Source organism: Psychrobacillus insolitus (assembly GCF_003254155.1).
Taxonomy (GTDB): Bacteria; Bacillota; Bacilli; order Bacillales_A; family Planococcaceae; genus Psychrobacillus; species Psychrobacillus insolitus.
The window spans coordinates 1-57,393 of record NZ_QKZI01000003.1 but is presented as its reverse complement, the minus strand read 5'-3'; the positions used below and the strand labels follow the sequence as shown (position 1 = coordinate 57,393).

At 35.9% G+C, this 57,393-nt stretch carries 64 protein-coding genes, 1 rRNA gene and 1 riboswitch (1 of these 66 only partly in view); of the genes, 43 read left to right on the top strand and 22 right to left on the bottom strand.

Translation table 11 applies throughout. The features are described from left to right. Positions 1-904: the 5' portion of an NAD(P)/FAD-dependent oxidoreductase gene (locus tag C7437_RS09605; protein ID WP_111439476.1), read on the bottom strand. The gene continues 311 nt to the left of window position 1, outside the view; the window shows 904 of its 1,215 coding nt (coding positions 1-904); its start codon is at positions 902-904; the stop codon falls past the left edge of the window. A 112-nt stretch (positions 905-1,016) separates the two neighbouring features. Here C7437_RS09605 and C7437_RS09600 point away from each other — a divergent pair, with 112 nt between their 5' ends. Further along, positions 1,017-1,892, top strand: coding sequence for a 5'-3' exonuclease (locus tag C7437_RS09600; protein WP_111439475.1), 876 nt, complete (start codon positions 1,017-1,019; stop codon positions 1,890-1,892). On the opposite strand, the gene C7437_RS09595 is transcribed toward C7437_RS09600, so the two are convergent. Together C7437_RS09595 and C7437_RS09590 are read right to left on the bottom strand one after the other, a co-directional pair. Further along, complete coding sequence (locus C7437_RS09595; RefSeq protein WP_111439474.1) at positions 1,889-2,407, bottom strand: C39 family peptidase; 519 nt, start codon at positions 2,405-2,407, stop codon at positions 1,889-1,891. The two genes, C7437_RS09600 and C7437_RS09595, sit on opposite strands and share 4 nt — an antisense overlap. A gap of 125 nt (positions 2,408-2,532) precedes the next feature. Then, on the bottom strand, positions 2,533-2,850 hold the full coding sequence (locus tag C7437_RS09590; RefSeq protein ID WP_111439473.1) for a thioredoxin family protein: 318 nt from the start codon (positions 2,848-2,850) through the stop codon (positions 2,533-2,535). Between the two features lie 187 nt (positions 2,851-3,037). On the opposite strand from C7437_RS09590, the gene C7437_RS09585 reads away from it, so the two are divergent. The 16 genes from C7437_RS09585 (at position 3,038) to sufB (ending at position 18,853) form a co-directional block, all read left to right on the top strand. Next, positions 3,038-5,458 (top strand): 3-hydroxyacyl-CoA dehydrogenase/enoyl-CoA hydratase family protein, encoded by a 2,421-nt coding sequence (locus tag C7437_RS09585; RefSeq protein WP_211309998.1) that lies wholly within the window; start codon positions 3,038-3,040, stop codon positions 5,456-5,458. Between the two features lie 30 nt (positions 5,459-5,488). Further along, the gene (locus tag C7437_RS09580; RefSeq protein WP_111439471.1) at positions 5,489-6,664 is read left to right on the top strand and encodes an acetyl-CoA C-acetyltransferase; all 1,176 of its coding nucleotides are present in this window, start codon (positions 5,489-5,491) and stop codon (positions 6,662-6,664) included. 55 nt (positions 6,665-6,719) lie between these two features. Next, entirely contained in the window at positions 6,720-8,501 is a 1,782-nt protein-coding gene (locus tag C7437_RS09575; protein ID WP_111439470.1) for an acyl-CoA dehydrogenase family protein, read from the top strand. Positions 8,502-8,580: 79 nt separating this feature from the next. After that, entirely contained in the window at positions 8,581-8,943 is a 363-nt protein-coding gene (locus tag C7437_RS09570; protein WP_111439469.1) for an arsenate reductase family protein, read from the top strand. 74 nt (positions 8,944-9,017) lie between these two features. Continuing rightward, positions 9,018-9,398, top strand: a complete 381-nt coding sequence (gene gcvH / locus C7437_RS09565; protein ID WP_111439468.1) for a glycine cleavage system protein GcvH — start codon at positions 9,018-9,020, stop codon at positions 9,396-9,398. Between the two features lie 82 nt (positions 9,399-9,480). Beyond that, a complete protein-coding gene (locus tag C7437_RS09560) occupies positions 9,481-9,822 on the top strand; it encodes a toprim domain-containing protein (RefSeq protein ID WP_111439633.1) in 342 nt (113 codons plus the stop codon). Positions 9,823-9,836: 14 nt separating this feature from the next. Beyond that, positions 9,837-10,157 carry a thioredoxin family protein gene (locus C7437_RS09555; protein WP_111439467.1) on the top strand — a complete coding sequence of 107 codons (321 nt, stop codon included), beginning with the start codon at positions 9,837-9,839 and terminating at the stop codon, positions 10,155-10,157. A 40-nt stretch (positions 10,158-10,197) separates the two neighbouring features. Further along, positions 10,198-10,309, top strand: a riboswitch (SAM riboswitch). A gap of 82 nt (positions 10,310-10,391) precedes the next feature. Next, on the top strand, positions 10,392-11,417 hold the full coding sequence (locus C7437_RS09550; protein ID WP_111439466.1) for a methionine ABC transporter ATP-binding protein: 1,026 nt from the start codon (positions 10,392-10,394) through the stop codon (positions 11,415-11,417). Beyond that, positions 11,410-12,078 carry a methionine ABC transporter permease gene (locus C7437_RS09545; protein ID WP_111439465.1) on the top strand — a complete coding sequence of 223 codons (669 nt, stop codon included), beginning with the start codon at positions 11,410-11,412 and terminating at the stop codon, positions 12,076-12,078. The genes C7437_RS09550 and C7437_RS09545 overlap by 8 nt, the downstream gene beginning before the upstream one ends. A 64-nt stretch (positions 12,079-12,142) precedes the next feature. Next, positions 12,143-12,991, top strand: coding sequence for a MetQ/NlpA family ABC transporter substrate-binding protein (locus tag C7437_RS09540; RefSeq protein WP_111439464.1), 849 nt, complete (start codon positions 12,143-12,145; stop codon positions 12,989-12,991). Between the two features lie 177 nt (positions 12,992-13,168). Then, a complete protein-coding gene (locus C7437_RS17505) occupies positions 13,169-13,324 on the top strand; it encodes a YuzK family famiily protein (protein ID WP_484278709.1) in 156 nt (51 codons plus the stop codon). A gap of 295 nt (positions 13,325-13,619) precedes the next feature. Beyond that, on the top strand, positions 13,620-14,399 hold the full coding sequence (sufC, locus tag C7437_RS09535) for a Fe-S cluster assembly ATPase SufC (protein ID WP_111439463.1): 780 nt from the start codon (positions 13,620-13,622) through the stop codon (positions 14,397-14,399). 18 nt (positions 14,400-14,417) lie between these two features. Further along, positions 14,418-15,725, top strand: coding sequence for a Fe-S cluster assembly protein SufD (sufD, locus tag C7437_RS09530; RefSeq protein WP_111439462.1), 1,308 nt, complete (start codon positions 14,418-14,420; stop codon positions 15,723-15,725). Next, entirely contained in the window at positions 15,725-16,954 is a 1,230-nt protein-coding gene (locus tag C7437_RS09525; RefSeq protein ID WP_111439461.1) for a cysteine desulfurase, read from the top strand. Before sufD ends, C7437_RS09525 begins: the two co-directional genes overlap by 1 nt. Further along, a complete protein-coding gene (gene sufU, locus C7437_RS09520) occupies positions 16,944-17,375 on the top strand; it encodes a Fe-S cluster assembly sulfur transfer protein SufU (protein ID WP_111439460.1) in 432 nt (143 codons plus the stop codon). The genes C7437_RS09525 and sufU overlap by 11 nt, the downstream gene beginning before the upstream one ends. Before the next feature lie 80 nt (positions 17,376-17,455). After that, entirely contained in the window at positions 17,456-18,853 is a 1,398-nt protein-coding gene (gene sufB / locus C7437_RS09515; RefSeq protein ID WP_111439459.1) for a Fe-S cluster assembly protein SufB, read from the top strand. A 154-nt stretch (positions 18,854-19,007) separates the two neighbouring features. Here the strand turns inward: sufB and C7437_RS09510 are convergent, their stop codons facing one another. Continuing rightward, positions 19,008-19,364 (bottom strand): hypothetical protein, encoded by a 357-nt coding sequence (locus C7437_RS09510; protein ID WP_111439458.1) that lies wholly within the window; start codon positions 19,362-19,364, stop codon positions 19,008-19,010. A 141-nt stretch (positions 19,365-19,505) separates the two neighbouring features. On the opposite strand from C7437_RS09510, the gene C7437_RS09505 reads away from it, so the two are divergent. The 5 genes from C7437_RS09505 (at position 19,506) to C7437_RS09485 (ending at position 24,064) form a co-directional block, all read left to right on the top strand. Beyond that, complete coding sequence (locus C7437_RS09505) at positions 19,506-20,357, top strand: DUF72 domain-containing protein (protein WP_111439457.1); 852 nt, start codon at positions 19,506-19,508, stop codon at positions 20,355-20,357. Positions 20,358-20,421: 64 nt separating this feature from the next. After that, on the top strand, positions 20,422-21,792 hold the full coding sequence (locus C7437_RS09500; protein ID WP_111439456.1) for a bifunctional metallophosphatase/5'-nucleotidase: 1,371 nt from the start codon (positions 20,422-20,424) through the stop codon (positions 21,790-21,792). 44 nt (positions 21,793-21,836) lie between these two features. Beyond that, positions 21,837-22,610, top strand: a complete 774-nt coding sequence (gene yunB / locus C7437_RS09495; protein WP_111439455.1) for a sporulation protein YunB — start codon at positions 21,837-21,839, stop codon at positions 22,608-22,610. 162 nt (positions 22,611-22,772) lie between these two features. Further along, a complete protein-coding gene (lipA, locus tag C7437_RS09490; protein ID WP_111439454.1) occupies positions 22,773-23,708 on the top strand; it encodes a lipoyl synthase in 936 nt (311 codons plus the stop codon). A gap of 14 nt (positions 23,709-23,722) precedes the next feature. Beyond that, complete coding sequence (locus C7437_RS09485; RefSeq protein WP_111439632.1) at positions 23,723-24,064, top strand: YutD family protein; 342 nt, start codon at positions 23,723-23,725, stop codon at positions 24,062-24,064. 467 nt (positions 24,065-24,531) lie between these two features. Here the strand turns inward: C7437_RS09485 and C7437_RS09480 are convergent, their stop codons facing one another. After that, entirely contained in the window at positions 24,532-24,798 is a 267-nt protein-coding gene (locus C7437_RS09480; protein ID WP_111439453.1) for a DUF3055 domain-containing protein, read from the bottom strand. 85 nt (positions 24,799-24,883) lie between these two features. Here C7437_RS09480 and C7437_RS09475 point away from each other — a divergent pair, with 85 nt between their 5' ends. Beyond that, positions 24,884-25,345, top strand: coding sequence for a DUF86 domain-containing protein (locus C7437_RS09475; RefSeq protein WP_111439452.1), 462 nt, complete (start codon positions 24,884-24,886; stop codon positions 25,343-25,345). Next, on the top strand, positions 25,332-26,096 hold the full coding sequence (locus C7437_RS09470) for a TIGR01457 family HAD-type hydrolase (protein WP_111439451.1): 765 nt from the start codon (positions 25,332-25,334) through the stop codon (positions 26,094-26,096). Before C7437_RS09475 ends, C7437_RS09470 begins: the two co-directional genes overlap by 14 nt. A 24-nt stretch (positions 26,097-26,120) precedes the next feature. Here C7437_RS09470 and C7437_RS09465 read toward each other — a convergent pair whose 3' ends face one another. Then, the gene (locus C7437_RS09465) at positions 26,121-26,357 is read right to left on the bottom strand and encodes a YuzB family protein (RefSeq protein WP_111439450.1); all 237 of its coding nucleotides are present in this window, start codon (positions 26,355-26,357) and stop codon (positions 26,121-26,123) included. A 127-nt stretch (positions 26,358-26,484) separates the two neighbouring features. Between C7437_RS09465 and C7437_RS09460 the strand changes: the two genes are divergently transcribed. Beyond that, a complete protein-coding gene (locus tag C7437_RS09460; protein WP_111439449.1) occupies positions 26,485-27,552 on the top strand; it encodes an NAD(P)/FAD-dependent oxidoreductase in 1,068 nt (355 codons plus the stop codon). Between the two features lie 52 nt (positions 27,553-27,604). On the opposite strand, the gene C7437_RS09455 is transcribed toward C7437_RS09460, so the two are convergent. Continuing rightward, the gene (locus C7437_RS09455; protein WP_111439448.1) at positions 27,605-27,934 is read right to left on the bottom strand and encodes a YuzD family protein; all 330 of its coding nucleotides are present in this window, start codon (positions 27,932-27,934) and stop codon (positions 27,605-27,607) included. A gap of 82 nt (positions 27,935-28,016) precedes the next feature. On the opposite strand from C7437_RS09455, the gene C7437_RS09450 reads away from it, so the two are divergent. After that, the gene (locus C7437_RS09450) at positions 28,017-28,250 is read left to right on the top strand and encodes a NifU family protein (protein WP_111439447.1); all 234 of its coding nucleotides are present in this window, start codon (positions 28,017-28,019) and stop codon (positions 28,248-28,250) included. A 257-nt stretch (positions 28,251-28,507) separates the two neighbouring features. Here the strand turns inward: C7437_RS09450 and C7437_RS09445 are convergent, their stop codons facing one another. Then, positions 28,508-29,203, bottom strand: a complete 696-nt coding sequence (locus C7437_RS09445; protein WP_111439446.1) for a DUF2225 domain-containing protein — start codon at positions 29,201-29,203, stop codon at positions 28,508-28,510. A gap of 145 nt (positions 29,204-29,348) precedes the next feature. Between C7437_RS09445 and C7437_RS09440 the strand changes: the two genes are divergently transcribed. The 5 genes from C7437_RS09440 to C7437_RS09425 all read left to right on the top strand — a co-directional run bounded on the left by C7437_RS09440 (position 29,349) and on the right by C7437_RS09425 (position 32,551). Next, a complete protein-coding gene (locus C7437_RS09440; RefSeq protein ID WP_111439445.1) occupies positions 29,349-29,711 on the top strand; it encodes a HesB/IscA family protein in 363 nt (120 codons plus the stop codon). A 319-nt stretch (positions 29,712-30,030) separates the two neighbouring features. Further along, positions 30,031-31,242 carry an NAD(P)/FAD-dependent oxidoreductase gene (locus C7437_RS09435; protein ID WP_111439444.1) on the top strand — a complete coding sequence of 404 codons (1,212 nt, stop codon included), beginning with the start codon at positions 30,031-30,033 and terminating at the stop codon, positions 31,240-31,242. Between the two features lie 155 nt (positions 31,243-31,397). Continuing rightward, positions 31,398-31,901 (top strand): NUDIX domain-containing protein, encoded by a 504-nt coding sequence (locus C7437_RS09430; protein WP_111439443.1) that lies wholly within the window; start codon positions 31,398-31,400, stop codon positions 31,899-31,901. 105 nt (positions 31,902-32,006) lie between these two features. After that, positions 32,007-32,135, top strand: coding sequence for a YuiA family protein (locus C7437_RS16960; protein ID WP_170122353.1), 129 nt, complete (start codon positions 32,007-32,009; stop codon positions 32,133-32,135). Between the two features lie 92 nt (positions 32,136-32,227). Then, positions 32,228-32,551, top strand: coding sequence for a YuiB family protein (locus tag C7437_RS09425; RefSeq protein WP_111439442.1), 324 nt, complete (start codon positions 32,228-32,230; stop codon positions 32,549-32,551). 644 nt (positions 32,552-33,195) lie between these two features. Here the strand turns inward: C7437_RS09425 and C7437_RS09420 are convergent. After that, the gene (locus C7437_RS09420; RefSeq protein ID WP_111439631.1) at positions 33,196-33,669 is read right to left on the bottom strand and encodes a divergent PAP2 family protein; all 474 of its coding nucleotides are present in this window, start codon (positions 33,667-33,669) and stop codon (positions 33,196-33,198) included. Positions 33,670-33,819: 150 nt separating this feature from the next. Between C7437_RS09420 and C7437_RS09415 the strand changes: the two genes are divergently transcribed. Both C7437_RS09415 and C7437_RS09410 read left to right on the top strand, forming a co-directional pair. Further along, the gene (locus tag C7437_RS09415) at positions 33,820-35,322 is read left to right on the top strand and encodes a leucyl aminopeptidase (RefSeq protein ID WP_111439441.1); all 1,503 of its coding nucleotides are present in this window, start codon (positions 33,820-33,822) and stop codon (positions 35,320-35,322) included. A 59-nt stretch (positions 35,323-35,381) separates the two neighbouring features. Further along, positions 35,382-35,618, top strand: a complete 237-nt coding sequence (locus tag C7437_RS09410; protein ID WP_111439440.1) for a hypothetical protein — start codon at positions 35,382-35,384, stop codon at positions 35,616-35,618. Between the two features lie 51 nt (positions 35,619-35,669). Here C7437_RS09410 and mnhG read toward each other — a convergent pair whose 3' ends face one another. From mnhG to C7437_RS09375, 7 genes are read right to left on the bottom strand one after another with little or no spacing between them, the layout of a single operon-like run. Next, positions 35,670-36,032 carry a monovalent cation/H(+) antiporter subunit G gene (gene mnhG, locus C7437_RS09405; protein WP_111439439.1) on the bottom strand — a complete coding sequence of 121 codons (363 nt, stop codon included), beginning with the start codon at positions 36,030-36,032 and terminating at the stop codon, positions 35,670-35,672. Further along, positions 36,016-36,297, bottom strand: a complete 282-nt coding sequence (locus C7437_RS09400; RefSeq protein ID WP_111439438.1) for a Na(+)/H(+) antiporter subunit F1 — start codon at positions 36,295-36,297, stop codon at positions 36,016-36,018. The genes mnhG and C7437_RS09400 overlap by 17 nt, the downstream gene beginning before the upstream one ends. Continuing rightward, positions 36,294-36,773, bottom strand: coding sequence for a Na+/H+ antiporter subunit E (locus C7437_RS09395; protein ID WP_111439437.1), 480 nt, complete (start codon positions 36,771-36,773; stop codon positions 36,294-36,296). The genes C7437_RS09400 and C7437_RS09395 overlap by 4 nt, the downstream gene beginning before the upstream one ends. Continuing rightward, the gene (locus C7437_RS09390; RefSeq protein ID WP_425450564.1) at positions 36,773-38,203 is read right to left on the bottom strand and encodes a Na+/H+ antiporter subunit D; all 1,431 of its coding nucleotides are present in this window, start codon (positions 38,201-38,203) and stop codon (positions 36,773-36,775) included. Before C7437_RS09390 ends, C7437_RS09395 begins: the two co-directional genes overlap by 1 nt. Positions 38,204-38,252: 49 nt before the next feature. Continuing rightward, a complete protein-coding gene (locus tag C7437_RS09385) occupies positions 38,253-38,594 on the bottom strand; it encodes a Na(+)/H(+) antiporter subunit C (RefSeq protein WP_111439435.1) in 342 nt (113 codons plus the stop codon). Next, complete coding sequence (locus tag C7437_RS09380) at positions 38,594-39,016, bottom strand: Na(+)/H(+) antiporter subunit B (RefSeq protein ID WP_111439434.1); 423 nt, start codon at positions 39,014-39,016, stop codon at positions 38,594-38,596. Before C7437_RS09380 ends, C7437_RS09385 begins: the two co-directional genes overlap by 1 nt. After that, the gene (locus C7437_RS09375) at positions 39,003-41,435 is read right to left on the bottom strand and encodes a Na+/H+ antiporter subunit A (RefSeq protein WP_111439433.1); all 2,433 of its coding nucleotides are present in this window, start codon (positions 41,433-41,435) and stop codon (positions 39,003-39,005) included. The genes C7437_RS09380 and C7437_RS09375 overlap by 14 nt, the downstream gene beginning before the upstream one ends. A 204-nt stretch (positions 41,436-41,639) precedes the next feature. Between C7437_RS09375 and C7437_RS17060 the strand changes: the two genes are divergently transcribed. Further along, positions 41,640-41,855 (top strand): DUF5366 family protein, encoded by a 216-nt coding sequence (locus tag C7437_RS17060; RefSeq protein ID WP_146249627.1) that lies wholly within the window; start codon positions 41,640-41,642, stop codon positions 41,853-41,855. Positions 41,856-41,978: 123 nt separating this feature from the next. Here the strand turns inward: C7437_RS17060 and C7437_RS09365 are convergent, their stop codons facing one another. After that, complete coding sequence (locus tag C7437_RS09365; RefSeq protein ID WP_111439431.1) at positions 41,979-43,217, bottom strand: MFS transporter; 1,239 nt, start codon at positions 43,215-43,217, stop codon at positions 41,979-41,981. A 235-nt stretch (positions 43,218-43,452) separates the two neighbouring features. Between C7437_RS09365 and C7437_RS09360 the strand changes: the two genes are divergently transcribed. Then, a complete protein-coding gene (locus tag C7437_RS09360) occupies positions 43,453-44,040 on the top strand; it encodes a peptidylprolyl isomerase (protein WP_111439430.1) in 588 nt (195 codons plus the stop codon). Positions 44,041-44,056: 16 nt separating this feature from the next. Further along, the gene (locus tag C7437_RS09355) at positions 44,057-44,278 is read left to right on the top strand and encodes a hypothetical protein (RefSeq protein WP_111439429.1); all 222 of its coding nucleotides are present in this window, start codon (positions 44,057-44,059) and stop codon (positions 44,276-44,278) included. A gap of 1,307 nt (positions 44,279-45,585) precedes the next feature. Here the strand turns inward: C7437_RS09355 and C7437_RS09350 are convergent. Continuing rightward, complete coding sequence (locus tag C7437_RS09350; RefSeq protein ID WP_111439428.1) at positions 45,586-46,752, bottom strand: MalY/PatB family protein; 1,167 nt, start codon at positions 46,750-46,752, stop codon at positions 45,586-45,588. A 76-nt stretch (positions 46,753-46,828) separates the two neighbouring features. On the opposite strand from C7437_RS09350, the gene C7437_RS09345 reads away from it, so the two are divergent. Next, complete coding sequence (locus tag C7437_RS09345) at positions 46,829-47,089, top strand: DUF1871 family protein (RefSeq protein WP_111439427.1); 261 nt, start codon at positions 46,829-46,831, stop codon at positions 47,087-47,089. 52 nt (positions 47,090-47,141) lie between these two features. On the opposite strand, the gene C7437_RS09340 is transcribed toward C7437_RS09345, so the two are convergent. Together C7437_RS09340 and C7437_RS09335 are read right to left on the bottom strand one after the other, a co-directional pair. Continuing rightward, positions 47,142-47,357, bottom strand: coding sequence for a helix-turn-helix domain-containing protein (locus C7437_RS09340; protein WP_425450563.1), 216 nt, complete (start codon positions 47,355-47,357; stop codon positions 47,142-47,144). Between the two features lie 98 nt (positions 47,358-47,455). After that, on the bottom strand, positions 47,456-48,793 hold the full coding sequence (locus tag C7437_RS09335) for a sodium-dependent transporter (RefSeq protein ID WP_111439426.1): 1,338 nt from the start codon (positions 48,791-48,793) through the stop codon (positions 47,456-47,458). Between the two features lie 332 nt (positions 48,794-49,125). Here C7437_RS09335 and yugI point away from each other — a divergent pair, with 332 nt between their 5' ends. From yugI to C7437_RS09310, 5 genes are all read left to right on the top strand, one after another. After that, positions 49,126-49,500 (top strand): S1 domain-containing post-transcriptional regulator GSP13, encoded by a 375-nt coding sequence (gene yugI / locus C7437_RS09330; protein WP_111439425.1) that lies wholly within the window; start codon positions 49,126-49,128, stop codon positions 49,498-49,500. 179 nt (positions 49,501-49,679) lie between these two features. Further along, positions 49,680-51,224, top strand: a complete 1,545-nt coding sequence (gene pruA / locus C7437_RS09325) for an L-glutamate gamma-semialdehyde dehydrogenase (RefSeq protein ID WP_111439424.1) — start codon at positions 49,680-49,682, stop codon at positions 51,222-51,224. A gap of 28 nt (positions 51,225-51,252) precedes the next feature. Continuing rightward, entirely contained in the window at positions 51,253-52,446 is a 1,194-nt protein-coding gene (locus C7437_RS09320) for an ornithine--oxo-acid transaminase (protein WP_111439423.1), read from the top strand. Between the two features lie 80 nt (positions 52,447-52,526). Next, complete coding sequence (locus C7437_RS09315) at positions 52,527-53,771, top strand: Glu/Leu/Phe/Val family dehydrogenase (RefSeq protein ID WP_111439422.1); 1,245 nt, start codon at positions 52,527-52,529, stop codon at positions 53,769-53,771. A gap of 73 nt (positions 53,772-53,844) precedes the next feature. Continuing rightward, a complete protein-coding gene (locus C7437_RS09310) occupies positions 53,845-55,008 on the top strand; it encodes an iron-containing alcohol dehydrogenase (RefSeq protein WP_111439421.1) in 1,164 nt (387 codons plus the stop codon). Between the two features lie 24 nt (positions 55,009-55,032). Here the strand turns inward: C7437_RS09310 and C7437_RS09305 are convergent, their stop codons facing one another. Together C7437_RS09305 and C7437_RS09300 are read right to left on the bottom strand one after the other, a co-directional pair. Next, positions 55,033-56,022 carry a cation diffusion facilitator family transporter gene (locus C7437_RS09305; protein ID WP_111439420.1) on the bottom strand — a complete coding sequence of 330 codons (990 nt, stop codon included), beginning with the start codon at positions 56,020-56,022 and terminating at the stop codon, positions 55,033-55,035. A 15-nt stretch (positions 56,023-56,037) separates the two neighbouring features. Continuing rightward, positions 56,038-56,760, bottom strand: a complete 723-nt coding sequence (locus C7437_RS09300; RefSeq protein ID WP_111439419.1) for an MgtC/SapB family protein — start codon at positions 56,758-56,760, stop codon at positions 56,038-56,040. Between the two features lie 542 nt (positions 56,761-57,302). On the opposite strand from C7437_RS09300, the gene C7437_RS09295 reads away from it, so the two are divergent. Next, positions 57,303-57,393, top strand: a 16S ribosomal RNA gene (locus tag C7437_RS09295); the annotation flags it as partial.

Below are 57,393 nucleotides of genomic sequence, written 5' to 3'. Positions count from 1 at the left end.
CTGGTTTGTCTTCATCTAGACCACCAACGATTAGTCTTCCTTCGACAGTAGTACGAACATATAAATAAGGTCTTTTAGTTTCCCAAATCAATGCTTGTTTATACCAATCTTTAAAATGTTGAATCGGATTACTAACAAATACATAAGAGCGATTAATGTCTGCTCCAACTCTATTTCCGACGGGAACAGTTTCATAACCAGTCGTATAAATAATGTTTTTTGTATAAAACGATTGGTCTGAAGTGCGGATCTCGAACAGGTTGTTTTCTTCAAATACATCTGTTACTTCTATATAATGATATAAATGTGCTCCCAGGGATTCAACTTTTTGAAGGACCCCTTGGACAAATTTTAATGGATTTAATTCTGCATCGTCAAAAGTTACTAATGCTCCACTTTTCGAGAAGGGTAAGTTTTGTGACATCTCATTTGGTCCAAAGTAATCGCAAGGGAAGCCATACTTTTTCAGAGTAGAATATTCCATTTTAATTTTCTCAATATCTTTTTCATCGCTTGCATAACAAATACTAGGTCTACGCATGAAATCTGATTCATTGGATAAACTATTCGCTACTTTTTCTAAATCTTCTATTGCATCATAGCAAAGTTGATAGAAACGAACAGCATCTTTTTCCCCAATTTGCTCTATTAACTCATATAACATAATGTCATTTGAATATTGTAATAATCCCGCATTAGCACTTGTGCTTCCAGTTCCCATATCCCGCTTATCCAAAACTGCCACGGACAAACCTGCTTCTGTTAATGCTAGAGCAGTCAAAGATCCGGACATTCCAGCTCCTACAATTATCACATCATAGCTTTCTAGTGTTTCTTCTACTTTTTTTGGTACGAACGGAGTAGTAGTTGTAGGCCAATAAAGTGAACCATTGTGTATTTTCATGATATAAAGCCCCCAATTTATTTGCTTTACAAGTTGTATACCCGCATTCCTTTCGAATCAAGCTACAAATGTTATACTAAATAGGAATCTATCTAAAAAAAGGATGTTTGAAATGACTCAAGAGAAACCACATGTATTAGTAATAGATGGAATGGCTTTATTGTTCCGATCATTTTTTGCGACAGCGATGTCTGGAAATTACTTCAAAAATGACAAAGGAATCCCGACGAATGCAGTACAAGGGTTTGCGAGACATGTATTAGCAGCACAAAATTTAATAGAGCCTACACATATGGCTATTTGCTGGGATAAAGGGATGAAAACTTTTCGCAATGAACTATACGATGGATATAAAGCAAATCGTCCAAAACCAGCCGAAGAATTAGTACCCCAATTTGATATGGCACAAGATTTATCGGAGCATTTAGGATGGCAGAACTTTGGGATCATTGGTATGGAAGCAGATGATACAATTGCTTCCATTACACATAAATGGCAGGATGATGCGAAGTTTACAATTGTGAGTGGTGATAAAGACTTGCTGCAACTGCTACATCCTTCCACGGATATTGCATTTACGAAAAAAGGTTTTACAATTTATGATGTATATAACGAAGCGCGTTTTTTAGAGGAATATGGGATTTCACCGCTATTGTTTCCGGATGTAAAAGCTTTCATGGGGGATTCTAGTGATGGATATGCCGGAGTAAAAGGGATTGGGCCGAAAACTGCATTACAACTAGTCCAAACTTATGGAACAGTTGAACAAGTTATTGAGGCTCTTCCTTTATTGAAAGCTGGGCAACGAGCAAAAATTGAAGCGGATATGGACATGCTGAAATTATCAAAAGAATTAGCTACTATTAGAAGAGATGTCCCAATCGAAGCAGAGTTAAATCATTTAATCGTACAAGACATCCCATCTACAAAGTTTGACTATTTATATGAACATGGATATACCATTTTAGCGAGACAACTGCAGCGTTAAAGGTGCGATTTTGGTGCAACTTGAACAAATGTTAGGATTGCTGAATTCTCAGCATAGGAAATTTTTCGTATTTTACTTGCTCGGTTGCGCCAACCATTGTCATGGATGATCAGGAATAATTCACCATTCTCTAATTCATAGCCAATCAATGGAACCCAGTGATAAGAAAAGGTAAATTTTTTGTTCCACTGGAAAGAGAAATATTTATCAAACTTAAGTGCGACAGGGCGCCCATTTTGTAGCTCACTTAAAGCAGTGTGTTGTGTACATTTTTCCACTTTCCAGTTAGGGCCTAGTATCTTACGCATATTACGTAAGAAGCGGTAAGTAAATAATCCAATGCGAGTTGTCCCAAGAGTTTTATAGAGATCGTTTGGTTTGTATGGACATGCGTTTGGCAATAGATAATTCAATACAACATATGCAGTGACAGGTCCACATGCTGATGCTTGGTAGTTTACATTGACAGTATGATCATATTGAGAAAAACCAGTAACAGGTAGTTGAATTTTCATGTTTCTTCCTCCCAAGTAAAAAAGAGTTTTCCTTTTTCTTCCGTACTAATTTGTACAGTATAACGAATAGGATATGAAGAAACAAAGAAAAAAAGGTTGCTCATAATAGAGCAACCAAATCAAAATTAGTTCTGAGCATCAAGAAAATCTGTAACTTGTTCTGGAGATTTTGCATTAGCACTGTGTAAATGTGCTTTTTTCTCACCATTTTGATAAATTAGAAGACTTGGAATTCCCATTACTTCGTATTTTTCTGCTATTTCAGGTAGTTCATCACGGTTTACTTCGTACCATGTGTATTGATTGTATTGTTCGACGATTGGATCAATAAACATTTCCATACGACGGCAGTCAGGGCACCAGCCGGCTTCGAATTTCACAAGAACTTCTTTGTCCCCAGCAATAATTTCGTTAAATTGTTCTGCAGTTGTAATTTTGTTCATAATATATACCTCCAGTAGTTTTTCATATTTAGAATCAGTACTTCCGATTTTCTATAGTTTACACTGTTTTAAAAACACTAGAAAGAAATATGTCTTAATAATTTCAACTTATTATTGCGAAAATTCAAAAAATGTTTTAAACTAAGAGTCATAGAGATAACTTCTATTTTTTTTAGTCATAAAATGAATGAGTGTTCATTCAAACGAAGGGGAGGCTTTGCACGTGGCATATCAAATCAAAAAAGCAGCTGTTCTCGGTTCAGGGGTTATGGGTTCAGGCATTGCAGCACACTTAGCAAATATCGGCATTCCAACATTATTATTGGATATTGTCCCGAACGAAGTAAGTAAAGAGGAAGAATTAAAAGGTCTGACACTTGAACACGTAGCAGTGCGCAATCGATTTGCACAAACTGCACTTCAAAAGTTAGTAAAGCAAAAACCAGCACCACTTACATCCACAAAGAACTTGCAGTTAATAACAGCAGGGAATTTAGAAGATGATTTAGAAAAATTAAAAGATGTGGACTGGGTAATTGAGGTAGTAGTAGAAAATTTAGCCGTTAAAAAAAGCTTATATGAAAAAATAGATGCAGTACGTAAACAAGGATCCATTATTAGTTCTAACACTTCAGGAATAAGTATTAATGCAATGGTGGAAGGTCGTTCAGAAGATTTTGGTAAGCATTTCTTAGGGACACATTTTTTCAATCCACCACGTTATTTAAAATTATTAGAAGTGATTCCTGCAGAAACAACTAGTCCTGCAGTAGTAGAATTCATGAAGCATTTTGGGGAAGATGTTTTAGGAAAAGGTGTTGTTTTAGCAAAGGATACACCAAACTTTATAGCTAACCGAATTGGAACATATGGTTTACTTGTTTCTCTTCGTGAAATGCAAGCTCGCGGTTATTCTGTTGGAGAAGTCGATTCTGTTACTGGTCCATTAATTGGTCGACCTAAATCGGCAACATTCCGTACACTAGATGTTGTTGGACTGGATACATTTGCACATGTTGCTAAAAATGTGTTCGATCAAACTACAGGAGATGAACAAAAGGTATTTGAAGTACCGGCATTTATGCAAAAAATGCTAGAAAACAAATGGCTTGGTGCAAAAACAGGTCAAGGATTCTTCGTAAAAGAAGGAAAAGAAATAAAAGAGTTAAATCCAGAAACACTAGAGTATGGACCAGTGAAGAAATTACAAACACCTTCTATTGAATTGGCAAAACAACAAAAAGGTTTAGCAGCTAAAGTCAAAATGTTAACATACGCGAAAGATCGTACTGGGGAGCTTTTATGGAGCATATTAAGTCCAACTTTACGTTATTCAGCGGAGCTTCATGGAGAAATTGCAGATGATATCGTATCCATCGACCAAGCGATGAAATGGGGGTTTGGTTGGGAGCAAGGACCGTTTGAAATATGGGATGCTATTGGTGTCAAAGAATCTGTAGAGAAAATGCAAGCAGAAGGTCAAGAAATTCCTGTATTTGTTCAAATTTTGCTAGATAAAGGGTTCGAACGTTTTTATAAAGAAGAAAATGGTGATTTATATTTCTTCGACGGAAATGATTATACAATCGTTCCTGTAAATGAAAAGGTTATTAATCTAAAAAGCTATAAGAAGAAACATGGTGTGATTAAATCGAATTCTGGTGCTAGTTTAATAGATTTGGGAGATGGAATAGCATTATTAGAATTCCATTCAAAATCGAATGCCATTGGATTAGACATCATTCAAATGATCAATTACTCAATTGAAGAAGTAGAGAAAAATTTCAAAGGGCTAGTTATTGGGAACCAAGGGAAAAACTTCAGTGTTGGAGCGAATCTAGGCATGATTTTAATGGAAGCACAAGATGATAATATTTTTGAATTAGATTTTGTAATTCGCAGTTTCCAAAATGCAATGATGAAAATTAAATATTCTACAAAACCAGTTGTAGCAGCACCATTTGGCATGACGCTAGGCGGAGGAGCAGAAGCTTGTTTACCAGCAGCGCATATTCAGGCATCTTCTGAAACATATATTGGTTTAGTTGAAGCTGGAGTAGGACTGCTGCCAGGTGGTGGAGGTAATAAAGAACTGTATATTAAACACTTAAAAGGTTTGCCAAACGGTGTTCAAATTGATTACCAATCGGTAGCTACGAAAGTATTTGAATCCATTGCATTGGCGAAAGTTTCTACATCTGGAGAGGAAGCGCGTGAAAATAACTTCTTAAACTTTGTAGATGGAATCAGTGTGAATCCAGATCATTTATTATACGATGCAAAACAAGCAGCACTTGCTCTTGCGGAAGCAGGATACAGAGCTCCTATTCATGAAAAAATTCCAGTACCGGGTTCACCAGGGTATGCGACTCTATTATTAGGTGCACAAGGTATGTTCTTATCTGGATACATTAGTAAGCATGATTTAAAAATTGCTAAAAAAATTGCGTATGTATTAGCGGGTGGCGAAGTTCCATACGGCACTTTAGTAGATGAGCAATACTTACTAAATTTAGAGCGTGAAGCATTTTTAAGTCTTGTAGCCGATCCATTATCTCAAGCAAGAATGCAGCATATGTTAGTGAAAGGTAAACCATTACGCAACTAATATTGTGTATTGGTAAAAGGAGGAGAACTCATGCGTGAAGCAGTGATCGTAGCAGGTGCAAGAACACCGGTTGGTAAAGCGAAAAAAGGATCTCTAGCAACTGTTCGTCCAGATGATTTTGGAGCACTAGTTGTGAGAGAAGCGTTGAAACGAGCAGGTGGATATGATGGACCAATAGATGATTTAATACTAGGATGCGCAATGCCAGAAGCAGAGCAAGGGTTGAATATAGCGCGTAATATCGGAGCGTTAGCTGGACTTCCTGATACTACACCTGCTATTACAGTAAACCGTTTCTGTTCATCAGGATTACAATCGATTGCCTATGCAGCAGAACGAATTATGTTAGGACACTCGGAAGCAATCATTGCAGGTGGAGTAGAGTCGATGAGTATGGTACCAATGATGGGGAATGTTATTCGTCCAAACGCACATCTTGCTGAAACAGCTCCACAATATTATATCGGAATGGGACATACTGCAGAGAATGTTGCTCAGAAATATGAAGTAAGCAGAGCGGACCAAGATGCATTTGCAGTTCGTTCACATGAGCTAGCAGCTGCCGCAATTGCTGCAGGTAAATACAATGACGATATAGTTCCAGTAGAAGTTGTCCAACATTTTGTTGATGAAAACAATAAAGCACAAGAAAAGAAATTTCTATTCAACATGGATGAAGGTGTTCGTGTAGGTACAACTGTTGAAACACTTGCGAAATTACGTCCAGCATTTAATGTACGGGGATCTGTAACAGCAGGTAACTCTTCTCAAACATCGGACGGAGCAGCAGCGGTACTTGTGATGGACCGTGAAGTTGCAGAAGCACAAGGGTTAAAACCGCTTGCGAAATTCCGTTCATTCGCTGTTGGTGGGGTTCCACCGGATATTATGGGGATTGGACCGATTGTAGCAGTTCCAAAAGCTTTGAAACTAGCTGGGCTATCAATAGAAGATATTGACCTTTGGGAAATTAATGAAGCGTTTGCATCTCAGTCCATTCAAGTCGTTCGTCACTTAGGGATCGATATTAACAAAGTAAATGTAAATGGAGGAGCCATCGCACTTGGCCATCCACTTGGAGCAACAGGATCTATCTTATCTATTAAATTAATCAGTGAATTGAAGCGTCAAGGGAAGCAGTTCGGAGTCGTTACTATGTGTATCGGCGGGGGAATGGGAGCAGCAGGCGTATTTGAAATTTTATAATTTGATTTTTGCAAAAGTTGATTAATGTTCAATCAAACAATAGGGGGAAATGAAAATGACAGAAGTAATTAATGTAGTAACAGGTGGAAGCTTTTTAGTTGAAGATATCGAGGCAAGTCGTATATTTACACCTGAAGATTATACAGATGAACAAAAAATGATTGCTAAAACTGCAGAAGACTATGTGAATAATGAAGTATTGCCAGTTGTAGAAAAATTGGAAAATCACGAATTTGAACACTCAGTTCGCTTGCTTAAATCTGCTGGAGATCTAGGTTTACTTGCTGCAGATATTCCAGAAGAATACGGCGGTTTAGGTTTAGACAAAATTTCATCTGCGCTAATCACAGAGAAATTATCGGTTGCAGGTGGATTCTCTATTACACACGGTGCGCATGTAGGGATAGGAACATTGCCAATCGTCTTATTTGGTAATGAAGAGCAAAAACAAAAGTATTTACCTAACTCAGCTTCAGGAGATAAAATTTCTGCTTATGCATTAACGGAACCAGGTTCAGGTTCTGATGCACTTGGAGCAAAAACAACTGCGAAGTTAAATGCAGAGGGCACTCACTATGTATTAAATGGTGAAAAGCAATGGATTACAAATGCTGGATTTGCTGATGTATTCGTTGTATATGCGAAAATTGACGGGGATAAATTCTCTGCTTTCATCGTTGAAAAAGAATTCCCTGGTGTTTCAGTGGGAGCAGAGGAGAAGAAAATGGGGATTAAATCTTCTTCTACTCGTACGCTAATTTTACAAGACGCACAAGTTCCTGCAGAAAACTTATTAGGTGAAATTGGTCGCGGTCATGTAATCGCATTTAATATTTTAAATATTGGTCGTTATAAATTAGGAGTAGGTGCAATTGGTGGTTCGAAACGTGCTTTAGAGTTAGCAATTTCATACACAAACCAACGTCAACAATTTAATACACCTATTTCATCCTTTAATTTAACGAAACAAAAATTAGCAACAATGGCATCAAAATTGTATGCAACGGAAAGTTTAATCTACCGTACCGTTGGATACTTTGAAGATCGTATGAGTCAGTTGAGTGCAGAGCAACAAAAAGATGGAAAAGCAATCGCAGCTTCAATCGCTGAATATGCAATCGAATGTTCTATTAATAAAGTTGTAGGTTCAGAAGTACTTGACTATATTGCAGATGAAGCAGTTCAACTTCATGGCGGATATGGTTTCATGCAAGAATATGAAGTAGAACGTATTTACCGTGACTCTCGTATTAATCGTATTTTTGAAGGAACAAATGAAATTAACCGATTAATCGTGCCAGGCACATTCATCAAAAAAGCGATGAAAGGTGAGCTTCCACTTTTTCAAAAAGCACAAAGTTTACAAGATGAGCTACTAATGATGATGCCAGAAGAAATTAGTGATGAGCCGTTAGCGCAAGAAAAAGCAATCGTTTCAAATGCAAAGAAAATTGGTATTCTAGTTGCAGGATTAGCTGTCCAACGTTTTGGTACAAAACTGGAAGCAGAGCAAGAAGTTTTGGTGAACATCGCGAATATTGCAAATAACATTTTTGCTATGGAATCCGCAGTACTGCGTACAGAAAAAGCAATTGCTCGTAGTGGAGTAGAGAAATCAAATCAAAAACTTCTGTATACACAAATATTTACACAAGAAGCATTCGGAGAGATTGAAACTGCTGCTAAAGAAACATTGATCGCAACTGCAGATGGGGATAATCTTCGCATCATGCTTTCGGCACTTCGCAAATTAACTCGTAACAATCCATACAATGTCATTCTTAAAAAACGCGAGGCATCAGTTAAATTAATCGATGCAGAGAAATATATCGTCTAAATATATATAACAAGCTGGTTCTTTATGAATCAGCTTTTTTTTGTTATGATGAAAGATAAAAAAGTAAAAGGTGATAAATATGACAATTCAATATTACGGATACCCAAAATGTACAACCTGTTTAAAAGCGTTAAAGTGGTTAAAAGGAAATAATCTCGCGTTCGAGCAAAATCACATTGTAGAAAATCCTCCTAGTAAAGAATTACTTAGAGAAATGCTTGAAAAAAGTGAGCTAGATATTAAAAAGTTCTTCAATACAAGTGGGATGAAATATCGCGAATTACAATTGAAAGACAAATTATCTCAAATGTCGATAGAGGAACAACTGGAATTGCTTGCATCTGAAGGGATGCTCATCAAGAGACCAATCGTTTATAATGGAAAACAACTTACACTAGGCTATAAAGAAGCTGAATTTGAACAGACTTGGAAAATCCAATAAATTCCCTTGTTTTTAAGCGTAAAATATGTGAAAATTACAGTTGAATTGATAATACTATTTGGAGGGGTTTAAACATGAGCGCACCTAAAGATTTAAGATACTCAAGTGACCATGAATGGGTAAAAACAGAAGACGGTAAAGCACGTATTGGTATTACGCATTTTGCACAATCTGAACTAGGAGATATTGTTTTTGTTGAGCTTCCTCAAGTTGGAGACGAAATAAAAGCTGGTGAACCTTTCGGTAGTGTTGAATCAGTAAAAACCGTTTCAGAATTATATGCTCCAATCAGTGGTACTGTAGTAGAAGTTAACGCTGAGTTAGATGATAGCCCTGAATTTGTAAATGAATCTCCATATGAAACTGCGTGGATGATTGTAATCGAACCATCGGATGCTTCAGAAATAGATGGTTTATTAACAGATGAAGCATACAATAAATTAATTCAAGAATAATAACAAAAGCGCCGTTTAATTCATGGCGCTTTTTCATATGCTAGTATATATGAAAAGTTGGGAGAGAATCTAATTGGCTAAAGTGTTTAGTGAAAAGGTAATTCTCGTTGAAGGAAAATCGGATAAGCTAAGGTTAATACCGGTTCTTGATGAAGCAACTGAAATCATTTGTACTAACGGAACAATTTCTAATGTGAAATTAGAAGAAATTTTGAGTCCTTATGATGATTTACCGATTTACGCCTTTTTAGATGCAGATAAATCAGGGGAACAAATTCGCTCTATTGTAAAAAAAGAATTTCCAGAAGCTATTCATTTATATACAAAATCTATGTATTGTGAAGTCGCCAATACACCGCTCGATGTTTTGGCTTCTATATTAAAACGTGTTAATATTAAGGTGAGAAAAGAATTTTTACTTTAGGATGATGATTATGGATGAATGAATGGACTCGAGATGAGTGGGAACAAGCTAAAAATGTACCCGGTCTTTCTATTTTATATGTATACACCCAACTGTGTGGTACTTGCCAAGTTGCTTCAAAAATGATGCAAGTAGTTCGTGAATTAGTACCTTATCCAATTGGGCAAGCAAATATCAACTTTATAGAAAATATTGCAATGGATTATGAAATTGAAAGCGTACCATGTCTGTTGATTGCTAAAAATGGCATTGTTCATCGTAAAATTTATGCATTTCAGTCAGTACCTTTTTTGTTAGAAACGATAAAAAGTATTGACGATAAAATAGAGGTATGATAATATTCGATTTACAAGAAACGTCAATTTTATAGTAACGCTCTTATTAAGAGAGGTGGAGGGAAAGTGCCCTATGAAGCCCGGCAACCGTCATGTTATGTACATGAAATGGTGCCAAATCACTCAAGGCAACTTGCTTTGAAAAATGAGAGAATGGATGAATGTTATTTTGATAATAACCTTAACCCCTTCTGCTCTTTCGCAGAAGGTTTTTTTTATGAAAGGAAGATTTACATGATTAGCTTAAAGGCTGTGTCGAAGAAATTTAATACGAAGCAAGGCCAGATTGTTGCTGTTGATGGTGTTAATCTTGACATCAAAAAGGGGGAAATTTTTGGCATTATTGGATATAGTGGTGCTGGGAAGAGTACGTTAATCCGATTATTGAATGGATTAGAAAAACCAACTGGCGGTAAAATAATTGTGAACGGTCAAGAAATTACTTCTATAAGTGAAGCTAAGCTTCGTCAAGTTAGACAGAAAGTAAGTATGATTTTCCAACACTTCAATCTACTATGGTCAAGAACAGTTGCAGAGAATATTGCATTTCCACTTGAAATTGCAGGCGTACCTAAAGACAAAAGAGCAGATCGTGTCAATGAATTGATCGAGTTAGTAGGACTTGAGGGAAGAGGAGATTATTATCCTTCTCAGTTATCAGGTGGTCAAAAGCAACGTGTAGGTATCGCACGAGCACTTGCGAATAGACCAGAAGTATTGCTTTGTGATGAAGCAACATCCGCGCTTGACCCTGAAACAACAGATTCTATTTTAGATTTACTAATTAGTATAAATGAAAAATTGGGACTAACAATTGTATTGATTACACATGAAATGCAAGTCATTCAAAAAATCTGTAACCGAGTAGCAGTGATGGAAGCAGGTCACGTTGTTGAGGAAGGGGATGTATTAGAAGTATTCCAAAACCCTAAACAGCCAATTACAAAACGCTTTGTGTCACAAGTTTCTGAAAAGGGACAAGCAGAGCAAACTATTCAGCGTTTAGTAGAATTATATCCAAATGGTAAACTCATTAAACTTGTATTTGTTGGTGAGCAAACAGAACAACCAATTCTTTCTAAGTTGATTAAACAATTCGATTTAGAAGTAAATATAGTTCAAGGAAATATTTCGCATACGAAAAGCGGTGCTTTTGGAACATTAATCCTTCAGTTAGAAGGGAACTCATCTGCTATTGAAGATGCTATTCACTTTATTCACGAACAAAAAGTACTAACAGAGGTGATTAGCAATGATTGATAAAATATTTCCAAATGTTGATTGGCCAAAGATGTGGGAAGCAGCACTTGAAACATTATATATGACGGCAGTATCTACTGTTCTTACGTTTATCATTGGTCTTGCACTTGGGCTTCTATTGTTTTTAACTAGTCCTCATCAAGCATGGGCAAATAAGTTGGCAAACTGGTTAACGGGCGCATTTGTGAATATATTCAGATCTATACCGTTTATCATCTTAATCATTTTACTTATACCTTTGACGACATTTCTAATTGGAACGATGCGAGGACCAAATGCTGCATTTCCAGCACTTGTAATTGGAGCAGCTCCTTTTTATGCACGTATGGTATTAATAGGTTTACGTGAGATTGATAAAGGTATTTTAGAGGCTGCAAAATCGATGGGAGCAAAAACATGGACGATTATTTGGAAGGTTTTACTTCCAGAATCGCTTCCAGCATTAGTTTCAGGGATTACCGTAACTTGTATTTCGTTAGTAGGATATACAGCCATGGCAGGAATTATAGGAGCGGGTGGACTTGGAACGCTAGCGTTTTTAGATGGTTTCCAACGAAATAGAGAAGATGTTACATTAGCTGCGACAATTTTGATCTTAATCTTAGTCTTTGTCGTACAATGGATTGGCGATATAATTACAACTAGAATTGACAAGCGATAGATAGATGTTAACGAGTTTACTCGATTACATATAAAATTTGGGGAATATAAAGGAGAGAATTACATTGAAAAAGTTTTTATTTGGAGCATTATTATCTGTTAGTGCATTAACACTTGCAGCTTGCGGTGCAGATGAAAGTAAGGAAACAAGCACTGAAAAAGAAACTACAGGAAAATCAGAGCCTACTGAGTTAGTAGTTGGAGCTTCGAATACACCTCATGCAGTTATCTTAGAAGAAGTTAAACCACTGCTTGAAGAACAAGGTATTGAACTTACAATTGAAACTTATCAAGATTATATTCTACCAAACAAAGATTTAGATTCGGGAGATTTGGATGCAAACTATTTCCAACATATCCCTTACTTTGAGTCACAAAAAGAAGAGTTTGGCTATGATTTTACAAACGCTGGTGGAATTCATATCGAACCAATCGGTTTATATTCTAAAAAATATGGTTCTATTGAAGAATTACCAGATGGAGCAACTATTTTAATGAGTAATTCAATTGCTGACCACGGTCGTGTTTTAGCAATGTTAGAAGCAAAAGGATTAATCACTTTAGCAGAAGGCGTTGAAAAAAGTGTTGCTGAAGTTAAAGACATCGTAGAAAATCCAAAAAACCTTGTATTTGATGCAAACTATGAATCTGCTTTAATGGTTCAATTGTTTGAAAATGAAGAAGGCGATGCGGTATTAATTAACTCGAACTATGCTTTAGATGCCGGTATTAACCCATTGGAAGATTCAATTGCAATTGAAGATTCTGAGTCACCATATGTGAATATCATTGCTGTAAACTCTGGCGATGAAGATAGCGAAGTAATTAAAGCTTTAGTAGAAGCGTTACACTCAAAAGAAATTCAAGATTTCATCGTAAGTGAGTGGGGCGGCTCTGTCGTACCAGTTAACTGATTAAGTCTTAAAGGAAGCAAGTACATTTAATGTACTTGCTTTTTTTAGTATAAATTATTAATACAAAAAAATATGTTTCGTTTGAAAAATACAAGGGTATATAAGTTAAGTACGTATATTAAAAATCGAGAGGAATGATTCATTATCAATTTAGAAGAGTTGCCATACACCGAGCAAATGGAACACGCGTTTAGAGGAGTTCACGGTTTCGGCTATTCAGAATTACGAAACAGTCAAGACTTACGTTTGGAAGTCGAACAACGTAGACAGCGAGATCATGAGAAGAGTGTTGAACTACTCGCGAAAATTGATTCGAATGCTTTTCGAGGCTAAATAAAAAGATATTAAAAATCCATGAAGTGAAGTTGCTTCATGGATTTTTCCTTTAACACTATTCCTGTAGTGAAATCATTTCTCAATTAAGGCATCCTATTGAAAACGTAAGTAAATTATTATTCTGATAGTAGTTTAGTTGTAAAGTCTAAAAAATCACGGATAACTAATGCTTTATAATATAAATGAGAAAGTATTTCAAAAGGTTTGCAAGGGACTACAGTTTGGGTTAAGATTAGAATGATAATAAATTAGAATGATTATACATTCAAAGTTACCCAATGGAGGTTTTATAATGTCGACTTTAGTTATTAAGGATTTACACGTTGCAATCGACGGTAAAGAAATTTTAAAAGGTGTTAATTTAACAATTAATACAAATGAAATTCATGCAGTAATGGGTCCGAATGGTACTGGTAAATCCACATTAGCATCAGCTATTATGGGTCACCCTAAATATGAAGTTACTTCAGGTTCTATTGAACTTGATGGAGAAAATGTATTAGAAATGGCAGTAGATGAACGCGCGAAAGCTGGTCTATTTTTAGGAATGCAATACCCAAGTGAAATTACTGGAGTAACAAATGCAGATTTCTTACGTTCAGCTATTAACTCACGTCGCGAAGAAGGCGATGAAATTTCTTTAATGAAATTTATTCGTGAATTAGATAAGAAAATGGAATTCCTAGAAATGGATCTTGATATGGCTCAACGTTATTTAAACGAAGGCTTCTCAGGTGGGGAGAAAAAACGTAACGAAATTCTTCAATTAATGATGTTAAAACCGAAATTCGCTATTTTAGATGAAATTGACTCAGGTCTAGATATCGATGCACTTAAAGTTGTATCAAGTGGTATTAACGAAATGCGTGGAGAAGGATTCGGAAGCTTAATAATTACTCATTACCAACGTCTTCTTGACTACATCACTCCTGATCATGTCCACATCATGATGCAAGGTCGTATTGTAAAATCTGGTGGTGCTGAGCTTGCTCACAAACTAGAAGCAGAAGGTTATGAATGGATTAAAGAAGAGCTAGGAATTGAAGACGAGACAGTTGGACAAGAAGCATAAGAAAGGAGACGAATAAGCATGACGGTTGAAACAAAATTGGCATTAACCGAGCAAGATATCCGCTCCTTTTCAGAAGGTAAACAAGAGCCAACTTGGATGACGGATCTCCGTTTACAAGCATTTGGTGAACTTGAAACACTTTCATTGCCAAAACCTGATAAAACGAAAATTATTAACTGGAATTTCACGGAATTTCCTACACATACTGTAGAAAGTAGTGTTTTTGCTTCTTTAGATGAATTACCAGAAGAAGTAAAAGTACTAGTAAATGCAGAAGAACAAAAAAATATTTATATTCAACACAATAATACGCCTGCATTTGTTTCTCTATCTGAAGATCTAAAAGCTAAAGGTGTTATTTTAACGGATATCTACACAGCTATGCGCGAGCACAGTGAACTTGTTCAAAAATACTTTATGACAGATGGCGTAAAAGTACATGAACATAAACTAACTGCACTTCATGCAGCATTATTAAACGGTGGTGTATTTGTATACGTACCGAAAAATGTAATTGTAGAAGCACCAATTCAAGTTATTTATCTACATGATGATCAAACTGCTTCTTTATTCAATCACACTTTGTTAGTAGCTGAACAAAACAGTGTTGTAACGTATGTAGAAAACTATTTATCAACAGTAGACCATGCTGATGGATTAGCAAATATTGTGGCAGAAGTAATTGCAAAAGACAATGCAAAAGTTACTTTTGGTACTGTAGACGTTCTTGCTGAAGGCTTTACAACTTATGTAAACCGTCGTGGTGTTACTGGTCGTGATGCTGTACTTGAATGGGCACTAGGAATGATGAACGATAGTGATACAATTTCTGAAAATACAACGCACTTAGTTGGAGACAATTCAGAAGGCCGTGTGAAAATGGTTGTTGTAGGTCGTGGAAAACAAAAGCAAAACTTTACAACACAAGTTATTCACTGGGGTAAACAAACAGAAGGACATATCTTGAAACACGGTGTGATGAAAGATGAAGCTTCTTCTATTTTCAATGGTATCGGGAAAATTGAATTTGGTGCTACAAAAGCAAATGCAGTTCAAGAATCTCGTGTATTAATGCTAAGTGAAAAAGCGCGTGGGGATGCAAACCCAATTTTATTGATCGATGAAGATGATGTAACAGCAGGCCATGCAGCTTCTGTTGGCCGAGTAGACCCACTTCAGTTGTACTATTTAATGAGCCGTGGTATTTCACAACACGAAGCAGAGCGCCTTGTTATTCATGGATTCCTTGCTCCTGTAGTAAATGAATTACCGATCGAAGGCGTTAAGAAACAGCTGACGGAGGTTATTGAAAGGAAAGTTCGCTAATGCTCAGTACAGACATTCGAAGCCATTTTCCCATTTTACATCAAGAGATAAACGGTCATCCACTTGTCTATTTAGATAGTGGAGCGACTTCTCAAAAACCAACTCAAGTAATTGAGGCAATCAAAAATTATTATGAATTAGAAAATTCAAACGTGCACCGTGGTGTTCATACACTAGGTAACCGTGCAACTGATAGTTACGAAGGAGCACGTGAGAAAGTTCGTAAATTCATCAATGCTACATCTACTAAAGAAGTAATATTCACACGTGGTACAACAACATCCCTAAATACAGTTGCTAGAAGCTACGGCCTTGCAAATGTTAAAGAAGGCGATGAAATCGTTATTACGTATATGGAACACCATTCGAATATTATTCCTTGGCAACAACTTGCAAAAGAAACAGGCGCTACGCTTAAATATATAGATTTAGAAGCAGATGGAACTTTATCTTTAGAAAATGTTCGTGCTACTATTACAGATAAAACAAAAATTGTTTCGGTTGTTTACGTATCCAATGTATTAGGTACTATGAATCCAATCAAAGAAATCACACAAATTGCACACGAACATGGTGCAATCATGGTTGTAGATGGTGCACAAGCATCACCACATATAAAATTAGATGTTCAAGCATTAGATTGTGATTTTCTTGCATTCTCAGGACATAAAATGTGTGGACCAACTGGTATTGGTGTTCTATATGGTAAACAAGCATTACTAGAAAAAATGGAACCAATTGAATTCGGTGGGGAAATGATTGACTTCGTAGGTTTGTATGAATCTACATGGAAAGAACTTCCTTGGAAATTTGAAGGCGGTACACCAATTATCGCTGGTGCTATAGGACTTGGTGCTGCAATTGATTTCCTAGAAGAAATTGGCCTTGATGAAATTGAAAAACATGAACATGAGCTTGCTGCTTATGCAATGGATAAAATGTCAGCTATTGAAGGTTTAACTATTTACGGTCCAACAGATCCATCTAAAAGAGCTGGGATCATAACGTTTAACTTAAATGATGTGCATCCACATGATCTTGCTACTGTGCTTGATATGAATGGTATCGCTGTTCGTGCAGGACACCACTGTGCACAACCATTGATGAAATGGTTACAAGTTTCTGCAACTGCGCGTGCGAGCTTCTATCTATATAACACAAAAGAAGATATAGATTCTTTAATAGCTGGCTTACGTACTGCAAAGGAGTATTTTAACGATGTCTACTAAAAATTTAGATCAACTATATAGAAGTGTAATAATGGATCATTACAAAAATCCTCGCAATAAAGGTTCAATTGAGGATGGAGCTTTAACAATTGATATGAATAACCCAACATGCGGAGATCGTATCCATTTAACATTACAAGTGGAAGATGGAGTTATTCAAAATGCTAAGTTTGATGGAGAAGGTTGTTCTATTTCTATGGCTTCCGCATCCATGATGACACAAGCAGTAAAAGGAAAGAAAGTAGAAGAGGCATTGCAACTTTCTACAGTATTTTCAGAAATGATGCTTGGAAAAGAACATGATGATTCTATTGACCTTGAAGATATTGAAGCGCTAAATGGTGTCTCAAAATTCCCAGCGCGTATTAAGTGTGCAACACTTGCATGGAAGGCAATGGAAAAAGGTGTTTCTGAAGAGTAGAAAAGCGGAAGCACCTATGTCTGCACTATGGGGGAAGGCTGCTTTAGCTAGACTATTAAAAATAGAACGGAGGAATTACGATGGCTAAAAAAATGCCTGAAATTGGTGATTATAAATATGGTTTCCATGATAAAGACGTTTCCATTTTCCGTTCAAAACGTGGATTGACGAAAGAAATCGTTGAAGAAATTTCACGTATGAAAAATGAACCAAAATGGATGTTAGATTATCGCTTAAAAGCATTAGAAATTTTTTACTCAAAACCAATGCCACAATGGGGTGGAGATTTAGGGTCATTAAATTTTGATGAAATTACGTATTACGTAAAACCATCTGAACAAACTGAAACATCATGGGATGAAGTACCAGAAGAAATCAAAGCAACTTTTGATAAACTTGGTATTCCTGAAGCTGAACAAAAATACCTTGCTGGTGTTTCTGCACAGTATGAATCAGAAGTTGTTTACCACAATATGAAACAAGAACTTACTGACTTGGGTATCATATTTAAAGATACTGATTCTGCTCTTCGTGAAAATGAAGATATTTTCAAAGAACATTTCGGGACAATTATTCCATCAACGGATAACAAGTTCTCTGCACTTAACTCAGCAGTATGGTCAGGTGGATCTTTCATCTATGTACCAAAAGGCGTAAAAGTAGAAACACCACTTCAAGCATACTTCCGTATTAACTCAGAAAACATGGGTCAATTCGAACGTACGCTAATCATTGTAGATGAAGGTGCTTCTGTACATTATGTAGAAGGATGTACAGCTCCTGTTTACACAACAAACTCACTTCATAGTGCAGTTGTTGAAATTATTATTAAAAAAGATGCATATTGCCGTTATACAACAATCCAAAACTGGGCAAACAACGTATTTAACTTAGTTACAAAACGTGCAGTTTGTGATGCAAATGCTACGATGGAATGGATTGACGGAAATATTGGCTCTAAATTAACGATGAAATACCCAGCAGTAATCCTTAAAGGTGAAGGTGCTCGTGGTATGACACTTTCTATCGCCATTGCTGGTAAAGGACAACATCAAGATGCTGGTGCGAAAATGTTACACTTGGCTCCTAATACTTCTTCTACGATCATTTCGAAATCAATTTCGAAACAAGGTGGGAAAGTAACTTACCGCGGTCAAGTTCACTTTGGACGCAAAGCAACTGGTGCTCGTTCAAACATTGAATGTGATACATTAATCATGGATAATCAGTCTACTTCTGATACTATTCCATACAACGAAATCTTGAATGATAATATTTCTCTTGAGCATGAAGCGAAAGTTTCTAAAGTCTCAGAAGAACAATTATTCTACTTGATGAGTCGTGGTCTTAGTCAAGAAGAAGCAACTGAAATGATCGTAATGGGCTTCATCGAACCATTCACAAAAGAACTTCCAATGGAATATGCGGTTGAGATGAACCGTCTGATCAAGTTTGAAATGGAAGGAAGCATAGGTTAATACTCCAAAAGGTTTTGGTGTTATTTTCTATATCCTTCAAAAATAGTCGTGCCTCTTCTGTGCCGATTTGTTTACAAAGTAAAGAAGAAGGCGAACTTATTTATAGTTCGCCTTCTTCTATTTTTTTCGATCAATTTCAAATTGCTATATCACTTTAAAGAAATCTGCCTAATTGTTTGTGATATAGAATTGCCCCAATATAACCTGCTACATATGCTACCAGTACGATTAAAATAGCGTCTGTGTTTAATAAATCATGTCCATAGTATAATCGGTTAAGCACAATATAAAGTGCGGCACATATACCGCCAAAATGTAGAGCGTGTTTCATGTAAAAATGTGTTCCTATTAACCCACCTAAGATTGCAATTACAACAACAAGAATAAAAAATGATTGAAATGCCTCCGGTAATACACTGGCTTCCATATATAAAAATAGTATAAATAATAAATGTTGTATAATTAGTGTAATTAAAAGTGCAGGAAGCCAATTAAACTTTTTTCTGTGCATAAAAAAACCTCCATTTATTTTTACTATATTAAACTTGGGTAAGGATTAGAATCTTATTTTCTTTAGGAAAAGAGATCAATTTTTGTAACCTTACTCTGAACGAATGATATGGTATTATTGAATATATAATGAGGTGATCTGATGATTCAAATTGGTTTAACAGGCTGGGGAGATCATCCAGACTTGTATGTTTCTTCTGCAAAAGAAAAACTGCAAGATTATAGTGCTCATTTCCCCGTAGTGGAATTAGATGCATCATTTTATGCCATTCAACCAATAAAAAATAGTTTGAAATGGATAAAAGAAACACCTGCTGATTTTCAATTTGTTGTAAAGGCTTATCAAGGCATCACAGGACATTTACGTGGGGACTTTCCATTTGAATCTACTACAGAAATGTTCGAGCTATATCGAAAGTCCATTATGCCTTTTAAAGAAGCCGGAAAGTTAGCTATGGTATTAGTTCAATTTCCCCCTTGGTTTCGTTGTGAAACAGAAAATGTGACTTATCTTAGAAAAGTCAGAGAAGAACTAAAAGATTTTGATGTAGTTATTGAGTTCAGACACCAATCTTGGTATGCACCTGAATATCAACAATCGACAGTGCAGTTTTTGAGAAGTCATCAGTTTCACCATAGCGTCTGTGACGAACCACAGGCTGGAGAAGGAAGTATTCCTCTAGTTCCGATTGCCACTTCTGATAAAGTATTAATACGATTACATGGTCGAAATACATATGGGTGGATTAACCATGGGAATAAAGAAAAATGGAGAGAAGTTCGCTATTTATACGACTATAATAAGGAAGAACTAACATATATTAAATCAATCTGTGAGCAATTACATGAACAAGCAAAAGACGTCATCCTATTATTCAATAATAACTCTGGAGGACATGCTGCTAATAATGCAAAGACTTTTCAACAGATGCTTGGTGTTAAGTTTGACGGATTAGCTCCAAAGCAATTAGATTTATTTGAGGAAGATTTTTGATCAGACATACACTAAGTGAAATGAATGAATGAATGAATGAATGAAAGGAAGGTAGGGGTCGAGGATGAAGGAAATAATATACATTTATCATACAAATGATTTACATAGTCATTTTGAAAATTGGCCAAAGATTGATCAGTTTCTTTCAGAAAAAAGAAAAGCTCACCATCCTAATGATTTCTACCTTACTTTAGATATTGGGGATCATTTGGACAGGTCGAATATATATACAGAGGGTACGCTTGGTATAGGGAATATTGAATTATTAAATCAAGCAAACTATGATTATGTGACTATTGGTAACAATGAAGGCATTACACTGAGTCATGATGATTTAGATACTTTGTATACAAATGCACAGTTTGGGGTCATTGTTTCGAACTTTACAGATCAATTTGGTAATATTCCTTCGTGGGTACTGCCTTATAAAATTCATACGTCACCATCTGGTATTCGGATTGGTCTTGTAGCTGCAACCGCAGATTTTGGGATCTATTACGAAAAGCTTGGATGGCATGTTCAAGACCCTCTAGAGCGCTTAAAAGAAGTTTGTGCAGAAATTGAAGGGCAAGTAGACATTATTATTTGTATGTCTCATTTAGGTATATCACAAGACGAGCTAATGACTCAGCAAATACCACAAATTGATGTTATTTTAGGTGCTCATACGCATCATTTTTTTGAAGAGGGAAAAATGTCGGGAAATACATTACAAGCTGCAGCAGGGAAATTTGGCGTGTATATTGGTCAAGTTACAATCGAATATGACCATGACAAGCGTGAAGTCATATCTAAACAAGCAATATTATACCCAACTGTTGATTTACTAGCTCCGCTGGACAATGATTTAAAGCAGAAGCGATGGGATGAAATTGGTATTAGAAAACTTTCTACTGAAGCTTTTCAAAATCCTAAAAAGCTTAAGAAAGACTGGTTCCAACGTTCTGATATGTCTGATTTCTTTGGAAAAGCATTATTAGCTTTTACCGAAGCTGATTGTGCGATGTTCCCAGCAGGTATATTACTCACTGATTTAAACAAGGGTGTAGTTACAGATGAAAATTTGCATAGTTTGTTGCCTCATCCGATAAATCCTTGCGTGATCACTTTAAGAGGTGCAGATTTATTAGAAATCCTAGAACTGTCAAAAAACGAAAAATGGCCACATTTGGAAGTTAAAGGATTAGGGTTCCGTGGGAAATACTTAGGTAAGATGCTTTTTGAACATTTGGTGGAAGATGACAACGGAGACGTTTACATTCGAGAAAAATTACTTCATTTAGAAAAAGTGTATAAACTGGCTACGCTAGATATGTTCACTTTCGGTTATTTCTTTCCTTCATTAAAATTTGCACATAAAAATTATTTTATGCCAGAGCTATTAAGAGATGTTATGAAATGGTACGGGAAAAAACAAGAACTAATTAAAAATTGACATTGATTACCCCCTAATTACATATACATAATTAGGGGGATTTTATGCGGTTTAATAAAAAAAAGAAACATTTTAGTATCTTTACACAACAGCGTAAATTAGCCATTTTTTTAGCGTGTTTTCTGATATCTATAGCGGGCTTGTTTTACTTTATTAATGGACGTTTAACACCCACCTATTTAAATTATGCAGAAGTGCAAACGAATAAGATTGCGTCCATGGTTATAAGCAAGGCGATTAATTCGAGGACTGCGAATGTATTAGACGTGAATGATATTATTGAGGAAGTTCCATCAGATAATAGTAATAATATGGTGACGACAAAATTTAATACAGAAATCATTAACCGAGTGCTATCTGATACAAATAGTTTAGTACAATCACATTTAGAACAGGCAGAAAAGGGAGACTTGTCGAGTTTACCTTATTTGGATGACATAGAGTACGATAAACAAACAATGGAAGAACGAGGTGGGGTCGTATTTTTTGTGCCAATGGGGCAAGCAACTAATATCCCGTTAATTGGTAATTTAGGTCCTAAAATACCGATCCGTTTTCATGTCATCGGAAATGTTCAATCGAATGTGGAGTCTTCTATAAGAGAATTTGGTATTAATAATGCGTATGTAGAAGTGAGCATTCATATAAAAGTTAATGTACAAATAATCGTGCCCTTAGCAAGTAAAATGAGTGTGGTGGAACAGAATATTCCTGTAGCGATGGGGCTGGTTCAAGGGCAAGTTCCATATATTTATACAAAAGGTGAAGGGGGTAATGCTCCATCTATAGAAGTGCCAATACCAGTGCCAGAAAAATAAAACAAATTCATAAGATGCGACCAATCTATGTATTTCATAGAGGTTGGTTTTTACCCAATGGTTTAACTAGGGAATATCAGTTTCAGAAGGTTGTTTGAATTCTAAAAATATGTTACATTGACAACAGTAATGTAACATTTCTAGGAATGGGGTCGATGAAAAGTGACATCGTGTAAACCGACGAAACCAGAATACCAACGTAAACCAGATTGGTTAAAAATAAAGTTAAATACAAATGAAGACTATAATGGTCTGAAGAAATTAATGCGTGAAAATAACTTAAATACAGTTTGTGAAGAAGCTAAATGCCCGAATATTCATGAATGTTGGGGGTCACGAAGAACAGCTACTTTTATGATTTTAGGCGCAATTTGTACACGTGCATGTCGTTTTTGTGCTGTTAAAACAGGACTTCCAACAGAGCTTGACTTAGCAGAACCTGAGCGCGTAGCAGATTCGGTTGTTATTATGAATTTAAAGCATGTAGTAGTAACTGCTGTAGCTCGAGATGATTTAAAAGATGGCGGTTCAGAAGTGTTCGCTGAGACAATTCGTGCAATCCGTCGTAAAAATCCGTTCACTACAATAGAAGTATTACCTTCTGATATGGGTGGAATTGAACAAAATATTCGTAACATAATGGATGCAAAACCAGATATTTTAAATCACAATATCGAAACAGTACGCCGTTTAACTCCAAGAGTTCGTGCAAGAGCACAATATGATCGATCACTAGAATTATTAAGTCGTGCTAAAGAAATGCAACCTACAATTCCAACTAAATCATCGCTAATGCTAGGTTTAGGGGAAACAAAAGAAGAAATTATAGAAGTTATGGATGATTTACGAGCTAATAATGTAGACATCATGACGATCGGTCAATATCTACAACCAACGAAAAAGCACTTACCTGTGTTAAAATATTATTCACCTTCAGAATTTGGTGAATTACGAGAAATTGCGATGAGTAAAGGATTCTCTCATTGCGAAGCTGGTCCTCTAGTTAGAAGTAGCTATCATGCAGATGAACAAGTGAATGCTTCTGCTAAACAACGACAACTACAAGGTGAAGAGAAAATAGCTACTCTAAACAGCTAATGGATGGTGACGAAATGATTATTGCTGAAGGTTTTACGTATGAGATCATAGAAGATTACCGTGAAGCATTTAAAGAAGAAGCCTTCATAGAAAGATATAGTGAAATATTAACGAAATATGACTATATCATGGGTGACTGGGGCTACGGCCAACTCCGTTTAAAAGGTTTCTTCGAGGATAAAAATAATAAGGCAACTTTCGATACGAAAATAAGTACGATGAAAGATTACTTATATGAATATTGTAATTTCGGTTGTGCTTATTTCCTTATCAAGAAATCTGGAGTTGCACCAAAAGTAATTCCTGCCCAAATTGAAGAGCCAATACAAGAAAACGTGGAATTAGATCAAATTTGATCTAGTTCCACGTTTTTTTAGTTGTACAATATATGGCGTTGGTAAAAAAACTGATGCACGCTTATTTCGTTCCGAGCGGACGCTTTCCGTGGGGCGTGCGGTGAGCCTCCTCGCCCGTGAAAACCGCGCTTCTGTGGGGTCTCACCTGTCACGCTAATCCCACTGGAGTCGCCGCTCGGAACGAAATCAGCTAAGAGAGTATAGGAAACAAGTGATATTCCTTGTAGAATAAAAGTCGACTAAAACCATCATCCAGGAGGGAACTCACTAGTTACATTCTCATAGCATTAAATCTTTACTTGATATTCGAGACGCAAACATTCCTATTGAATAAAACTACAAAAAAAAAAGACTGCCGCAAAAAATCAGTTTTACTGAATTTCTGGACAGTCCCGTGACAAATAAATAAATCAAATATAGCCGACTAAAATTCTTCATCAACGTCATTTGTCAAAGAACCCGTTTTTTTAGTTCAATAACTCACTTAGGTATTCTCTTAATTCTGCAGCTTCTTCTTCATTTCTATTATAAATATGCTCCAAGTATCCTGGTTCTTCTAGGTCATCTGGTCCTAGAATTGCAGCTCGACCATATTGAATATCCATGACAAGTACTTTACCGTAAAAACGACTACTTTGCACAATGGCTAAATCATATCGCTGTGATTCACCTGTAAAAGCAACGAATCTAGTTTTTGTATCTTCCACATCATCGTATAAGAAAAATCGTTCCATTTGATGACACTCCTTCCTAACTAAGCTTTATGGTACTATAGAATGGAGTTATATATCAACTGAACAAAAAATAGGAGGCATTTACATGTATTTTGTGGATCGAAAAAAAATAGCTACTACTTTAACTTATATGAATCATTTGCTCGAATTATTAGAAAATAAAATAGACTGGGAACAAGATGAAATATCTAAACTAGCATTAGAGCGAATTGGCCAAAATATTATTGAATCCGTTATAGATGCAGGTAATTCAATGATTGATGGTTTTATCATGCGAGATCCAGGAGGTTATGATGATATTATCGATATTCTTACAGATGAAAAAGTAATATCTGCTGAAATGGATGCACCATTAAAAGAGGTCATCGAGTTTAGAAAAGTATTGGTACGTGATTTCCACTCAGTAAATCATGAAAAATTATTGCATGTATTAGTATCTAATCTTTCTTATTTAAAACAATTTCCAGTTAAAGTAGAAAGTTATCTCGTCAATGAACTAGGTCCAGTTTCTGCATTTCTGCCGGAGAACTCGAATGTTATCTTATAAAGCATATTGCTTAGATTTAGATGGTACTGTTTACAAAGGGAGTGAACCAATTCCAGAAGCAATTAAGTTTGTTCATTATTTGCAGCGTAATGGAATTGAGCCATTTTTCGTGACGAATAATTCTTCTATGACACAGCTTCAATTACAAGAAAAGCTTCAAAAAATGGATATACAAGTAGAAGCTGACCATATTATGTCATCTGCTATTGCTTGTGCAAATTATATTGAATCTACTCATTCTGGTAAATCTGTTTTTGTCATTGGTAGTAATGGATTAAAAGATGCATTGGATGGGAAGAATATTTTATATACAGATGAAGTAGCCGAAGTTGTAGTGATGGGGATTGATCTGCAGATAAACTATGACAAACTTGCTACCGCTTGTTTATCCATTCGTGCAGGAGCTGCTTTTATATCGACAAATAAAGACCATGTTTTTCCTTCTGAAAGAGGATTAGTTCCAGGAAACGGGGCATTTACGAAACTGGTTGAGCATTCAACTGGAGTGGAGCCATTATTTGTTGGAAAACCAGAACCTTTTATGTTGGAATTAATTCAACAAAAATTTGGATTTAAAAAAGAAGAGATGATTATGATTGGAGATAATTATCAGACGGATATTTTAACAGGTATTCGAATGGGAATTCATACAGCACATGTGAATAGTGGTGTAAACCGCACAGAGGAAGTTCAACAAGAAGATGCACAACCGACTTATTATTTGGAGTCATTAGAAGAATGGATAAAATAAAAGACTGCGAATTTTCGCAGTCTTTTAAAATAGTGGATTTTCTTCAATGTATTTATATATGTTAGTCACGAGTTCACTTGGTGTATCTGCCTCGACAAGGTCACCATTTACAATTGCATAAAGTGTATCAGAACACTTTGTACAATAGCTCAAACAACCATATTCTAATACATCTAGATTGGGATCCCGTTCTAATATTTCAAATGCTTCTTGAGCACCATTTGCAAGGTTGCTTACACAAAATTCAACCATTGGATTCATAGCTGTCACCTCACTACTTCGTCATCCTACTCTATAATTTATCGTTCGTCAATTTAGAAGTATGATTGTGAAATTCATCACAATCATTTATAATATGATATGACAATGAAAGTTGAAGGAGACAAATATGCGAAATTTAGTATTATTAGGTGGAGGATACGGTAATATGCGAGTACTACTTCGTTTATTACCAAATAATTTGCCAGAGGATGTAAGAATCACATTAGTTGATCGAACGCCGTATCATAGTTTAAAAACGGAATTTTATGCTCTAGCTGCGGGAACATCGTCTGACCATGAGATTCGTGTTGCATTTCCGGAAAGCGATAGACTGAAAATAGTATATGGCGAAATTACTGAAATTGATGTAGAAAATAAAAATGTATTGTTGATAGATGGACAAGCGATTGCGTATGATGATTTAGTTATTGGATTAGGTTGTGAAGATAAGTATCACGGAGTGCCAGGAGCAGCTGAGTTTACGTATAGTATTCAAACAATTGGACGATCTCGTGAGACATACAGTAAAATTGGTGGTCTTTCTGCAGGTTCTATAGTTGGAATTGTTGGCGCAGGACTTAGTGGAATCGAACTTGCTAGTGAGCTACGTGAAAGCAGACCTGATTTACGGATTAAGTTGTTTGATCGTAGTCCGCGTGTTTTAAGAGATTTCCCTGAACGTTTAAGTAAATACGTACAAAAATGGTTTGATTCCAATAATGTTGATGTAGTAAGTAACTCAAACATTACGAAAGTAGAGCCAAACAAGTTATACAATCATGAAGAAGTTATTCCTGTCGATGTTGTTGTATGGACAGCAGGGATACAACCTGCCGCTCCAGTTCGTGCATTACCTGGCGAAAAAGATAATTCAGGACGTGTTATTTTAACACAATATCATGATATACCAGGATATGAAAATGTATTTGTCGTTGGAGATTCAGCATCTCTTCCGTTAGCTCCAAGTGCTCAATTAGCTGAAGAACAAGCTGAACAAATTGTAAAAGTTCTTCAAGCGAGATGGGATAATGTTTCACTTCCAGAGAAAATGCCAGAAATTAAGTTAAAAGGATTTATGGGATCGCTTGGGAAGAAACAAGGATTTGCATATTTAGCTGATATTTCTGTAACTGGTCGCATTGCACGCTTGATGAAATCCGGTTTACTTTGGATGTATAAACGCCATAATGGGTAATATAAAAAAGCTTCTCTACGCTATCAAATCAGCGTAGAAAAGCTTTTTTTAGTTAAATTTCCGTTGTATACCCATATTTCTCTAGTGCAGCATAAACCGACTTAAGTTGAATATATCCTTCACCAATCATTTCATCATTGATCATGACAAGAGGATAGAAAAATTCATCTTCTGTAATTCGATTGGCAATATCGCGATGTTTCTCATTCTCAATTGGTTGTTCGATATCGATATAAGTAAAAGTAATATTATTTTTTGGGAATTTACGGTCGATCGCAGCTTGTAGCCATTCGTGTGTATCCTTAGAGGATGGTGCATTTACGCAACTTGCACATGCAATATCCGCTCCAAATATTTCAATAGTTAATGGTTTTTGGTTCATATTTTTGTTCCTCCTGAATTTCTTTATTGGATTTTTCTCTTCCTTCACATTATAATGATTATAGTGAAAGGAGTCGATAGAAATGACTGATACAATGAATGAACAAGTTCAAGAAGTTTTAGATAAATTACGCCCATTCTTATTACGCGATGGTGGAGACTGCGAGCTAGTAGACATTGAAGATGGAATTGTAAAACTACGCCTTTTAGGAGCTTGTGGAAGTTGCCCAAGTTCAACGATTACATTAAAAGCTGGGATTGAACGTGCTCTGCTTGAAGAAGTTCCAGGAGTAATAGAAGTAGAACAAGTATTTTAACTTCATTCAGCAGGGTCCAAAAACTCCCGCTGAATTCAAGGAACTCTGGCTAAGAACGCCGCGTCCTGCGGCAACGCCTGAGTGACCAACATCCTGTTGGCCCAAGTCCTCCGGCGGATGCCACAGATTTTTAGAGGAATTTATCGAGCAAGCTCGATAAAAATCTGGGCGCACTGTTTTCTGCGGAGCTGAACGAAGTGAAGCGGAAGCAAATACGCCTCGGCGTATTTGATTCCGTCATAATAAAAAAGAAGCCGTTAGTTTAAGGCTTCTTTTTGTTTTTCATCTCGTATTTCTTGCCAACGTTCTTTTGCCATTTCAACAATTTTAGGTTCAAGAGATGTACTTTGCTTTTCAATAACTTTAGAAAAATAACGAGTTGCATATTCAATATCTTCTATTTTTCTAGATAATTCTGCAATAAGATAGAGCATTTTTGTCTCGGACATTTGTGAGCCTCTATAGTCGTCATTCATATAAGAGTCAGCATATCGATTTCGAGCAATTTCTAAAAAGCGTTGTTCTTGCGCTGTATTTTCTATTAATCGGAAGAGCCAGGCTGTTCGCAAAGCTAATCCTCCAATAGTGACAAACTTTTCTTTTTTGATCGTACCACAATGGATGGCCAGCTTATAAGTAATAATTCCTTTTTGAATGCTTCTTTCATGCCCAAAAGAACGAGAAACCCACTTGTCTGTGACTTGTTCTTTTATAAGATTATTCACACCTGGGGCAAAATATTTGGTGAAATCCTTTGTAAATGAAAACCCACAATGTTCGCAGACATAAACATTATATAAAAGGGGATTAATTTCTTTATTTTCGTAAATAGGTTGAAAATCTGTCTCATGATGCTCAACTTTTATAAATTTAGAACGTATTTTAGTCGTTTTAAAATTTTGTTTACAAAAAATGCATTCAATACTTTGTTGGTAATATGCAGGGATTTCCATAAAAATCCTTCTTTCAATCATGTTCTTTATAGTTCTATTATACTTGATGGAATAGAGTAAGGTTAAATATTTTGCTAAGTAGTTTTCCTTGTCTAGATAGTGAAAACATTGGTATGATAAGTAAAAGAAAAGGATGGTGATTCAGATGACGGAAGTAGTAATTTTATCTGAAGCGGCAGCTTACCGCGTGAAAGAAATGATGAAGCACAATGATGAAGAGGGTTCCTTGCTTCGTGTTTCTGTAAACGGTGGCGGTTGTAGTGGTCTTTCTTACGGTATGGGTTTTGAAAAAGAAGTACAGGGAGAAGATCTTGAATTGCACCAACATGGAATTCATATGGTTGTAGCTAAAGAAGATGCAACTATTTTAAATGGAACAACGATAGATTATAAAGAATCTTTAATGGGTGGAGGGTTCACAATAGAGAATCCTAATGCAATCGCTTCATGTGGCTGTGGTTCTTCGTTTAGAACAGCAGTGAAGCAAGGTACACCGGAGAATTGTTAATAATACTTAGAGCAGTGATTTCTACTAGATAGAAATCACTCTTTTAATGTAAAAAATTATGTAGAATTTCTGCATAATCTGTCTAGCTCCAGCGCAAAGCTCGTCGTAGAAGAACGTTGCCTCTTGGGGCAGTGATAGGCGCTTGCGCTTTTCTTATGTGAATTTTCGATATTTTCGATTCTTTACAATCTCCTAACAATGTATTGAAATAGTGTCATAAAAGGTCTAATATAAGAAGTATAAATTTTGTCCTAGATTAGACAAAGAGTGAATGAAAATTGGATGAATATAAAAATATAAAAAGGTGGTTGCGATCTTCTTGAAAAGACCAACAATTCTAGTACTAGGTGCAGGATACGGTGGATTAACTACGGTAGTAAACTTACAAAAATTAGCAGGACCAAATGCTGCTGATATTATTTTAATCAATAAAAATGATTATCATTATGAGTCAACTTGGTTACATGAGGCTTCAGCTGGGACGCTAACTCCTGAACAAGTGCGTTATGATGTAAAAGATGTAATTAACTCAGGTAAAGTGAAATTTGTTAAAGCTACTGTAGATGGTATTGATGTTAATACTAAAAAAGTGGCAACTAGCGCCGGAGAGTATACATACGACTATCTAGTAATTGGTTTAGGGTTCGAAGGGGAAACTTTTGGGATTCCTGGTCTAGACAAGTATGCATTATCTATTGCAAATGTAAACGCAGCTCGTCAAATTCGTGATCATATTGAATATCAATTTGCTAACTGGTCTACTGATGATGTACAAGATGATTCTCGTCTAACAATCGTTGTGGGTGGAGCTGGATTCTCGGGTATTGAGTTTTTAGGAGAATTAGGAAATCGTGTTCCTGAATTATGTAAAGAATATGATGTACCTAAAGATAAAGTACGTGTAGTTTGTGTAGAAGCTGCTCCAATGGTACTTCCAGGATTTGATCCGGAACTAGTAAAATATGCTGTAGCTCAACTTGAGTCTAAAGGAATTGAATTCTCTATTGGTACTCCTGTAGTAGAAGCTACTCCTGAAGGCGTTAAAATTAAAACAGGTGAAGAAGAATTCGAATTCATCAAAGCTGGTACAGTAGTATGGGCTGCAGGAGTTCGAGGGAATCGTTTAATCGAATCATCTGGTATTGAAAATATGCGTGCACGAGTTAAAGTTGACAAAGACATGCGTGCTCCTGGATTCCCAGATGTATTCATCGTTGGAGATTGTGCGCTTATGATTAACGAAGAAATTAATCGTCCATACCCACCAACAGCTCAAATTGCAATGCAACAAGCTGTAACAGTTGCAAAAAATATCTTAGCCCTAATTAATGGAGAAGGAACATCAGAATTCGTACCGGATCTAAAAGGGGCAGTATGTTCTCTTGGAGAGCATGATGCAATTGGTGATGTAATGGGTAAAAAAATTACAGGAACAAAAGCATCTATTATGAAAAAAGTCATCGATAACCGTGCGCTTTACATGATCGGTGGACCTTTACTAGTTTTGAAAAAAGGTAAGTTTAAACTTTAATAGTTATTAATAAGTAATAATAGATTGATGATCTGCTCCCACTGAAACTTCAGTGGGAGCATTTTTAACAATAAGTTTGCATAAAATTTAAAATAAGTACCTGTCTAGCGCAAAAGGTCGTTACTCCTGCGCTTTTCTAAAAAGGAGATGTAGAAATGGCTAGGGAAGATAGAGGTAATGTATGGTTAGGAGTAGCTGGAGTGGTAGTGAACCATCTTGGAGAATGGTTAGTTGTGATGAAGCGTTATGGTGGACTTCATGCAAAGTGGTCTTTTCCAGCAGGATTTGTGAGTCGTGATGAAACTATTGACCAAGCTATATTGAGAGAAGTAAAAGAAGAGACGGGTGTTGCGTGTACGCTCATCCAAATGATTGGTTTTCGCAGTGGCGTCATTGCAAATAAAATAAGTGATAATATGGCTATATTTTTACTTCAACCAGTAGAAGAAAATCCTATCCTTCAAGCTCAACTTTCGGAGTTATACGAAGTCGCATGGAAGCATCCAAGAGATCTAATAATAGATCCAACGTCATCAGCTATGATTCATGAATTAGCAACCCACACTCTTGAAAATGGATTTGATACAATAGATGGTATTAATCCTGGAGATGTCTTTGGATATACTAGTTTTAAAGTATTTATAACTAAAACAAGATAGGGTAACAAAAATGCAAATAAATTTTATGTTTTTTATTTACAATAAATTTTATCTGTGTTATATTATCGGAATATTCAAAACAAACATTTAATAGGAGGGGTATATATGGTTAGACTTAGCAAAGAAAGTAATTCAGTTCATTGTCCATATTGCAAAGGAGAAGGCTATTTTCAATTAAGATTAGGAGGTTCAGAAACTTGTAATTGTTGTAAGGGTTCTGGAAAAAATAAATAGGTTATGACAAATACGTGAAAACAAATAAGTGCATTGAATACTAGCCTCCGATAAGGTAAACTATTTAGAGGATACTACGGAGGTAATATATTATGGATTTTATGGTTGTTCAAATGATCCTTTCAGTGCTAATATTTTTTGTCATGTTTTTTGGAATTGCCTTTTTATTAAATATGTTATTAAGAATGACTTGGTTTATGGCTATTTTATACCCAGTAGTGGTAGTGCTCATTATTGATGAAGTTGGTTTCTTTGATTATTTTACAGAATCAGGAACTGCTTTCTCTGCTTTAGGAGACAAAATTATTTCTCTTCATGCCGCAGATATTATTATTCTAGTAAGTGGTTTAGCTGGCTCAATAGTTGCGGGAATAGTTATTAAATTCTTACGTAAAAATGGATATCAAATGTTTTAATAAAAAAGGACGACTCCCTAGAGTCGTCCTTTTTTGGATGTATAATATATGACGTTGGTGAAATAAAATCCTGATCCACGCTGATTTTCGTTACGAGCGGACGCTTTCCGTGGGGCGTGCGGTGAGCCTCCTCGTCGCGAAAACCGCGCTCCTGTGGGGTCTCACCTGTCACGCTAATCCCACTGGAGTCGCCACTCGTAACGAAAATCAGCAAAGAGAATAGAGGAAAGATAAGTTCAAATAGTTATAGAAAACAAGTGAGACTCCCAGTAGAAGAAATGTTAGCGTACGATCCAGTATTAAAAGCTATGTCTGATAAACAAAGCAAACAATAACAATTAAGCTCAAAAGCATCATAATCCTACTTTTAAGCATTTCGCCGGATCAGGCAATTTATATAACTTTAACGTGCAATTTTAGTTGCTTGGAGTGCAAAATAGTGACTCCCGACGGAAAAGCACGAGCTAAAGAGCGGACGAGTAGGCATGAAGCCATGCCCGCGGAACAACGGGATACTTGAAAAACTACATAAAAAAGACTGTCGCAAAAAATCAGTTTTCCTGACTTTCTGGACAGTCCCCTGACAAATAAATTATAGCCGACTAAATCCTTCACCAACGTCATTTGACAAAGAACCTTTTTTATTAAATCGCAGTATATGTAATGAGGGAAATGATAATTCCTGTGAGAGCTCCCATAAAAACTTCTAGTGGTTTATGACCTAATAATGTTTTTAATTCTTCAAGTTTTTCTTCATTTTTCAAATGTGCCCAATCTTTCGTTTGAGTTAAAAAGTTTTGAAAGTCTGTACGCATTTGATTAATCATAATGGCTTGCTGTCCAGCTTGAAAACGTACACCTGTTGCATCAAACATTACAATAACAGCAAAAACGGTCGCTACAGCAAAGAGTGGAGAATCTAATCCTGTTTCAAAAGCAATTGCAGTACAAAGGGATGTAACAGCAGCAGAGTGAGAGCTAGGCATTCCGCCTGTAGAAGTAAAAAGTTTCCAGTCTACTTTTCTTATCATTAAAAAATGAATAGGTATTTTCACAAATTGTGCAAAGAAAATAGAAAATAGTGCAACTAACAGTGGAGTGTTTTGGAGAATTGCCAGATGAGACACCGCCTTTCTTCAAAATACAATGAGTGGTTTTAGTATAACATATACATAACTTCTGAAATAGTAACTCATGGTTACAATTCGAAAAAAGCTTGCACTTCCTATATAATAAAAATAGATCCGAATTTTATAGGAGGAATATTAATGATTATTAGTACAAATGAAGTAATATTTAATGAAATTCAATCTGAAACATTAGTCGTAGCAATTTCTAAACATGCAGAAAATACAACTAAATGGAATGAATTCTCTGCTTATTTTGGTGAAAACATACTAGAATGGGTTAAGAATGGAGATATTTCTTCTAAGCTTAAAAAATTAGTAAACATTCCAATGATAGATAAAGGTGCAGTTAAGCGGATCCTTTTTGTTGGATTAGGAGATCGTAAGGGATTAACACAAGAAATAATTCGTGAAGTTTTTGGACTAGTTGGGAAAGAATTATTAGTTAGAGAACCTGAATCATTAGCAATCTGGGTTCCATCTTTCACAACAGATACAATAGCGGATACTGACGTAGCTTATTTAGCGGCAGAAGGCCTTGGTATGGGTTCTTTCGTTTATGATGGTTATAAAACAACATCTAATACTCCGGACTACTATTTACCAACAGTGGAACTTTTAACAGATGACGATGCAGAAGAAATTATATCTTATTTTGAATTAGGAATTATATATGCAGATGCTGTGAATGAAGCAAGAATCTTAGTAAATACTCCAGGAAATGTTCTTACGTCAACTCAATTAGGGGAATATGCGAGAGAACTTGGTGATACTTACGGATTTGAAACAGAGATTTTAGGTAAAAAAGAAATAGAAGAACTTGGAATGGGTGCACTACTTGCTGTAAACCAAGGGTCTGTTGAAGAACCACGTTTAATCGTTTTAAAATACCAAGCAACAGATGAGTGGGAAGATGTTGTTGCACTAGTAGGTAAAGGTATAACATTTGATACTGGTGGCTATTCCATCAAAACTAAAACTGGAATTGTTGGAATGAAGGGTGACATGGGTGGAGCTGCAGCAGTGTTAGGTGCGATGCAAATCATCGGTGAGCTTCGTCCAAATCACAACGTCATTGCTGTCATTGCTTCTACTGATAACATGATATCTGGAAACGCATTTAAACCAGATGATGTGATTACCTCTATGAGTGGTAAAACAATTGAAATATTAAATACGGATGCTGAAGGGCGCTTAGTTCTTGCAGACGCTGTTACATATGCGAAACAGCAAGGAGCTAATTATATTGTAGATGTAGCAACATTAACAGGTGGTGTTATTACTGCACTTGGATACGATAAAACAGGGGCACTTACAAATAATGAAGAGTTTTTCGAAACATTTATGGAATCTTCTCTTGAAACAGGAGAATTTGTTTGGAGATTGCCTTTAACTGAAAATGATAAAAAACGCATTCGTAAAAGTGATGTAGCAGATCTTAATAACTCACCAGGTGGCGATGGGCACATGATTTTTGGTGGTGGATTTGTTGGAGAATTTGTCGAGAATACACCTTGGATTCATTTAGATATCGCTGGTACTTCGGATACGAAGTCAGCGCATGATTTAGGTCCTAAAGGTGGAACTGGTGTAATGGTACGTACACTTGCAACGTTAATTGAAAGAATGTCAGAAGAAGAGTAGGGAAAACGCATAACCTCAATTTCTCCAGTGGCATACACTGAGGTGAAAGGAGGAACAGCATGGTAAGAATTCAGCGTGGTGGTTTTGGGGGTTATAGAAATCCTGGTTTTGGTGGTTTTAGAGGCCCCTTTATTGGAAGTTTTGGAGGGCCATTCTTAGGTGGGTTATTCGGGAGTTTAATAGGTTCTTCGTTAGGAGGTTACGGAGGGTATAGACAACCGTATTATCCCTATCCATATCCTTACTATCCATTTCAACCATATCCGTATCAACCGTATTATGGTGGGTATTATTAATAAAACAAAAGCTTTTGCAACTTGCTATTTCAGCGGTTGCAAAAGCTTTTTTTATTTTAGATTTTCTCTTTTTTTCTTTACAACTTCTGCTAGATCATCTCGAACAGTTTTGTCCCAAAGTTTTACTCCGGATAGGTAAGCAGCTCTACCCATCATATGTCCACCTACAGGACCAGTTATAAATAGAAAAGCAATACCTAGTAGAATGCGTGAATTAAACGTTCCTTCTATTAACCAAAAGTGAAAAAATACTCCGAGTAAAATACTCATGACACCCAATGTTGCGCTTTTAGATGCTGCATGTGCTCTCGAATAAGCGTCAGGTAAACGTATTAATCCGATAGCAGTTACAAGAATGAAGATAGTTCCAAATGAGATAGTAGCGATGATTAAGATATTAGCTATTACGGTCACGTTGAATGATTACTCCCTTCTCCGTGAATTTAGAAAAAGCAACAGTTCCAATGAATGAAAGAATCGCTAGAAGCAAAATAACTTCCAAGAAGAACTCGGTATCAAATAGGATGGAAATGAGTCCGATCAATGTAATTAATCCGACCCCAATGGCATCGAGTGCAATCACTCTGTCAGGGGTAGTCGGACCTATTACTAGACGATACAAAAATCCAAGGAGGGAAATACTAACTAAAACAACGATTACCCATAAAAATGTCGTCATGATCTGCTCACCTCCAATATTGCTTTTTCAAACGTATCTTGAATCGACTTAACCGCATCATCTATATCCTCAAAATCGATTGAGTGGATATACAAGGTTTTATTATCGTCCGAAATATCAATTACGATGGTTCCAGGCGTTAATGTAATTAGACTAGATAATAATGTAATTTCCCAATCTTTTTCTAACACAGTAGGCATAGCGAATATAGCTGGTCGAATAGGCATTTCTGGTTTAATGATTAGTTTTAATACGGAAATATTAGATAAAGTAAGTTCTTTTAAGAACAACAAGACTAATTTAATAATAGCCCATACTTTCTCCATGTAAAATCTTGTGCTAAATGACTTGCGAAGAAAAAATAACATGAACAAGCCTAATAAATAACCAACAATAAATGTTGTAGGCTTAAATGAAATGGATAAAAACATCCAAGTAACCGCGATAATTAAATTTACTAATATTTGAAAAGCCATTATTTCACCCCTTCAAATACAGCGTCAGTATATACGCTAGGATCAAGTAATACAGATGTAGCATCTGTCATAAATGGAACTAAAAACTCAGAACCTACTCCGTATAGCACAGTGATTGCAACAAGCGTTACTGTAGGAGCCATTAAATGTCGATACAATTTTGGACTAATATCATGTGACCCTTTTTCTTCACCCCAGAAAGCATAGATGAATATTCGTATTGCAGAGAGTAAAACGACTAAGCTCGAAGCTAAGATGAATATACTTTGCCACAAATACTCTCCTTCCAGTCCACCTTGTACGATTAAGAGTTTACCTACAAATCCGCTGAGTGGAGGAATTCCTGCAAGTCCGAATGCAGCGATTAAATAGCTCCATCCAAGTATGGGATAGTGCTTGATCAATCCACCCATTTTTCGTAAATTAGATGTACCTGTAATTTTAATAATGATTCCTATTAATAAGAACAGTGCACCTTTTATTAAAATATCATGAATTAAATAAAAGACAGAGCCCATCAGACCACTTTCGTTCATAGTAGAAACACCAAACAAAATAACACCTACTGCAATGACGATGTTATAAATAATGATTTGTTTTAAGTCAAAGTATGCAAGGGCACCAATACAACCGGCAATAATAGTAATGATGGATATAATCATTAATAGCTCATGTGTATAACCGACATCCGTTGTAAAGAACAGTGTATACGTACGGATAATTGCATATACGCCAACTTTTGTTAATAATGCACCGAAAAGCGCGAGAACGGGTACTGGTGGAGCTGCGTATGAACCTGGTAACCAAAAGAATAATGGAAAGATTCCTCCCTTGATACCAAATACAATAAGGAATAACACCGCAATGACCGTTACAATTCCTGTTTGTCCAATATCAGCAAGCTTAATTGAAATGTCAGCCATATTCAACGTTCCAACAACTGAATATAGATAACCAACTGTTATAACAAACAAGGAAGAAGAAATAACATTTACTAATATGTATTTGATTGACTCTCTTAATTGAACTTTTTCGCCTCCTAATACAATGAGTACATATGAAGACATGAGTAAAACTTCGAAGAATACAAACATATTGAAAATATCACCTGTCGTAAAAGCACCGTTCACACCAGTTAACATGAATAGAATAGCTGGGTAATAGAAAGCCTTTTCCCGTTCTTCTCCAATTGAAGAAAAGCTATACCAAACAACAAATAGTGAGATAAGAATGGATGACGTTACTAATAATACAGACAGCATATCAGAAACCATCGTGATCCCAAATGGAGGAGCCCAACTACCTAAAGTGAGGGCTTGTACACCATCTGTTTTGACTTTCACTAAAAGTATAATTGCAGACACTAGCGCTAAAAGTAACCCAGTGATAGCAGTAATTCGTTGTGCTTTTACTTTTTTCGGGAAAAACAATGAGATAGCTGCAAAAAGGAACGGGATGAGGACTGGAAATAATAATAAGTTAATCATTGTCTTCAGTTCCTTTCATTAATTCCATGTTGTCAGTACCAATTTCTTTATATGTACGATAAGCAAGTACTAAAGAAAATGCAGTTACACCAAAACTAATAACAATGGCAGTTAATATTAATGCTTGTGGAATTGGATCTGCATAGTCTGTCACACCATCTTTTAGAACGGGAGCAGCTTTCCCATTTAACCCACCCATAGTTAAGAGAAGTAAATGTGTGCCATGACTTAATAGACCAGTACCGATAATTATTCGAAGTAAACTTCGGGAAAGTATTAAGTAAACTGCAGCCATAAATAGAAAGCCGATCAATATGGACATTAATATTTCCATTATTCATCTCCTCCTATCATTTGAATAATAGTCATCGTCACACCAACTACAACCAAGTAAACTCCAGTGTCGAAGAACATTGCTGTATGAATAGATGTTTCCCCAAGTAAAGGAATATAAAAATAATCATATACATGTGTGAAGAAAGGGACATTAAAGAAAATAGATCCAGCAGCTGTTGCTAGTGAGATTAGTAATCCAATGGCTGTGAGTATTGTATAGTTGATTGGGAGCATTTCTTGAACAGTTTTCAAGTCGAATGCTAGTAGCAATAAGACAATTGCGCTAGACATTAATAGTCCACCAACAAATCCTCCACCTGGTGTGTAGTGCCCTGCAAAAAAGATATGAATAGAGAATAGAAAAATAATGAAAAAGACTACTTTTGTTGTCGTTTGAATAATTAAATCATTTGTTTTCAATTTTTCTATCTCCTTTCTTTTTTGCAAGACGAACTGTAATCATTCCAATGATTCCAAGTGAAGCGATAGTCAATACACTTATCTCAAACAATGTATCAAAACCACGATAATCTACTAAAATAACATTTACAATATTTCCTCCACCAGCTTCCGAGTAAACTGTATCTTTATAATACTGAGAGATGGAAGGCACGAGTTTTTGAGAGTGGGAAGAGATAGCGATTAGCGTAACCATGACACCAACTCCAAGAGCAATGATGAAGTTTCCTAAACGGAATCCTCTGTCTTCTTTCCCTTTCTCGTGCTTATTCAATTTCGGTAAATAATAAAATGCTCCTAAAAACAGTGCGACAGAAACAGTTTCGATGACTAGCTGTGTCAATGCAAGGTCAGGTGCTTTAAAAATGATGAAGAATAGAGCAACTGTATAGCCTACTGCACCAAGTGCTATAATCGCTGTTAATCTAGACTTAGTAAATAATATGGTAAGTGTTCCAACAACTAAGATAATCGATATTAATATTTCGAAAAAGCGAATAGGTGCTAAATTATCGAAGCTAATAACAAATGCATCTTTGATCCATAAAGTACTTGCAAGCAACATGATAATCGCTGCAAACATATACAGTAAATAGGATCGAATGGAACCTGTCATGTATAAGGAAGAAATACGATTTGTTCCATGATCAGCAAAATTCATTAATCCATCATACATTTTGTTTAATGACAGTTTAGATGGAATAGCTTGATAAATTGCTGTCCATTTTGGAAGCAATTTATATAATACGAAACCAACTAAGAAGATTCCTAACGTCATGTATAAAGCTATAGAATCAAATCCATGCCAAGCTTTAATCGTAAAGCCAACATCAGCAGGTACAGCATAAGTTAATGGTTGAATAGCTACTACTGCTGGTTTTACAAAAGTATTTCCTAGGAAATTTGGAACAAAGAATATAACGATAACAAGTGTAGCCAAAATTCCTGGTGATACTAGCATTCCTAATGGAGCTTCATGTGCTTTCTTAGGTAATTGTTCAGGTTTATACTTTCCACGGAACGTATGGAACACAAAGTACAAGCTATATACAAATGTAAATACACTTGCAACCCATGCAATGATTGGTATTAAAATGCCCCAAGTGTCCATTGCATACAAGTTAAAATGTTGTAGAGAAAGAGTAGCATCTAAGAACATTTCTTTACTTAAAAATCCATTAAAGAGAGGGACGCCTGCCATCGATAAGCTTCCGATAAGCGCTATTGTAAAACTTACAGGCATCAAGCTCATAAGGCCACCTAGTTTACGAATATCCCTTGTACCAGTTTCGTGGTCGACGATGCCTGCTATCATGAACAAACTACCTTTAAACGTCGCATGATTGATCAGATGAAAGATAGCGGCAAATGTTGCAAATGTATAAGTAGTAACTAAATCACCACTAACGTGATATGCAATAGAGCCAATTCCTAGTAAAGACATGATTAAACCTAGCTGACTTACCGTTGAAAAAGCTAAAATGGCTTTTAAATCGGTTTGTTTTACTGCGAAGAAAGAACCCCATAATAAGGTGACGATCCCCACACCTGTAACTAGCCAAACCCAAACTTCAGAAACTGCAAAGATAGGGGTAAATCTAGCAACCAAGTAAAGGCCAGCTTTCACCATCGTTGCAGAGTGAAGATATGCACTGACAGGAGTTGGTGCCTCCATTGCATCAGGTAACCAAATATAAAACGGAAACTGTGCGGATTTTGTGAAAGCTCCAAGTAATACTAAAACAAGCGCCCAAACAAAAAGATCATGAGTAGCGAGTGTAGTAGTTTGTGCAATCAGTTCCCGAATCGAAAATGTATCCCCTAATATTCCAAGGATTAAGAATCCACCGAGCATCATAAGGCCACCAAATACGGTAATCATCATGGACTTTAATGCACCAAATCGGGATCCATCTCTCGTATACCAATATCCAATTAATAGAAACGAAGATATGGATGTTAGTTCCCAAAAGAAATAAAGGCTTATTAAATGATCAGATTGTACAACGCCAAGCATGGCAGTCATAAAGATCAATAAGTACACATAAAAGTTGCCTAGCTTTTCCTTCTTTTTATCGAGATAAAAAATAGAATACAGGACAACGAGTGAGCCAATTCCAGTTATTAATAATGAAAATAGTAAACTTAAACCATCTATGTATGAGATAAATGAAATTCCTAGTGATGGAATCCAAGGCAACTCGTCTATGTATGTCGAACCACTCATAATGGAAGGAAGATAAGTTGCATAGAAACTAACAAGAGCTACAGGAACAATTAATACAAACCATCCTGTATGAATTTTAGGTACCCTTTTAAAGAGAAATGGAATAAGCAATGCAATAAGGATGGGTGTGAATATTGCGAAAATTAAGGACAAAGGAATCCTCCTTTCAAAACTTTTATTTAAATGCACTCCAATAATTATAACGTAAATAATGTCACAATGCATTCATAATAACTAGCTACTTGCAGAACATTCTAGTATTTCGATATGATACATAGTAGATAAATTAAAGGTAAGAGGAGAACAAATGAAAAACCCATATGTCTTTGGAAATTTCCCATTTTAGAATTGGAAATTTTGTTATTAATCGTATTTTCATTAGTATATCTCATGCTTTTTGCTGCATTAAAATTAATAGCGGAAACAATTCATGAACTAGGCATGTTGTTTTTCTCCAAGGGTTTAGAAGAGAAGACGGTAGCACAAGCACCTGGTGGGTATGTCATCAGGAGCAGCTATTTCAGCGATAGGCTTTCAATCGATCCAATTATTGCTAGTTTGCCATTTTTATAAAAGCAAAAAGAAGCTACAGAAATTAGTAGCTTCTTTCATTGGTCAGATTATTTGGTGTTAAGCTTGTCGTTTCAAATACTGGTGCATAAACAAGTAATGGTTTAAAAGCAAATTGTGCTATTTTTAAGTAGACATTTTGGCATGTAATTCCTCTTCGTTGAGAACATCCTCAAAGTCTTGCATTGGCTTTTTACGTGCGTAATATATAATGGCAAATGCCAATAGAAATAATCCACCTGTAACGAAAAATACAGAGGAAATCCCAATATAGCCACTGATAAATCCACCAAACATAGGTCCTATAATATTCCCTAAAAAGCGGAAACTTGTATTGTAACCCATTAACTCACCTTGTACATCTATTGGAGCTTCTCTTCTTATAAGGGCTGTCGTAATTGGAATTAGTCCACCGGTTGCGATTCCAAATAAGAAACGAAGAATAACCAATTGCCATAATTCTGTTACGAATGCTTGAGGAACGGTGAAAACAAACGCTATGATGAGTAACACGGCTAGTATTTTTTCATACCCGATAGAATCCCCAAGTTTTCCCCAAGTTCGTGCAAACATTAAACTCCCAACCCCAGTTGCACTGAATGTAATCCCTGCAAGTAGAGCAACTTCTTTTGAATCCGTTAATTGAGAGACATATAAAGACAAGAGTGGTTGAATACTAAATATTCCTATTTGAATGAGCGATGTAATCATTAACACATTTAAGATTAAACGGTGATGGAAAATTCCAGAGATAACCGTTTTTCTAGAGTATTCATGATCTCCTATTTGTTTCTCTCTTTTAATCTCATGTATCCCAAATAAAACGATACAAGCTGCAAGAGATACTGCTACTGCTGTAATGATGAATGTATATTGAAACCCAAATGTATCTGCCATTAGTCCACCAATAATAGGTCCGAAAAGAGTACCAGAAACACTTCCCATTTGAAGAGTTGCCATCGTTTTACCTGCAATATTTCTCGGTGTTTGAGAACTTATAAACGCAAGTGACGTTGGTATAAATCCTGTAACTATCCCCATGAATAGGCGAAGTACAAAGAAGGATTCTACTGAATTTACAAAACCCATTAAAAATACACTGATCGCAATTCCAAATCCATTAATGATTAAAATAGGCTTGTACCCGTATTTATCAGCGATTCTTCCCCATATTGGAGACATTAGAAAAGCTGTAACAAAGGTAGCTCCGAATATTAACCCAGACCATTTTTGAACATACGCATCTGTAAATTCACCCATCGTATTAATGTATAAAGATAAAAAGGGCATAATCATGGTCATCGTACTGGACACAAGAAAAGTTGAAACCCACATAATCGTAAAATTTCGTTTTTGTACGCTCATCAACATCCCTTCTTTCTAGTTTGTTGCGCACATTATGCATAATCTCTATTATAGGACATTTTGTATTGCTTATAAAGTTTAAGAGTTTGTCACTGAAAAAGACAATTCAATATGTTAAACTTGTCTTTAATTAGTTAAACTTATAAAATTGTTTTATTGTATAAAATAAATACAGTACAAATCACCTGAAATATACATGAATAGATTCAAATAAAACAACAGAGGAGATACACTAATGTACCCACAATTATCAACAGAAGTAGCTTCAAACGAAGCATTAATAGTCATGCATACATCTATGGGGGACCTAAAGATTAAGTTATTCCCTGAACTTGCTCCTAAAACGGTAGAAAACTTTTTAACACATGCAGAAAATAATTATTATGACGGTATTATTTTCCATCGTGTCATTCAAGATTTTATGATCCAGGGTGGAGATCCAACTGGAACTGGTATGGGTGGAGAAAGTATTTACGGAGAAGAATTTGAAGATGAATTTTCGATGAATTTGTTTAACCTTTATGGAGCTCTTTCTATGGCAAATGCAGGACCCAATACGAATGGAAGTCAATTTTTTATTGTTCAAGCATCAGAAGCACCAGCTACTGTAGAACAATTTACAACAGGTGGATGGCCACAAGAAATCGCAGAGGCATACGTAAAAACGGGTGGAACACCACATTTAGATCAGAAGCATACAGTATTTGGACAAGTAATTGAAGGGTTGGATATCGTTACTCAAATTGCTACTGTAGAAAAAGGTGCAAATGACAAACCATTAAAAGACATTACAATTGATTCAATCGAAGTTTTACAAAAGTAAATAAGGAAGTGTATATATGTTAACTTTTTTACAATTAGGGTTTTTATATTTCCCGGATGATAAAACAGAATATATCCCAGTAGTTATTGAATTAATTGTTTTTATAATAATTTGTCTACTAGTATTTAAATGGATTAAAAGTAAATCTGCAAAAGATGCTTTAAAAACAAAAGAAATAGAAGATAGAATAATGAAAGCAAGAAGAGAAGAAATGGAAAAACAGTCAACTCAGAATTGAGTTGACTGTTTTTTCTTGAAGAATAAGAATTTAATCACAGGATGGATGATTTTTCTAAATCGCTCGAGACACAAAAAAATCCAACCAAACTAACTTTGCTATCTTGTTTTAGAATCAAATACTCTGAGAGTTTGTGGCTAAAACAAGCCTTCCAAAAAAAATCTTCCAAACCTCAAAAATGGCCAAAACTGACATACGACATATTTTAAAATAAGTACAAAAACAGGAGGAAAGTCTCTTTTGGCACTTATTTTCGGATAAGTCGTATCTCCATTTTGCTCTATTTTATAAATCATGATGAATAAAATAGAGTAAAAAATTAAACGTGTAGAAATGAGATTGGTGAAATAAAATCCTGATCCGCGCTGATTTTCGTTACGAGCGGACGCTTTCCGTGGGGCGTGCGGTGAGCCTCCTCGTCGCTTCGCTCCTGCGGGGTCTCACCTGTCACGCTAATCCCACTGGAGTCGCCGCTCGTAACGAAAATCAGCAAAGAGAATATTGGAAGCATAAGCTCAAATAGAAACCAAGATTTAAAAAACTACATAAAAAGACTGCCTCAAAAAATCAGTTTTCTGACTTTCTGGACAGTCCCGCGACAACTACATAAATCAATTATAGCCGACTAAAATTCTTCCCCAACGGTATTTGCTGCCTTACGCAGTAATAGGCGCTTGCGCTTTTCTCAAGGAATAAGAAAGTATAAGAATTTCACATACTTGGAACACAGTTTGTATAATTTCTTCTAGTCGCTTAAGCCATTTCTTTTTTTGTAATTGTGTAACTAATGACTGTCCGCCGCTCTCCAAAAATAATCGGAATCATTATGTGAAAGCTTTGGTTAAGAAGAGAGGAGCCGCATGCTTACCTAAAGAGGACGCCAAAGATGCAATTTTGGCTTTCATGTCACGCCTTACTTAGATGAATGCTTCTCCATTTTTTTGAACCATTTCTAAACAGAATCTTATTTTCTTCTAGTAACTTATGTAGACAAGGAACTCTTCTATAAAAATAAGGAAGTATTATTTTATAGAAAAGCGGATGGCGCCTGAAATTGCATCTTCAGGCGCACTTTACTATGTAGAAAAGTATCTCTTCTTTTATTACCCAAAGCATTTGCCCTTTTCTCTTAGATGTTTTAGGGGAGCGACGGACAAACGACGGTAATAGGATGACCGAAAAAAGTAGATGAGCTACGTGACGCAGTCACGTAGCTCATCTACCTCTTACTCGTTTATCCTATTACCATAAGTTTCGTCCAGAGCGAACCGAAAACGTCCATTTAGAAAAGGGCGCTTTCGCTTTTCTCAGGTAAGTGATTTGATAAATCGTGCTATGCCATCTTCTAGTAATGAAGGTGGGCAAGCTACATTTATACGTAAGAATCCATTTCCAGCTTCTCCGTACTTAGTTCCAGGATCTAAAGCTACTTTTCCTTTCGTTAATAATAAGTGCATAATTTCTTTTTCAGAAAGACCTGTCCCTCTATAATCTATCCACATTAAATACGTCGCATCAGGTTTACTAACTTTAATACCTGCTACATTGGACAACTGTTCGATAACATAATCCATATTGGAAGACAGTGTTACTAATAGTTCTTCTAACCAAGGAGCTCCTTTTTCATACGCAGCTTGTAATGCTACTAGAGAGAATATATTTAAGCCCATTTCTCCACGTTTCATTGCTCGGTCATTTAATACTTTTCGTTTTTCACTATCAGAAACGATCATGACTGCGGCTTGAATACCAGCAATGTTAAATGTTTTAGTCGGTGCAAAGAAAGTTATTATGTTTGCAGGGTCTTCTGCAACAGATAGAAGGGAGATATGTGTGTTTGGCTTGAAAATGAGATCTGAGTGAATTTCATCTGAAAAGACTAAAACATTATTAGCCTGACATAAAGCCGCTATTTTTGTCAGGTCTTCTTTACTCCATACTTTTCCAGCTGGATTATGTGGATTACAAAGAATAAATGCTTTCACATTTTGTTGTAAACTTTTTTCAAACTCCTCGAAATCAATTTCAAATGAATTTTCGTTTTCAATCAAAAGACATGTTTCAACCACTCGTCCCAATTTGTGAGGAATGGATGTCAAAGGGGGATAGATTGGTGTAAAGGTTAGAATAGTATCTCCTTCATCTGTAAAAGCATCAATTACCTCAGTTAGCGCTGGAATTACACCATGGCGTAATAATACTGATTCTTTTTCAATTGCTAACTGATGTCTATCATTTAGCCAGTTCATTATTACTTGATATACTTCCTCTGATGGAAAACTATAGCCAAAGATGGGATGTTCCATTCTTTTTTGAATTGATTCTAAAATAACTGGGGCTATTGCAAAATCCATGTCTGCCACCCACATTGGGAGTATATCTGTTGCATCATCTAAAGAATAGACTTGTTTTAACATGTCCCATTTGGCAGATTGTGTATTTTCTCTATTAAAGTTTGTTGTAAAATCAAACATATATAATTACCTCTTTTCTTTTATTATTATTATGTTATTATAACCCTAACTAAAAAAAGTAGTAAGGTGAATGTAAATGGACTCAATTGAGATGAATAGAAAAGCGGTATGGACACTTCAAAAGTGGGATCCTTTCAGTGTAGGTGTGGATAGTTACGATGCAGAAGTTGCAGATGTTGTAGCAAATTTACAGAGTATCGATCATCCATCTGAATTGGCAAAACGAATTCAATCAATTTATGAACATTCGTTTGAACAGTGGATTCCTCTCGAAAAGTGCATGGACATTTCTTATAAATTAATTGCCTTAAAATATGAAATGAAATGCATTCTTTAAGTAATATAAAAAACAGTTTTCGGTTTTTACTCCGAAAACTGTTTTTTATTTCTTATGCATTTTCAATTCCGTCTAATAAATTAGATGCTGGGACTTCTAAAGCATTCGATAATGTGAGTATTGTTTGGACAGAAGGTTTTTCTGCACCAGATTCATAAGCTTCAAGTTTTGCTGTACCAATTCTTGTTTTTAAGGAAAGTGTTTCTAAAGAAATGTTTCTTTCTTCTCTTAATTGACGCAACTGTTCGTGTATTTCTTTTTTCATCATTATAGCCACCCCTTGTTAAAATAGAAGTCTTAATTATTTCTATTATAACACAATTCTTATTATTACTAATTAGAAGATTGACAATAAATGCACAATTTTCACATTAATACTTTGATGATACCTTGTAAAAATACAATAATAATGGCAATAGGGGCTGCATACCGGACGATAATACGCCACGAATTCAATAAAAACTTGTTTAAATTCAGTTCATTTGTAAGTTCTGATTTGGAGAATTTATATCCAGCAAATATGGAGATAAATAAGGCACCTAATGGTAATCCAATGCTGCTAGTTAAGAAATCAGCTAAATCAAAAATGGACATTCCCATTATTTGGACATTCGACAGTACTCCAAAAGATAAAGCACTCGGAATACCTAGTAAAAATATTAAAGAACCATATACCCATGCAGCTCTTCTTCTTCTATCATATTTCGATTTAATCCCAATTGATACAACAATTTCTAACATACTGATGGAAGAAGTCAATGTAGCGAAAAGCAGTAAAACAAAGAATAATATTAAGAAAAATTGACCGAATATAATTTGTTCAAAAACAGCAGGTAATATAATAAATGCAAGTCCCGGTCCTGCATCTGGAGAAAAACCTAATGCAAAGACAGCAGGGAATATAACGAGACCCGACATGATAGAAATCCCTATATTAAGAAGCGAAACACTAAGAGCAGAGGATCCTAGCTTCGTATCTTTTGGTAAATAAGATGCATACGTAATCATTCCAGAAACACCTACGCTTAAGGAGAAAAATGCTTGCCCTAGAGCTAGTAATGCAGTTTCCCAAGTGAAATAGGACCAATCTGGAACGAAAAGAAATTTAACTCCTTCCATAGCTCCCGGAAGCGTCATAGAACGAACTGCTAGTATAAGAAAGAATATGAGCAAAAGTGGCATCATCCACTTACTTGCCTTTTCAATCCCACCCTTGATTCCACCCTGTACGATCCAAATTGTCAAAAAGATGAAAACTGCTTGACCAGCCAACACTTCAAATGGATTTGAAATAACGGAATTAAATAGGTCTTCGTAAAAAGTTTCACTATTTCCACTTACACTAAATGTGATGGATCTAACTAAATAAGATAAAATCCATCCACCAATGACACTGTAAAAAGACAGTATAATAAATGAAAAGATAAATCCTGACCAACCGATTAGATACCAAGGTTTTCCAGGTGCAAGCTTCTTAAAGCTAGAGACAGCATCCGCTTGACCCTTTCTGCCAATGATAAATTCAGCAAGTAAAATTGGTAGTCCAATAAGCAATGTACTCAATATAAACAGTAATACGAACACACTCCCACCGTTCGTTCCAGCCATATATGGGAACTTCCAAATAGCACCTAAGCCGATAGCACTTCCAGCTGCTGCTAGTATAAATCCAATTTTAGATCCAAAATGATCTCGTTTTGTCATTGTATTTCCTCCTTCGATAGAACTGTACTATTGTACACGAGGTTGTAAAGAAAATGTATAGATAAATTGTGAAAAAAACTGAAAGATAGATTTGTGAAGTTATTCCTCTTTTTATAATAGTTTAAACCTCGCTAAGATCAGATGGCAAGAGTATGATTTTTTTGTATAATCCTACTAAATAATATTAGAAAAAGATTTTATATAGCCGTACCAAATCATTGCAAATATATTCCTCGCGTGAGCGGAGTAGGTCTTTGCTAGTTATCTCGCTGCACTATGCTATAATTTATCTTGACTAAAACGTATATAAATAGAAAGTAGGAACGGTTCATATGACCAATACTTATAAGGTAGGAGATGTTGTATCGGGTATAGTGACGGGCATTCAACCATATGGTGCATTTGTTAGCTTGGATGAGACTACACAAGGACTTGTACACATTTCAGAAATTACGTATGGCTACGTAAAAGAAGTTAGTGAATTTTTAACAGTAGCGCAAGCAGTAAAAGTGAAAGTATTAGAAGTGGATATGGATGCAGGTAAAATCAGTCTATCCATACGTGAACTGCAAGAAAAGCCTCTAATGCCAAAAAAAGAAGATAGACCGCGTAAATCGCTTCAAGCTCGTGTAGACGAGAATGACGAAGAAGGATTTAACACATTGAAAGAAAAGCTAGCAGATTGGATTAAACAATCAATTGAGTAATTGAAAAAACGGACGCCTTTAATTTCTAAAGGCGTCCGTTTTTCATTATAAGTTTCTTCTACAATTAATAAAACAGGCATACGCATAAGTGTAGACTTTTCTGTGCATTCTATTGTTTGCTTTATTTTAGTTTCCCCTGATTGAATGCAGGGTATGTAACATTCTAAAGGAGGGATTTAATGTTGTCGTATAAACATGAACCGTTCACAGACTTTTCAAAAGAAGAAAATAAAAAAGCGATGGCTGATGGATATAAAGTTGTTGAAGCGTACCTTGGTGATGAATTCCCATTAATCGTTGGTGGAGAAAGAATTACTACTGAAGGAAAAATTGTTTCTTATAACCCTGCAAATAAAGAACAAGTTGTAGGGATCGTTTCAAAAGCTACACAAGAAATTTCAGCAAAAGCATTAGAAATTGCAGATGAAGCATTTAAAACATGGAAAAAGGTAAAACCTGAAGTACGTGCTGATGTTCTTTTCAAAGCAGCGGCTATCATACGTCGCCGTAAATTTGAATTTTCTGCTTTATTATCAAAAGAAGCAGGTAAAACTTGGATTGAGGCTGATGTAGAAGTAGCAGAAGGAATTGATTTCTTAGAATATTATGGACGCGAAATGCTACGTTTAAAAGATGGTGCTCCAGTGCAGAGCCGTCCAGGTGAATATAATCGTTATAATTATATTCCGCTTGGTGTTGCCATTGCTATTTCACCATGGAACTTCCCATTTGCAATTATGGCAGGTATTACGGTTGCTGCAATGGTAGCTGGGAATACCGTGTTATTAAAACCAGCTTCTACAACTCCAATTATATCTTATAAATTTGTTGAAGTATTAGAAGAAGCAGGTATGCCAGCGGGTGTTGTTAACTTCATCCCAGGTTCTGGCGCTGAAATAGGTGACTTCCTAGTTGAACATCCACGTACTCGTCTCATTACTTTCACTGGTTCTCGTGATGTGGGTCTAGGGATTGTTGAAAAATCTTCTAAAATATCACCAGGTCAGATCTGGATCAAACGCACAATCCTTGAAATGGGAGGGAAAGATACAATCGTTGTAGATAAAGGAGCAGATATAGAGTTAGCTGCTCAATCTATCGTGAAATCTGCATTTGGTTTCAGTGGTCAAAAATGTTCCGCATGTTCACGTGCTGTAATCGTAGCAGACGTATACGAACAAGTAGTTAATCGTGTAGAAGAATTAACAAAAGCTTTGACGGTAGGTGCCCCAGATAACGATGAACACTTCGTTGGCCCAGTGATCGGTGGTGCTGCATATAAAAAAATTATGGAATATGTTGAAATTGGTAAAGGTGAAGGTCGTCTAGTTATAGGTGGTACTGGTGATGATTCAAAAGGTTACTTCATCCAACCAACTGTATTTGCTGACTTATCTCCAACTTCTCGTATTATGCAAGAAGAAATATTTGGTCCGGTTTTAGGTATGTCTAAAGCAAAAGACTTCGATGAAGCAATTGAAATTGCAAATAATACAGAGTATGGATTAACTGGAGCAGTAATTACAAATAACCGTATGAACTTAGAAAAAGCTCGTGATGATTTCCATGTTGGTAACCTTTACTTCAATCGTGGATGTACTGGTGCTATTGTTGGATATCAACCATTTGGCGGATTTAATATGTCAGGTACAGATTCAAAAGCTGGCGGACCAGATTATATCCAGCTTCATTTACAAGCAAAAACTACATCTGAAATGCTTTAATATAATTAAAACTGGGGAGCTTTAGTCTATGACCATTTCAAAACAAGTAATTGAACAAACTGTTAAATTTGGTGCAAATAACTATAACCCACTTCCAATAGTAATTTCTGAAGCACAAGGAGTTTGGGTAAAAGATCCAGAAGGAAATAAATTCATGGATATGCTTTCTGCTTATTCTGCAGTTAATCAAGGGCATCGCCATCCGAAAATTATTCAAGCATTAAAAGATCAAGCAGATCGTGTTACTTTAACTTCTCGTGCATTTCATAGTGATCAATTAGGGCCGTGGTTCGAAAAAGTAAGTAAACTAACAGGTAAAGAAATGGTATTGCCAATGAATACCGGTGCTGAAGCTGTTGAGACTGCTATTAAAACGGTTCGAAGATGGGCATATGATGTGAAGGGTGTGAGAGAAAATCAAGCGGTAATTATTGTGTGTGAGGGCAACTTCCATGGTCGTACAATGGGTGCTGTATCATTATCATCTGATTTTGAATATAAACGTGGGTTTGGACCGTTCCTTCCAGGGATTAAAATTATTCCTTACGGAGATCTAGAAGCGCTGAAAGCTGCAATTACACCAAATACTGCAGCTTTCATGATCGAACCAATTCAAGGAGAAGCTGGAGTTATCATTCCTCCTGCAGGTTTTATGAAAGCGGCTTTTGAATTATGTCGTGAAAATAATGTTCTATTTGTTGCAGATGAAATACAAGCAGGACTTTGTCGTACTGGTAAAATGTTTGCCTGTGAATGGGAAAGTGTAATTCCTGATATGTATATTCTTGGTAAGGCACTTGGTGGCGGAGTATTCCCTATCTCATGCGTAGTTGCAAACCGTGATATCTTAGGAGTATTTAATCCAGGTTCTCATGGCTCCACATTTGGTGGTAATCCAATGGCATGTGCTGTTTCGATCGCTGCTCTTGAAGTATTAGAAGCCGAGAAGTTAGCAGATCGATCTCTAGAATTAGGTGAATATTTCTTAAACGCTTTAAAAGGAATTCAACATTTATCTATTAAAGAAGTACGTGGCCGTGGGCTATTTATCGGTATGGAATTAACAGAAGAAGCTCGTCCTTTCTGTGAAGCTTTAAAAGAATTAGGATTATTATGTAAAGAAACTCATAGCACGGTTATCCGATTTGCTCCACCACTCATTATTTCAAAAGAAGAATTGGACTGGGCGATTGAAAGAATTAAAAAAGTATTCACAAAATAACATTTAATAGTTAAGTTTTAACCAATATATGTTACAATTGTTTCGAGAAATTAATATAAATTAAAGAGGCGGAATAATCAATGGCTGATAATTTAAACCTATTTACATCAACTCAAGCAGTTATTAAAGAGGCTTTGAAAAAATTGGGTTATGATGATGCGATGTATGAACTATTAAAAGAACCAATTAGAATGCTGGAAGTTCGTATTCCTGTAAAAATGGACGATAATACAATTAAAGTATTCACTGGTTATCGTGCGCAACATAACGATGCGGTTGGTCCTACTAAGGGAGGAATTCGTTTCCATCCTGCAGTTACGGTAGAAGAAATGAAAGCACTATCTATGTGGATGACTTTAAAAGCTGGAATTGTTAACCTTCCATATGGTGGGGCTAAGGGTGGAGTAGTTTGTGACCCACGTGAAATGTCTATGGGAGAAATTGAACGCTTAAGTCGTGGGTATGTTAGAGCAATTGGTCAAATCGTTGGACCGACAAAAGATATTCCTGCTCCAGACGTATTCACGAATGCGCAAATTATGGCTTGGATGATGGATGAATATAGTCGTATGGATCAATTAAACTCTCCGGGATTTATTACTGGTAAACCAATTGCATTAGGTGGTTCTCAAGGTCGTGACCGAGCAACTGCACAAGGTGTTACAATCATCATTAATGAAGCTGCTAAAAAACGTGGCATTGATATGACAGGTGCTCGTGTAGTTATTCAAGGCTTTGGTAATGCAGGAAGCTTCTTAGCTAAATTCCTTAGTGATCAAGGTGCAAAAGTTATTGCCATTTCAGATGCTTATGGTGCATTACATGATCCGAACGGGTTAGATATCGATTATTTATTAGACCGTCGCGATAGTTTCGGTACAGTAACAACATTATTTGAAAACACTATATCAAACGAAGAATTATTAGAATTAGACTGTGATATTTTAGTTCCAGCAGCAATAGAGAACCAAATTACTGCTGATAATGCACATAATATTAGAGCGAAAATTGTTGTAGAAGCTGCAAATGGTCCAACAACAACTGAAGCTACAAGAATACTTTATGAAAGAGGTATTCTATTAGTGCCCGACGTATTAGCGAGTGCTGGAGGCGTAACTGTTTCTTACTTTGAGTGGGTACAAAATAATCAAGGTTATTACTGGTCAGAAGAAGAAGTGAATGACAAACTTATTATTAAAATGGTTGAAGCTTTTGAAAATATTTATAATGTAGCTACAACACGTAATATTGATATGCGTTTAGCTGCATATATGGTTGGTGTACGTCGAACTGCCGAAGCTTCGCGTTTCCGTGGGTGGGTATAACAATTACTAAACCGCTTGTATTGTACAAGCGGTTTTATTTATTTTATACTCTATGAAAGAGGAGGTCCAAAACATGAATGCATTTTCATTTTATAATCCAGTTAAATTAATATTTGGTAAAGATCAATTAGCAAAATTAACAAATGAACTTTCTCCATACGGGAAAAAAGTATTAGTCGTGTATGGCGGAGGGAGTATTAAAAGAAATGGACTATATGATCAAGTAATGGCGAATCTGAAAGAAGCTAATATGGAAGTATTTGAATTATCCGGCGTAGAACCGAATCCGAGATTATCTACAGCTATAAAAGGAGCAGAACTTTGTAAAAAAGAAGGAATCGATGTTGTCCTAGCTGTTGGTGGAGGATCTGTTATTGATTGTACGAAACTAATCGTAGCTGCTGCCAAATATGATGGAGATGCGTGGGATTTAGTTACACGTAAAGCTATTCCTACAGAAGCACTTCCTTTTGGGACAGTGTTAACACTAGCTGCCACTGGTTCAGAAATGAATTCTGGTTCTGTTATTACAAATGAAGAAACACTTGAAAAATATGGTTGGGGAAGTCCACATGTATTTCCTAAGTTCTCCATTTTAGACCCAGTTAATACGTTTACAGTACCATTGGATCAAACAGTTTATGGGATTGTTGATATGATGTCTCACATGTTCGAACAATACTATAATAATGCGACGAATACACCTGTTCAAGATGAAATGATTGAAGGAGTTTTGCGAGCGGTTATAGATGCGGGTCCAAAACTTGTGAAAGATTTAGAAAACTATGAACTACGTGAAACTGTCTTATTTGCAGGAACACTAGGCTTAAATGGTTTCTTACAAATGGGTTATAACGGAGATTGGGCAAGTCACAATATCGAACATGCCATTTCTGCGGTATATGATATTCCACACGGTGGAGGACTTGCAATTGTGTTCCCTAGGTGGATGCGCCATAATGTGAAAGTAAATCCAGCGCGTTTTGCAAAAATGGCAACAAATGTATTTGGAGTTAATACTGAAGGTAAATCTGTGGAAGAAGTTGCCTATGAAGGAATTGATAAGTTAGCAGCATTCTGGGCTTCATTAGAAGCACCAATCAAACTAGCTGATTATAATATCGATGATTCGAAAATAGACCTTATGGTTGAAAAAGCAATGGTCTACGGCCCATATGGTAACTTTAATAAGTTAAATGCAGAAGATACAAAACAAATATTAACAGCTTGTCTATAAGCAAAGAAAAACACATGACTGAAATCAGTCATGTGTTTTTAATATTGTTCTAGGGTCTTTATGGTGAGTCCATTCTCGAACGCCATCATCTTCATCAAAAGCAATAATTACATCTGTTACACCCTGTTGACTCATGATTAGATCTTTTAATACATCATGGATATCGTCAACTTTAGCAAAAGAAAGGGAAGGATCTATTTCGGCAACTAACTTCACATGTAAAAACTCACCTTCTTTTACTACTTCTAATTCTTGGATATCTTTAACATGAGGATTTTCTGAAACTATATGCGCAATATGGTTAAGCATTTGCTCATCTGTTTCACCAAGAGCTCCACGTGCATTATCTAAGAATACTTTTCCCACTACATAGAACATCATTAATCCAATCATAATAGAAGCAATACCTTCTGCTTGTAAAAATCCTGTAAAATGAGAAATCAAAACAGCTACAAATGCTAGAATACCACCAGATGTTGCAACTAAGTCTTCCATAAATACTAATTTGGTTGCAGGTTTTGCTTGATTTAAATGAGTAAAACTAGTTGTAAGTGGTGAAAGTAATGTGCCTTTGACGCCTGCTTCATGTAAAACTTCTTTTCCAGCTTTATAAAGCACAGAGAATTCCAAGATGATACTAATTGCTAATACAGTAAGAGTTATTGCTACTCCAGTAGATGCAGCTGGATGTTGTATGTGATGCCAGCCTTCTAAAATAGTCTCATAAGAAAGAATACCAACAATAATTACTGCTCCTAGACAAACTAAATTGACTAAACGTCCGAACCCATTAGGAAACTTAGGGGTGGGAGCTTTTTTGGATAATGCCGAACCAATATAAACAAAAAATTGGTTAGCTGCATCTCCAATTGAGTGCATCATTTCTGCGAACATTGCAACATTGCCAGTTAAAAAGAATGCTCCGGCCTTTAAAATTGCAATAATAGTATTAACAATAGCTGCAGTTAAGGAAGGTTTATTGCCATCCTTTAGTAGTTTTAAAAAGTTTGTCATAAAAAATCTCCTTTATTAAATAGATTCAACTTCTACACGCTCGATAAAATCTAATTGTTTCAACGTGTTATAAAATTCTACTGGGGTTTCATTTGTAAGTATAGATAAACGCATTTCCATCTCATGTTTTGCGTAATCATTTTCTAAAATTATATCTCTAATTAGGATTCCTTCTATATAAGCACCATTTTTCTCTAGATATTCATAAACTTTAGTAATACTTACGGTATCCTGGACGAGAACCTTAAGGAACAGCTCTTTGGATCTTAACCGTTTTGGCCCGAACTTAGTCATTAAGGGTGGGATAGCTTCTATACCAATCAACACAATAGCTACTGTTAGTGAAGCTTCTTTGTAGAAACCTGCACCCACTGCAATTCCAATCCCACCGGCCCCCCAAATCATTGCAGCTGTAGTAAGGCCAGTAATGCTATCGTTTCCTTTATGCAATATAACACCAACACCTAAGAAACCTATTCCGCTAACAATTTGTGCTGCTAAACGAAGTGGATCCATTGTTATGTTAATTCCGTTATGTGGATTTGTGTTATAAGCAGACTCAATGGAGATATACGTCAATAGACAACTAAATGTAGCGATGACAATACTCGTTTTTAGCCCAATCGGTTTCTTCTTTAGTTCCCTCTCAATACCTATTATTAAACTTAATAATGCAGCAAAACATAATTTAAAGATGATTTCATTGTTTTCTAAATAAGTTTGAAGCCAATCTATCATGAATTTTCCTCATCTCTTTATTAGGTATGTATTATAAAGTGGTTAGATATACAATACCTTTTATTATTTGTTGATGAAACACTTTATTAGATATGTATTATAAAATTCAGTAGAATAAGCCTAGAAAGTAGAGGAATAAAGAGAATTGTGAAGGTAGAGGAGCTTCATTAGTAAAGTATATATAACTTGTTATTAAAGGAAGAGAATTAAAATTACGATTTTTTGTAAATTAGTGTTGATTTTCATTTGTATTTTGTATATACTAATACTTGTCCTCAAGAGAGATAGGGAAATGTTTTGAAAAAGAAATATAAAAAACATTTGACATAAACTCTAATAGGAGTTATGATAATAAAGTCGTCAAAACGACGCAACAAAATGAACATTGAAAACTGAACATGCAAAACGTTAAGAAATACAGCTTATTGACTAATTTCGGTTAGCTCGATAGCAAAACATTTTTGACATCATTTAATGATGATGCCAGCAAAACAAAATGAGCTTTTAAACTAGTTCTAATTTGTTGAGTTTTATACTCAACTATTATGGAGAGTTTGATCCTGGCTCAGGACGAACGCTGGCGGCATGCCTAATACATGCAAGTCGAGCGAATGATGAAGAAGCTTGCTTCTT

What these genes read in the sequence shown, in the direction of transcription:
- C7437_RS09365 (WP_111439431.1), bottom strand. Translation starts at nt 43,217, where the DNA reads ATGAGCGTACAAAAACGAAATTTTACGATTATGTGGGTTTCAACTTTT.
- C7437_RS17505 (WP_484278709.1), top strand. Translation starts at nt 13,169, where the DNA reads ATGGAACACGCGTTTAGAGGAGTTCACGGTTTCGGCTATTCAGAATTA.
- C7437_RS09475 (WP_111439452.1), top strand. Translation starts at nt 24,884, where the DNA reads ATGTATTTTGTGGATCGAAAAAAAATAGCTACTACTTTAACTTATATG.
- C7437_RS09340 (WP_425450563.1), bottom strand. Translation starts at nt 47,357, where the DNA reads ATGATGAAAAAAGAAATACACGAACAGTTGCGTCAATTAAGAGAAGAA.
- C7437_RS09580 (WP_111439471.1), top strand. Translation starts at nt 5,489, where the DNA reads ATGCGTGAAGCAGTGATCGTAGCAGGTGCAAGAACACCGGTTGGTAAA.
- C7437_RS09345 (WP_111439427.1), top strand. Translation starts at nt 46,829, where the DNA reads ATGGACTCAATTGAGATGAATAGAAAAGCGGTATGGACACTTCAAAAG.
- C7437_RS09385 (WP_111439435.1), bottom strand. Translation starts at nt 38,594, where the DNA reads ATGGAAATATTAATGTCCATATTGATCGGCTTTCTATTTATGGCTGCA.
- sufB (WP_111439459.1), top strand. Translation starts at nt 17,456, where the DNA reads ATGGCTAAAAAAATGCCTGAAATTGGTGATTATAAATATGGTTTCCAT.
- C7437_RS09505 (WP_111439457.1), top strand. Translation starts at nt 19,506, where the DNA reads ATGATTCAAATTGGTTTAACAGGCTGGGGAGATCATCCAGACTTGTAT.
- C7437_RS09355 (WP_111439429.1), top strand. Translation starts at nt 44,057, where the DNA reads ATGTTAACTTTTTTACAATTAGGGTTTTTATATTTCCCGGATGATAAA.
- C7437_RS09470 (WP_111439451.1), top strand. Translation starts at nt 25,332, where the DNA reads ATGTTATCTTATAAAGCATATTGCTTAGATTTAGATGGTACTGTTTAC.
- C7437_RS09395 (WP_111439437.1), bottom strand. Translation starts at nt 36,773, where the DNA reads ATGGCTTTTCAAATATTAGTAAATTTAATTATCGCGGTTACTTGGATG.
- yugI (WP_111439425.1), top strand. Translation starts at nt 49,126, where the DNA reads ATGACCAATACTTATAAGGTAGGAGATGTTGTATCGGGTATAGTGACG.
- C7437_RS09550 (WP_111439466.1), top strand. Translation starts at nt 10,392, where the DNA reads ATGATTAGCTTAAAGGCTGTGTCGAAGAAATTTAATACGAAGCAAGGC.
- C7437_RS09480 (WP_111439453.1), bottom strand. Translation starts at nt 24,798, where the DNA reads ATGGAACGATTTTTCTTATACGATGATGTGGAAGATACAAAAACTAGA.
- C7437_RS09460 (WP_111439449.1), top strand. Translation starts at nt 26,485, where the DNA reads ATGCGAAATTTAGTATTATTAGGTGGAGGATACGGTAATATGCGAGTA.
- C7437_RS09425 (WP_111439442.1), top strand. Translation starts at nt 32,228, where the DNA reads ATGGATTTTATGGTTGTTCAAATGATCCTTTCAGTGCTAATATTTTTT.
- C7437_RS09430 (WP_111439443.1), top strand. Translation starts at nt 31,398, where the DNA reads ATGGCTAGGGAAGATAGAGGTAATGTATGGTTAGGAGTAGCTGGAGTG.
- C7437_RS16960 (WP_170122353.1), top strand. Translation starts at nt 32,007, where the DNA reads ATGGTTAGACTTAGCAAAGAAAGTAATTCAGTTCATTGTCCATATTGC.
- pruA (WP_111439424.1), top strand. Translation starts at nt 49,680, where the DNA reads ATGTTGTCGTATAAACATGAACCGTTCACAGACTTTTCAAAAGAAGAA.
- gcvH (WP_111439468.1), top strand. Translation starts at nt 9,018, where the DNA reads ATGAGCGCACCTAAAGATTTAAGATACTCAAGTGACCATGAATGGGTA.
- sufC (WP_111439463.1), top strand. Translation starts at nt 13,620, where the DNA reads ATGTCGACTTTAGTTATTAAGGATTTACACGTTGCAATCGACGGTAAA.
- C7437_RS09350 (WP_111439428.1), bottom strand. Translation starts at nt 46,752, where the DNA reads ATGTTTGATTTTACAACAAACTTTAATAGAGAAAATACACAATCTGCC.
- C7437_RS09570 (WP_111439469.1), top strand. Translation starts at nt 8,581, where the DNA reads ATGACAATTCAATATTACGGATACCCAAAATGTACAACCTGTTTAAAA.
- yunB (WP_111439455.1), top strand. Translation starts at nt 21,837, where the DNA reads ATGCGGTTTAATAAAAAAAAGAAACATTTTAGTATCTTTACACAACAG.
- C7437_RS09440 (WP_111439445.1), top strand. Translation starts at nt 29,349, where the DNA reads ATGACGGAAGTAGTAATTTTATCTGAAGCGGCAGCTTACCGCGTGAAA.
- C7437_RS09465 (WP_111439450.1), bottom strand. Translation starts at nt 26,357, where the DNA reads ATGAATCCAATGGTTGAATTTTGTGTAAGCAACCTTGCAAATGGTGCT.
- C7437_RS09300 (WP_111439419.1), bottom strand. Translation starts at nt 56,760, where the DNA reads ATGATAGATTGGCTTCAAACTTATTTAGAAAACAATGAAATCATCTTT.
- C7437_RS09445 (WP_111439446.1), bottom strand. Translation starts at nt 29,203, where the DNA reads ATGGAAATCCCTGCATATTACCAACAAAGTATTGAATGCATTTTTTGT.
- C7437_RS09585 (WP_211309998.1), top strand. Translation starts at nt 3,038, where the DNA reads ATGAGTGTTCATTCAAACGAAGGGGAGGCTTTGCACGTGGCATATCAA.
- C7437_RS09410 (WP_111439440.1), top strand. Translation starts at nt 35,382, where the DNA reads ATGGTAAGAATTCAGCGTGGTGGTTTTGGGGGTTATAGAAATCCTGGT.
- C7437_RS09510 (WP_111439458.1), bottom strand. Translation starts at nt 19,364, where the DNA reads ATGCACAGAAAAAAGTTTAATTGGCTTCCTGCACTTTTAATTACACTA.
- C7437_RS09485 (WP_111439632.1), top strand. Translation starts at nt 23,723, where the DNA reads ATGATTATTGCTGAAGGTTTTACGTATGAGATCATAGAAGATTACCGT.
- C7437_RS09545 (WP_111439465.1), top strand. Translation starts at nt 11,410, where the DNA reads ATGATTGATAAAATATTTCCAAATGTTGATTGGCCAAAGATGTGGGAA.
- C7437_RS09525 (WP_111439461.1), top strand. Translation starts at nt 15,725, where the DNA reads ATGCTCAGTACAGACATTCGAAGCCATTTTCCCATTTTACATCAAGAG.
- C7437_RS09400 (WP_111439438.1), bottom strand. Translation starts at nt 36,297, where the DNA reads ATGACGACATTTTTATGGGTAATCGTTGTTTTAGTTAGTATTTCCCTC.
- C7437_RS09320 (WP_111439423.1), top strand. Translation starts at nt 51,253, where the DNA reads ATGACCATTTCAAAACAAGTAATTGAACAAACTGTTAAATTTGGTGCA.
- C7437_RS09575 (WP_111439470.1), top strand. Translation starts at nt 6,720, where the DNA reads ATGACAGAAGTAATTAATGTAGTAACAGGTGGAAGCTTTTTAGTTGAA.
- C7437_RS09315 (WP_111439422.1), top strand. Translation starts at nt 52,527, where the DNA reads ATGGCTGATAATTTAAACCTATTTACATCAACTCAAGCAGTTATTAAA.
- sufU (WP_111439460.1), top strand. Translation starts at nt 16,944, where the DNA reads ATGTCTACTAAAAATTTAGATCAACTATATAGAAGTGTAATAATGGAT.
- C7437_RS09600 (WP_111439475.1), top strand. Translation starts at nt 1,017, where the DNA reads ATGACTCAAGAGAAACCACATGTATTAGTAATAGATGGAATGGCTTTA.
- C7437_RS09555 (WP_111439467.1), top strand. Translation starts at nt 9,837, where the DNA reads ATGAATGAATGGACTCGAGATGAGTGGGAACAAGCTAAAAATGTACCC.
- C7437_RS09310 (WP_111439421.1), top strand. Translation starts at nt 53,845, where the DNA reads ATGAATGCATTTTCATTTTATAATCCAGTTAAATTAATATTTGGTAAA.
- C7437_RS09595 (WP_111439474.1), bottom strand. Translation starts at nt 2,407, where the DNA reads ATGAAAATTCAACTACCTGTTACTGGTTTTTCTCAATATGATCATACT.
- C7437_RS09590 (WP_111439473.1), bottom strand. Translation starts at nt 2,850, where the DNA reads ATGAACAAAATTACAACTGCAGAACAATTTAACGAAATTATTGCTGGG.
- C7437_RS09500 (WP_111439456.1), top strand. Translation starts at nt 20,422, where the DNA reads ATGAAGGAAATAATATACATTTATCATACAAATGATTTACATAGTCAT.
- sufD (WP_111439462.1), top strand. Translation starts at nt 14,418, where the DNA reads ATGACGGTTGAAACAAAATTGGCATTAACCGAGCAAGATATCCGCTCC.
- C7437_RS09335 (WP_111439426.1), bottom strand. Translation starts at nt 48,793, where the DNA reads ATGACAAAACGAGATCATTTTGGATCTAAAATTGGATTTATACTAGCA.
- C7437_RS09360 (WP_111439430.1), top strand. Translation starts at nt 43,453, where the DNA reads ATGTACCCACAATTATCAACAGAAGTAGCTTCAAACGAAGCATTAATA.
- C7437_RS09305 (WP_111439420.1), bottom strand. Translation starts at nt 56,022, where the DNA reads ATGACAAACTTTTTAAAACTACTAAAGGATGGCAATAAACCTTCCTTA.
- C7437_RS09455 (WP_111439448.1), bottom strand. Translation starts at nt 27,934, where the DNA reads ATGAACCAAAAACCATTAACTATTGAAATATTTGGAGCGGATATTGCA.
- C7437_RS09450 (WP_111439447.1), top strand. Translation starts at nt 28,017, where the DNA reads ATGACTGATACAATGAATGAACAAGTTCAAGAAGTTTTAGATAAATTA.
- C7437_RS09415 (WP_111439441.1), top strand. Translation starts at nt 33,820, where the DNA reads ATGATTATTAGTACAAATGAAGTAATATTTAATGAAATTCAATCTGAA.